This window comes from Pseudomonas sp. RIT-PI-r, assembly GCF_001297015.1.
Classification (GTDB): Bacteria; Pseudomonadota; Gammaproteobacteria; order Pseudomonadales; family Pseudomonadaceae; genus Aquipseudomonas.
The window spans coordinates 230,686-288,356 of the sequence record NZ_LIGE01000025.1 but is presented as its reverse complement, the minus strand read 5'-3'; the positions used below and the strand labels follow the sequence as shown (position 1 = coordinate 288,356).

Annotated in this window: 48 protein-coding genes (2 of these 48 only partly in view); 23 read left to right on the top strand and 25 right to left on the bottom strand. The window is 59.4% G+C overall.

The annotated features are described in order from the left end of the window. The 7 genes from AK821_RS13195 to AK821_RS13165 all read right to left on the bottom strand — a co-directional run. A protein-coding gene (locus AK821_RS13195) for an ATP-dependent nuclease (protein WP_064390048.1) crosses the window boundary here: on the bottom strand, window positions 1–683 show its 5' end (the start). The gene continues 979 nt to the left of window position 1, outside the view; the window shows 683 of its 1,662 coding nt (coding positions 1–683); its start codon is at window positions 681–683; its stop codon lies off the left edge, out of view. 690 nt (window positions 684–1,373) lie between these two features. Beyond that, window positions 1,374–3,482: a hypothetical protein gene (locus AK821_RS13190; RefSeq protein WP_064390047.1), complete on the bottom strand. Its 2,109-nt coding sequence runs from the start codon at window positions 3,480–3,482 to the stop codon at window positions 1,374–1,376. Between the two features lie 124 nt (window positions 3,483–3,606). Further along, window positions 3,607–5,280 carry a hypothetical protein gene (locus tag AK821_RS13185; protein ID WP_064390046.1) on the bottom strand — a complete coding sequence of 558 codons (1,674 nt, stop codon included), beginning with the start codon at window positions 5,278–5,280 and terminating at the stop codon, window positions 3,607–3,609. A gap of 385 nt (window positions 5,281–5,665) precedes the next feature. Beyond that, on the bottom strand, window positions 5,666–6,562 hold the full coding sequence (locus tag AK821_RS13180) for a serine hydrolase domain-containing protein (protein ID WP_064390045.1): 897 nt from the start codon (window positions 6,560–6,562) through the stop codon (window positions 5,666–5,668). A gap of 68 nt (window positions 6,563–6,630) precedes the next feature. Beyond that, window positions 6,631–7,563: a LysR family transcriptional regulator gene (locus AK821_RS13175; protein WP_064390044.1), complete on the bottom strand. Its 933-nt coding sequence runs from the start codon at window positions 7,561–7,563 to the stop codon at window positions 6,631–6,633. 154 nt (window positions 7,564–7,717) lie between these two features. After that, window positions 7,718–8,848: an alkene reductase gene (locus tag AK821_RS13170; protein ID WP_064390043.1), complete on the bottom strand. Its 1,131-nt coding sequence runs from the start codon at window positions 8,846–8,848 to the stop codon at window positions 7,718–7,720. Window positions 8,849–9,020: 172 nt separating this feature from the next. After that, window positions 9,021–10,208 carry a XylR family transcriptional regulator gene (locus AK821_RS13165; RefSeq protein ID WP_064390042.1) on the bottom strand — a complete coding sequence of 396 codons (1,188 nt, stop codon included), beginning with the start codon at window positions 10,206–10,208 and terminating at the stop codon, window positions 9,021–9,023. Window positions 10,209–10,383: 175 nt separating this feature from the next. On the opposite strand from AK821_RS13165, the gene xylA reads away from it, so the two are divergent. From xylA to AK821_RS13145, 4 genes are all read left to right on the top strand, one after another. Further along, window positions 10,384–11,700, top strand: a complete 1,317-nt coding sequence (xylA, locus tag AK821_RS13160; protein WP_064390041.1) for a xylose isomerase — start codon at window positions 10,384–10,386, stop codon at window positions 11,698–11,700. A gap of 149 nt (window positions 11,701–11,849) precedes the next feature. Next, window positions 11,850–12,851 carry a D-xylose ABC transporter substrate-binding protein gene (xylF, locus tag AK821_RS13155; protein WP_007913194.1) on the top strand — a complete coding sequence of 334 codons (1,002 nt, stop codon included), beginning with the start codon at window positions 11,850–11,852 and terminating at the stop codon, window positions 12,849–12,851. 155 nt (window positions 12,852–13,006) lie between these two features. After that, entirely contained in the window at window positions 13,007–14,563 is a 1,557-nt protein-coding gene (gene xylG, locus AK821_RS13150; RefSeq protein WP_064390040.1) for a D-xylose ABC transporter ATP-binding protein, read from the top strand. Further along, window positions 14,564–15,700 (top strand): sugar ABC transporter permease, encoded by a 1,137-nt coding sequence (locus AK821_RS13145; protein ID WP_007913196.1) that lies wholly within the window; start codon window positions 14,564–14,566, stop codon window positions 15,698–15,700. It abuts the gene before it with no gap. Window positions 15,701–15,710: 10 nt separating this feature from the next. On the opposite strand, the gene AK821_RS13140 is transcribed toward AK821_RS13145, so the two are convergent. Further along, the gene (locus AK821_RS13140) at window positions 15,711–16,634 is read right to left on the bottom strand and encodes a LysR family transcriptional regulator (protein ID WP_064390039.1); all 924 of its coding nucleotides are present in this window, start codon (window positions 16,632–16,634) and stop codon (window positions 15,711–15,713) included. Between the two features lie 94 nt (window positions 16,635–16,728). Beyond that, window positions 16,729–17,928 carry an MFS transporter gene (locus AK821_RS13135; RefSeq protein WP_064390038.1) on the bottom strand — a complete coding sequence of 400 codons (1,200 nt, stop codon included), beginning with the start codon at window positions 17,926–17,928 and terminating at the stop codon, window positions 16,729–16,731. Between the two features lie 337 nt (window positions 17,929–18,265). Here AK821_RS13135 and AK821_RS31405 point away from each other — a divergent pair, with 337 nt between their 5' ends. The 6 genes from AK821_RS31405 (at window position 18,266) to AK821_RS13110 (ending at window position 24,704) form a co-directional block, all read left to right on the top strand. Next, the gene (locus tag AK821_RS31405; protein ID WP_442965590.1) at window positions 18,266–19,057 is read left to right on the top strand and encodes a c-type cytochrome; all 792 of its coding nucleotides are present in this window, start codon (window positions 18,266–18,268) and stop codon (window positions 19,055–19,057) included. Continuing rightward, on the top strand, window positions 19,054–19,503 hold the full coding sequence (locus AK821_RS31400; protein ID WP_442965589.1) for a c-type cytochrome: 450 nt from the start codon (window positions 19,054–19,056) through the stop codon (window positions 19,501–19,503). The genes AK821_RS31405 and AK821_RS31400 overlap by 4 nt, the downstream gene beginning before the upstream one ends. Beyond that, window positions 19,500–19,973, top strand: coding sequence for a (2Fe-2S)-binding protein (locus AK821_RS13125; RefSeq protein WP_064390037.1), 474 nt, complete (start codon window positions 19,500–19,502; stop codon window positions 19,971–19,973). The genes AK821_RS31400 and AK821_RS13125 overlap by 4 nt, the downstream gene beginning before the upstream one ends. Then, the gene (locus AK821_RS13120) at window positions 19,970–22,204 is read left to right on the top strand and encodes a xanthine dehydrogenase family protein molybdopterin-binding subunit (protein ID WP_064390036.1); all 2,235 of its coding nucleotides are present in this window, start codon (window positions 19,970–19,972) and stop codon (window positions 22,202–22,204) included. Before AK821_RS13125 ends, AK821_RS13120 begins: the two co-directional genes overlap by 4 nt. A gap of 170 nt (window positions 22,205–22,374) precedes the next feature. Next, window positions 22,375–23,487, top strand: a complete 1,113-nt coding sequence (locus AK821_RS13115; protein ID WP_064390035.1) for an alkene reductase — start codon at window positions 22,375–22,377, stop codon at window positions 23,485–23,487. Window positions 23,488–23,744: 257 nt separating this feature from the next. Continuing rightward, on the top strand, window positions 23,745–24,704 hold the full coding sequence (locus AK821_RS13110) for an EamA family transporter (protein ID WP_064390034.1): 960 nt from the start codon (window positions 23,745–23,747) through the stop codon (window positions 24,702–24,704). Window positions 24,705–24,733: 29 nt separating this feature from the next. Here AK821_RS13110 and AK821_RS13105 read toward each other — a convergent pair whose 3' ends face one another. From AK821_RS13105 to AK821_RS13065, 9 genes are all read right to left on the bottom strand, one after another. Beyond that, the gene (locus tag AK821_RS13105; protein ID WP_064390033.1) at window positions 24,734–25,663 is read right to left on the bottom strand and encodes a ZIP family metal transporter; all 930 of its coding nucleotides are present in this window, start codon (window positions 25,661–25,663) and stop codon (window positions 24,734–24,736) included. Between the two features lie 62 nt (window positions 25,664–25,725). Next, window positions 25,726–25,974, bottom strand: a complete 249-nt coding sequence (locus AK821_RS13100; protein WP_026000673.1) for a hypothetical protein — start codon at window positions 25,972–25,974, stop codon at window positions 25,726–25,728. Between the two features lie 204 nt (window positions 25,975–26,178). Then, window positions 26,179–27,669, bottom strand: a complete 1,491-nt coding sequence (locus AK821_RS13095) for an aldehyde dehydrogenase (RefSeq protein WP_064390032.1) — start codon at window positions 27,667–27,669, stop codon at window positions 26,179–26,181. A 1-nt stretch (window position 27,670) separates the two neighbouring features. Next, a complete protein-coding gene (locus tag AK821_RS13090; protein ID WP_064390031.1) occupies window positions 27,671–28,573 on the bottom strand; it encodes a dihydrodipicolinate synthase family protein in 903 nt (300 codons plus the stop codon). 132 nt (window positions 28,574–28,705) lie between these two features. After that, window positions 28,706–30,022, bottom strand: coding sequence for an NAD(P)/FAD-dependent oxidoreductase (locus AK821_RS13085; protein WP_064390030.1), 1,317 nt, complete (start codon window positions 30,020–30,022; stop codon window positions 28,706–28,708). A gap of 126 nt (window positions 30,023–30,148) precedes the next feature. After that, entirely contained in the window at window positions 30,149–31,216 is a 1,068-nt protein-coding gene (locus AK821_RS13080; RefSeq protein ID WP_064390029.1) for a GlxA family transcriptional regulator, read from the bottom strand. An 88-nt stretch (window positions 31,217–31,304) separates the two neighbouring features. Beyond that, window positions 31,305–32,327, bottom strand: coding sequence for a glycine betaine/L-proline ABC transporter substrate-binding protein ProX (gene proX / locus AK821_RS13075; RefSeq protein WP_064390028.1), 1,023 nt, complete (start codon window positions 32,325–32,327; stop codon window positions 31,305–31,307). A 43-nt stretch (window positions 32,328–32,370) separates the two neighbouring features. Beyond that, the gene (gene proW, locus AK821_RS13070; RefSeq protein WP_007913213.1) at window positions 32,371–33,324 is read right to left on the bottom strand and encodes a glycine betaine/L-proline ABC transporter permease ProW; all 954 of its coding nucleotides are present in this window, start codon (window positions 33,322–33,324) and stop codon (window positions 32,371–32,373) included. A 50-nt stretch (window positions 33,325–33,374) separates the two neighbouring features. Continuing rightward, on the bottom strand, window positions 33,375–34,409 hold the full coding sequence (locus AK821_RS13065) for a quaternary amine ABC transporter ATP-binding protein (protein ID WP_064390027.1): 1,035 nt from the start codon (window positions 34,407–34,409) through the stop codon (window positions 33,375–33,377). Window positions 34,410–34,776: 367 nt separating this feature from the next. On the opposite strand from AK821_RS13065, the gene AK821_RS13060 reads away from it, so the two are divergent. The 4 genes from AK821_RS13060 (at window position 34,777) to AK821_RS13045 (ending at window position 39,861) form a co-directional block, all read left to right on the top strand. After that, complete coding sequence (locus AK821_RS13060; RefSeq protein WP_007913217.1) at window positions 34,777–35,736, top strand: LysR family transcriptional regulator; 960 nt, start codon at window positions 34,777–34,779, stop codon at window positions 35,734–35,736. A 141-nt stretch (window positions 35,737–35,877) separates the two neighbouring features. Continuing rightward, window positions 35,878–37,224 carry an MmgE/PrpD family protein gene (locus AK821_RS13055; protein ID WP_064390026.1) on the top strand — a complete coding sequence of 449 codons (1,347 nt, stop codon included), beginning with the start codon at window positions 35,878–35,880 and terminating at the stop codon, window positions 37,222–37,224. Between the two features lie 109 nt (window positions 37,225–37,333). Then, window positions 37,334–38,569, top strand: a complete 1,236-nt coding sequence (locus tag AK821_RS13050) for an aromatic ring-hydroxylating oxygenase subunit alpha (protein WP_064390025.1) — start codon at window positions 37,334–37,336, stop codon at window positions 38,567–38,569. 140 nt (window positions 38,570–38,709) lie between these two features. After that, a complete protein-coding gene (locus AK821_RS13045) occupies window positions 38,710–39,861 on the top strand; it encodes an MFS transporter (RefSeq protein WP_064390024.1) in 1,152 nt (383 codons plus the stop codon). An 8-nt stretch (window positions 39,862–39,869) separates the two neighbouring features. Here the strand turns inward: AK821_RS13045 and AK821_RS13040 are convergent, their stop codons facing one another. Further along, the gene (locus tag AK821_RS13040) at window positions 39,870–40,433 is read right to left on the bottom strand and encodes a hypothetical protein (protein WP_064390023.1); all 564 of its coding nucleotides are present in this window, start codon (window positions 40,431–40,433) and stop codon (window positions 39,870–39,872) included. Window positions 40,434–40,621: 188 nt separating this feature from the next. Continuing rightward, on the bottom strand, window positions 40,622–41,560 hold the full coding sequence (yddG, locus tag AK821_RS13035; RefSeq protein WP_064390022.1) for an aromatic amino acid DMT transporter YddG: 939 nt from the start codon (window positions 41,558–41,560) through the stop codon (window positions 40,622–40,624). A 280-nt stretch (window positions 41,561–41,840) separates the two neighbouring features. Here yddG and AK821_RS13030 point away from each other — a divergent pair, with 280 nt between their 5' ends. From AK821_RS13030 to AK821_RS13010, 5 genes are all read left to right on the top strand, one after another. Then, window positions 41,841–43,175 carry an MFS transporter gene (locus tag AK821_RS13030; protein ID WP_330219029.1) on the top strand — a complete coding sequence of 445 codons (1,335 nt, stop codon included), beginning with the start codon at window positions 41,841–41,843 and terminating at the stop codon, window positions 43,173–43,175. 149 nt (window positions 43,176–43,324) lie between these two features. Beyond that, window positions 43,325–44,518, top strand: a complete 1,194-nt coding sequence (locus AK821_RS13025; protein ID WP_064390020.1) for an ABC transporter substrate-binding protein — start codon at window positions 43,325–43,327, stop codon at window positions 44,516–44,518. 3 nt (window positions 44,519–44,521) lie between these two features. Continuing rightward, on the top strand, window positions 44,522–45,391 hold the full coding sequence (locus AK821_RS13020) for a branched-chain amino acid ABC transporter permease (RefSeq protein ID WP_064390019.1): 870 nt from the start codon (window positions 44,522–44,524) through the stop codon (window positions 45,389–45,391). Between the two features lie 5 nt (window positions 45,392–45,396). Next, window positions 45,397–47,868 carry a branched-chain amino acid ABC transporter ATP-binding protein/permease gene (locus AK821_RS13015; protein ID WP_236708311.1) on the top strand — a complete coding sequence of 824 codons (2,472 nt, stop codon included), beginning with the start codon at window positions 45,397–45,399 and terminating at the stop codon, window positions 47,866–47,868. Next, window positions 47,865–49,091, top strand: coding sequence for an amidohydrolase family protein (locus tag AK821_RS13010; protein ID WP_064390017.1), 1,227 nt, complete (start codon window positions 47,865–47,867; stop codon window positions 49,089–49,091). The genes AK821_RS13015 and AK821_RS13010 overlap by 4 nt, the downstream gene beginning before the upstream one ends. Here the strand turns inward: AK821_RS13010 and AK821_RS13005 are convergent. The 4 genes from AK821_RS13005 to AK821_RS12990 all read right to left on the bottom strand — a co-directional run bounded on the left by AK821_RS13005 (window position 49,088) and on the right by AK821_RS12990 (window position 53,349). Further along, window positions 49,088–49,780: a GntR family transcriptional regulator gene (locus tag AK821_RS13005; RefSeq protein WP_064390016.1), complete on the bottom strand. Its 693-nt coding sequence runs from the start codon at window positions 49,778–49,780 to the stop codon at window positions 49,088–49,090. The genes AK821_RS13010 and AK821_RS13005 overlap by 4 nt on opposite strands. Window positions 49,781–49,890: 110 nt before the next feature. Further along, on the bottom strand, window positions 49,891–51,462 hold the full coding sequence (locus AK821_RS13000; protein WP_064390015.1) for a gamma-glutamyltransferase family protein: 1,572 nt from the start codon (window positions 51,460–51,462) through the stop codon (window positions 49,891–49,893). Window positions 51,463–51,537: 75 nt separating this feature from the next. Further along, window positions 51,538–52,653, bottom strand: coding sequence for an aromatic ring-hydroxylating dioxygenase subunit alpha (locus tag AK821_RS12995; protein ID WP_064390014.1), 1,116 nt, complete (start codon window positions 52,651–52,653; stop codon window positions 51,538–51,540). Window positions 52,654–52,737: 84 nt separating this feature from the next. Beyond that, a complete protein-coding gene (locus tag AK821_RS12990) occupies window positions 52,738–53,349 on the bottom strand; it encodes a dTMP kinase (RefSeq protein ID WP_064390013.1) in 612 nt (203 codons plus the stop codon). A gap of 127 nt (window positions 53,350–53,476) precedes the next feature. Between AK821_RS12990 and AK821_RS12985 the strand changes: the two genes are divergently transcribed. From AK821_RS12985 to AK821_RS12975, 3 genes are all read left to right on the top strand, one after another. Then, entirely contained in the window at window positions 53,477–54,610 is a 1,134-nt protein-coding gene (locus AK821_RS12985; protein WP_064390012.1) for an aminotransferase class V-fold PLP-dependent enzyme, read from the top strand. A gap of 187 nt (window positions 54,611–54,797) precedes the next feature. Next, a complete protein-coding gene (locus AK821_RS12980; RefSeq protein WP_064390011.1) occupies window positions 54,798–55,919 on the top strand; it encodes an SMP-30/gluconolactonase/LRE family protein in 1,122 nt (373 codons plus the stop codon). Between the two features lie 255 nt (window positions 55,920–56,174). Continuing rightward, a complete protein-coding gene (locus AK821_RS12975; RefSeq protein ID WP_064390010.1) occupies window positions 56,175–56,426 on the top strand; it encodes a DUF2790 domain-containing protein in 252 nt (83 codons plus the stop codon). A 76-nt stretch (window positions 56,427–56,502) separates the two neighbouring features. Here the strand turns inward: AK821_RS12975 and AK821_RS12970 are convergent, their stop codons facing one another. Continuing rightward, window positions 56,503–57,429 (bottom strand): LysR family transcriptional regulator, encoded by a 927-nt coding sequence (locus AK821_RS12970; protein WP_064390009.1) that lies wholly within the window; start codon window positions 57,427–57,429, stop codon window positions 56,503–56,505. Window positions 57,430–57,650: 221 nt separating this feature from the next. Between AK821_RS12970 and AK821_RS12965 the strand changes: the two genes are divergently transcribed. Next, a protein-coding gene (locus AK821_RS12965; RefSeq protein ID WP_064390008.1) for an NAD-dependent succinate-semialdehyde dehydrogenase crosses the window boundary here: on the top strand, window positions 57,651–57,671 show its beginning. Its footprint extends 1,416 nt past the window's final position; only the first 21 of its 1,437 coding nucleotides appear in the window; the start codon lies at window positions 57,651–57,653; the stop codon falls past the right edge of the window.

The window sequence follows — 57,671 nt, the reverse complement described above, 5'->3', positions numbered from 1 at the left end:
CTATTATCGGAATCCAAATCCTTGTTGACTGTGGTGACCTCATCAGTACTGTTGAAGGATTGAAGGGTCTCACGGTAGTGCAAGCTCAGACGGTACTCTTCGTCCTTTCGGAGTGCGGTAGTCAGAACATTTGAGATGTACTGGTTTTTGCCGAAGGTGGGATGGATACGAGTGGGGTCGATGTAGAGTGCTCTGAATTGCTTGGTCATCGGCTTGATAACATTCCAAGCAAAATCCATCCATTCGATCTGGTAGAACTCCACTGGGATGCTGGTTACCGCGGCACCAGAGGCTAGGTAATCGTTATAGGCTTCAGTAAAATCTGGATCAAAGCTGACTTTAATTTGAACCCCCTGAGCATCTTTTTTCAGGCTGTTGTTCGCACCGCGATATTCGGGCACATTCTTCATATATGCCTCGATCACGAGAATCGGTAAGTCTGCAGGCGATTTTGGCGAAGCGCGGAACGCGGCGACTGTCTCAGCGTTAAAAAGATCCGGTGAAAATTCGCTACTGAATGGCCTACCGCGATACTGAAAATTGAGCACGATCTCCAATGCCTCAAGAATCGTGCTTTTGCCTGCGTTATTATCGCCTACGAAAATATTTACATCTTCGTTGAAGTCAAAAATCTGATCCTTGAATTTTTTAAAGTTGATCAGGCGTAGCGATTCTATAAGCACGTTTCAAATCCTTATGAAGTTGCGGAAATCAGTGTGGCGTAAGGTCGTTACGGTTAACGCTATAGATACGTGGGCACCCTGTCTAGTAAGAAAATGAAGCGGTGGTGTCGACCTTGCGAGTCTGACGAAGTAGGTTCCGTACTCCACTTTCTTTCCCTCGTAATTAGCATGACTGATGCACTTGCTAATTTGCACACTCCCCCGGGTTGAAACGTCGGAACTGGTTGAATCATGGGCCAGTTCACGTGCCATTTCCTACCATTCAATGCCCGCTAATAGCCATTAGCGGCAGCCCGCGAACGTCCGCTTATGGCCGAAAGCAGTCATCCAAGGAGCCCAGAACGGAAGCATGCCTTACCATTTTTAATGCCGGGAGAAGGCTGAATTGGGCCACTCTTCATCGCCAGTTCGAGCATCCTTGAGGCAGCCACACCGCCAACAGCGGCCATCACAAGACATTTAACAAGCAACGGGGCGTCTGACCGCAGTGCAACCGAGCACGGTCACTCGCTCGCGTGAGCTCGGCTAGGGATGTTATCCCTTCATCAAGCGCTCAGTACACAGTGCTTAGCAACGGTTGGCTCCAATACGAATATTGTGACAAAGGGATATTTCCATCACCGACCCGCGTTCTTTTCAGCCTATGGGAATCGGGGCGCAATGTAATGGCAGTAGGGCTCACCGCCGGGCCTATCCATTCTCTTGGCGTCGAACCTCGATGTCGAGGATATGGCGAGGCGTTCGTCCAAGTCGGGGATCACCATTGGCGACGGCGACAATGCCTTCCAGTTCGTCGCCCGCCCAAAGGCCGACCAGTTCATGCAGGAAGAAATCCGCATAGGAGCAGCTAGCATCTCGCACCTGCATCGCCACGACCGAGGCTTTGCTCGTGTGCAGTTGGGTCAAGTTTCTGACCAGCCGGGCCGGAGTAACCCAGAGCACTGGGCGCGGTGAAGGCGGTGTCGCAAAGAGATAATAGGCGTGCTCTGACTGAGTGAGCATGTCCTCGCATTGCCGCAGGTTGACGCCTATCGTCGAACTGAAAGCCTTTCCCGAACCAGTGCCGCTGCGCTTTTTCACTTGCAGAAGAGTGGCCCGTTGGATCACCGTTTTGCCCTCGTCGACAATACGGGTCAGGAACAGCACGTCCGCTCCAAGAGGGACACCGGCAGCCGTACTAGCCCCTTCTTCCCGCTTGCTGGGCTGACGCACCTTCACCGATAGGGTCGGGTACGTCGCCCGCGTCGTGGACGAGAGCTGGCGTAACTGGCGGCTGGCGTTGCTAGCTGCCTCCTGGGTCAGGGTCAGGAGGCGCGCAGTATGAGCTTCCTCGTCCTCTCCCCAACTCGCCGAATACTCGCGGCAAAACTTTTCCTCGATCTGGCTGAGCGCCCTATGGATGACGCGCTCCACGGACGGGTCGCCCAACCAGGTTTGGGCGCCGACGCTGGGCAGCGCAGTGGCATCCTCGCTTTGATCCACCGGATCGTCCAGATCCAGTGCCGCCTGCTTGGACCGTATCAGCCCCTTCGCCCTCAATTGCAACTGCCTCGGATCAGCGCTGGCGAGCCAATCCGCAAAAGCCAGGTGTTCCTCGTCATCCATCAATCGCAGAAGCACCGGCTCGATTTCTCCGAACGCCGTCTGATCGAGCCAAAGGCAGGCAAAATGGAGCAAACCTTTGGCCAGCTCCGGCTCCCCAATCACTTGGTCGAAAAGATCCTGTCGCCAGGCCTCGCGAGCGGCAGGTCCCAGTTGGCTCCACAACGCCTCGCGGTCCCATCCCCCGGATGGCAACTCTTTGAGGCTTGCGGCAACGCTTTGCTGGCCAGCGCGCGGCGGGTCTGCGACCTCGTGCCAAACCGCGGCAAGCGCGAGGTCCGAAGGCATGGCGTCCGTCATTAACCTAGCCAGCGTCGAGTAGGCTTTGCCGACGCATGTCCAGACGTCGTTTTTCTTTTTTGTATGGGGATGGAAATGCCAGCGCAGGAACAGACTGCGCACGTCGTCCGCCACGATCGTGTGGCAATGCTGGACCAGTCGAGGAAACGCTCTTGGATCGACTCGATTAAGAACCAGCTCGCAGGCCCACCGTGACGCCTGCACCTTCGGCGAATGCGCATACAGCAAGAAGACGACATCAGGCACATTGGAGCCTGAATCGACACTGGCCTCCAGGTAGGCGCGTATATACTGCCAATGCTGTTCGACCAGTTGCTCGAACGCCCAGCTATTTTCACCCTGACCGGGGGCGACCAGTTGAAGGCCACCGAAGCAATCATCCTCCGATACACTGGCCACCAGGGCCGCCATGATCTCCCGATCGTCCAAAAAACGAGACCGATCAGAGGATTGAGCATCAAGCAGCCAACGCACCCATATCTCACGGGGAGCGATCGCCGCCGTGATGATTTCGCGCAAGGCCCGGGATTCGACTTCAAGCGTGTCCATCCTGAAGGCCGCTCCTGCCCCCCCGTAGGCATCCTCGTCCAAGATGGACGATGAACCTTGGATCCCGGTGGAGCCGTGCCCGAGGATGGCAAGGGTCAGTGTTATGGCACCCTGCCGTGCAGCGTGATCGAACTTGACCGTAAAGTTCTCGCGTTCGGTGGTCGACGTTACCAGCCAATCCCAATCAACGCGGGTGTTCTCGGCAGACAAGTGAGCATAGTCCAGCCGAAGCATGCCCTCGCCCACATCAAAATAACGTGCCAGGTGGTCGATCAGCGGCGGAGCCCAACCGGCCAGCGCGATGCTGGCAACGGCCAACTCATTGTCGAAGCTGATCTTCACGCTCAAGGCGCTCTCCCTGTTCCCGCGGTGGCGTCTGCCGGGTGAAACGTTCAGGTTCGTCCCTGATCGCCCAAGTCCGGCGGTTTAATGAGTCTGAAATCAGTCGGGTATGCTCCATGTGTGCCCACACTCAACGTAAGCGTGGCCCTTTCATTTCAGGCCCGTCATTCTTCTCCATGGCGCGCTGATAGTTGGTACCCAGATCGGCATAATGCTGACGTACTCGTTGCTGAAGATCCAGGCTGTAGTCCCCGCCCCCTGCGGCCACCACGATCAGTCGACTGGGGAGAAGCTGGCGTTGGCCACCGCTCAGAACATCCAGAGCGTCTTCATCGTCTTTGAGCTGGCGCCCTACCCCACTGGTATCGCTGCACAAACCAAAAGCAATGAAAGCGGGCCAGTCCCAACCGCGTTCGCGGGTCGGAACCTTGAGCGACCCCGCGTTCAAATCAGTCGACGGCGAGACCAATGTGCTCACACGGTTCAGCGTCGGCCAAGGGACACTCGCTTGGCGCAATCCACGGTGGTAAAACACATAAAAGTCTCGCTGAGGGTCATTCAGTTTTTGTAACTGGGTCAGCTTTAGCGGGCCGCTGGGTGGGCTGCCAATGTCCGCTATACCGTTTTTGCTGACCTTGCCCTGTACCAAGGCGACCTTGCGCACGACCAGCCCGCCGACATTAATTTCCACGATAATGCCGAAATCCGCCCCCAGACGGGCTTCGGCCGCAGTTCCACCTAACGCCAGCGTTCCCATGAAAGACGTCACCTGCGGAAAACCCATGGCGTCGATCTTCGGACCCGCCCATCGCTCAACTTCCGAGCGGAAGCTGTGTAGAAAGGCGCCCGTCGAATGCTCCTCGTGCGCCTCGGCCAGTGACATGTCCTTGGCAAATCGTTGAGCGGTTTGAAAACAGGCCCAGTACACCGCCCATTGCAGCCAGTGCACGACCTGTTCAGGGCGGGTTAATTGGTCCGCCAGGTGGTACCAGCGATCCACCGGTTCTTGGTCTTGCAGCACAGCTTGTCGAACAGGCGAGGTGCAACCTGCCAGCACCAGCGCTGTGGCATCGTTCACGATGGCGCCAAAAGAGGCCAGTGCCGTAAACCCTACCGCGCCTTCGCTGCGCGCTTGCTTCAGAAAGCCCTGGGCTTCTTCTCCCCATTCTGCAAGTGTCTGCCGGGCAGGCATCACCTGAAAAATCAGCTTTTTGCCTTCCTGCAACGCCGCCAATACGTCACGTTGCACCAGTTGGCGATGCATTTGCTCAAGCACCGCCGCGGTGTTAGCGCTGACCCAGCCACGGCGCACAAGCGTCAGCTTCAACAGGACCAACTGTGCTTGCAGATTCCTGCTCGACGTCAACCAACAGTTACCCTGTTCGATCGTCTGGCCAAGCCGCTGGCGCTGCTGCGCCACGTCGGCAACGTGGTCATTGTGCGAAGCGACCTGTCGCGCGCGAAGCGCCGTTTCGCTGGCACTGGCGGCGATGCCTTGCTGCTCGGCAAGAACCTGCGCAGCCGCAGAAATCGCCTTGTTCGCCTGAAACTTCGCGATGGGCTTGCCCCACCGGCTCTCAGCCTTGATGGCCAGAAGATGTTGTTCGGCCCGCTGCAGCGCTTGCGTAGCTGTCCGCAGGTAATTGCTGAGTTCGATGGCCTCGGTCGTGGGTTGCAACCGCGGCAATCGATCACGTTGTTCCTGTGCTTGTCGCACGGCTAATGCCAACTCTTCAGTGGCCTCATTGAGGGTTGATTCAACGAGTTTGAAATTGATGCTGGTTTTGGACGAAGCGGCGCGCATGAATCAAACACATCCTTTTGAGGGTGACGACAGCGCTGCCACTCTAGCGCACAGCCGCACCGCTCACTAGCAAAAAGCCAGCACTGCTCTGCCGATTTATACACGCTTGGATGATCCTGAGGCGCGGTAGCGCATCAGCTAGCCGACCTATTGCCAGCGCTACGCCTCGATTCTGAAGACTCGTTTGGAGCTAACTCTCAAAACTAATGCAAAAGCTTCTCATATCTAGTGAACCTAAATAACCTTTAACCCCCGTTCTAACGTTGGTGAATTCTCAATTCAGAAGATCACCGACGTCCACTTACACTAACCCGGTCGATTTTGCACAACCCCGGCGTCTCGGTAACCTGCTCCCAAAGCCGTCGTTGTCGGCCTACTGCCGTTTTCAGATGTTTTCATCCCTGTGCTGCAGTACTTGCATCAGTCGTCCAACAACGCGGGCCTCGACAGCGCCTTCATTTACGCCTGCCTCAAAAACTGCACAACAAGCTGATGCGTCGGCGTCGCCGATACGGTAGACCGCGATGACACTGCCTGGTCCGCAACCAGTGTGCCCGCAGAGGGAATGCCCGCTGCCAATCGCCCCCTGCATCACACCAAGGCCATAGCCCGGAGTGATCCATGGGCGTCCGGGGATCGGGCCGCCCAATGTTCGCGCTGCCTGCATTTGCTGGAGCAAGTCTGTGGTTAGCAAGTCGGCGCTGAGGAGGCGATCGAGAAATAGCGCTGCTTGCGAAACCGGGCCGACCAACAGGCCGTGATAAACCCACGCAGGGTCATAATTCAAGGTGCATTCGGGATGGGTCGCTTGTAAGTCTGCTCGCGTTTTAGCAAAGCGAACGTTCGACAGGCCCAGAGGTGAAATCGCCCGTTGAAGCACCGCCTCATCAAGCGTCAGTTCAGTTAGCCGTTCAATCAGTCTGCCAACGAGCAAGTAGCCAACATTTGAGTAACGCCAACTGGATCCGGGACTGTATCGAAGTGAAGTGCCGTCAAGGCGCTGCATCATTTCGTCCGCCGACCAGGCAGATTCACCGTTGGTAACGGCTGCGTGATACTCCGCAAGTTCGCCGTAATCGGCCAGTCCTGCTTCATGCCGCAAGAGCTGACGTAAGGTGAAAGGGTCATCAGGAATCTGGTCGTCCAGTCCGATCAGCCCGTCTCGGACCAACGACAGGGCTGTCGCAGCCAGGACTGTTTTCGTGAAACTCCACCAAGGGACCCTCAGTTCTAATTGATCAGGCGTTTGTGCCTGGCCATTTGATATGAGTGAACTGAGCATTGGCGTCCCTGGAATGTTGATCGAATCGGCAGTTCGACAAGATAGCTCATTCCCTGCCTGTTTCTACCTCAACAATCACTGAGATCATCCCAATAAGGAGGCGCGCCGATCGCTTTGATGAAGTAGTCCCACACCACACGGACCTTCTGAGACCGCAGGCGATTCTCAGGGGAAAGCAGATGGATCTGGCTAGGCGTTTGCTCCACCGATCCCTGCCAATCAGGTAACAGCCGAATGAGCTGCTGGCTCATAAAGCTCTCGCGACTAAAAAGCCAGGACGGAAAAAACACGATCCCCCTACCCGCCAGCGCGGCCTCCACCAACACCTGCCCATTGTTACTTCTGAGCGGACCATGGACGTCGATAATCTCGGGTTTGTCGCTGCCAGGCTTTCTGAAATACCAGCGCTGCGCCCCGCCGGTTCCCTTGTAGACCAGGCAGGCGTGATTCTGCAGATCCGCCGGCGACACGGGTTGGCCATGCTTTGCTATGTATCCCGCACTGGCGCACAGAACATAGTGTTGATCGCAGATTTTCCGGCCGATCAAGCCAGAGTCGCCCAGGTGCCCGACCCGAAAGATGAGGTCGGCGCCCTCCTGAACCGGGTCGATAAAGGCATCGGTGACCGTCAACTCGACCGTCAGCTCTGGATACTTGTCATATAGACCGTTCAACAGTTTGACGATGTGCAGGCTGCCGAACGCGACTGGCGCGTTGATCCGTACAAGTCCACGAACCTCGCCACCCTTACCGGCTATTTCCTCATCAGCCGCATCGAGCAATTCCAGCACTTCGCGGATCTGCTGGTAATAACGCTCGCCCGCGTCCGTCAGTTTCACTGCACGGGTGTTTCGATAAAGAAGCTGCTGACCCACCTCTCGCTCAAGCGCCGCGATGAAGCGCGAAACGGACGACGCCGGCACTTGGAAGTGCCGAGCCGTTGCCGAAAAACTTCCAGTCACGGCGACCATGGCGAAGTACCGGTGCGCTTTGAGGTGCATAAGGAATTCCGATCATCAAGAACAGTTGGTTTGCACTAAAACAGAACTGCGCCTGCTTGTCCTCTCGCAACATCGTCGCAGGCCTTTTTGCACCCGACATGAAAAAGCAGCCGCACCGAATATCGGTGACGGCTGCCAGTACTTCAGCGGCTACTTAGCCTTTATAGGGCGGGTAATCGACATAACCTTCCGCCCCGCCGCCGTAAAAGGTTTCGCGCTTGGCGTCGGTCAGAGGCCAGTCGTTCTGCAGCCGCGCCACCAGATCAGGGTTGCTGATGTAAGCGGTGCCAAACGCGGCGAGGTCGATGATGCCGTCATTGATCAGATCGTCCGCACGCTGGCGCGACATGCCGCCCGCCAGAATGAGCGCGGTGGCCGGCAATTTCGACTTGATGGTCGACAGCAACTCAAGGAAAGTTGCCTTCGGCCCGCCGCCGCCACCGTCGGTACCCGGAGCTGGAAAACCGGACTGATCCATCACATGAACGTAGGTCAGTTGCCGCGCACCAATCTCCGCAGCCAGCGCGGTGTAGGTTTCATCGATTTGCTCATACAGCGGCATATCGAACAGCTGACCATACGGCGAAATACGAATACCCACCCGGCCCGCGCCAATCCGTGCGACTACAGCATCGATCACTTCCAGCGTGAAGCGCAGACGATTTTCCAATCGATCAGCCGAGTACTGATCGGTTCGATCATTGACCAGCGGATTCATGAACTGCTCGAACAAATAGCCATTGGCACCGTGAATTTCCACGCCATCGAAACCCGCCTCGATCGCGTTTTGCGCAGCCTGGGCGAATTCACCGACGATGCGCGAAACCTCAGCCGTTTCCAGTTGACGGGGCGCTGGCGGCTCGACCAGTGCCGGCTTGCCGTCAGCGTCGTAACCGAATGCTGTCGCGCCGACAGCTTGCTTCGACGTGGCGCTCACCGGCAGTTTCCCACCGTCCTGGATCGACGGATGCGAGACGCGGCCGACGTGCCAGATCTGCGCAAACATCTTGCCGCCCACGGCATGCACGGAGTCGGTGGTCAGACGCCATCCAGCAATCTGCTCGGCAGTGAAGATCCCGGGATTGAACAGATAGCCCTGCCCCTCACGGGAAATCGGCGTGCCTTCGCTGACGATCAAGCCTGCGGTAGCGCGTTGCGCGTAATACAGCGCCACGCGTTCATCGGCAGCATCATTGGGTGCACGCGATCGGGTCAGCGGCGCCATGACGATGCGGTTTTTGAGCGTGGTGTCGCCCAGGCGAAGTGCTTCGAAGAGCTTCGACATCAGAATTTTCCAAGGTTGATCAACTGAGACGACGATCAGCGCAGTGACAGGCTAACGATGTGGACTGTCTCGAACTCGCGCCAAAGGCCTGATGAGTTGCAGCAATGGATTGATGCTAACTTCTGATATAGGCGGCAACAATCCGCCGGAATCGCAAATGACTATTGCTTTTTTAGCAATGAGATTTATGCGGAGCCTGCTGATACTCCCGAGGCGTACAACCCAACTCCCGTCGAAACACCGTATGCAAATACTGCGCTGACTTAAACCCACAACTGCGCGCAACGTCGGCAATCGCCGCGTCGGTACTTATCAGGCTCTTGGTCGCCGCTGCCAGTTTGAAACGCAAAATCTCGTCATGCACGCTGCAACCTCGCTCAGCACGAAAATGCGCTTCGAGTGACGAACGCGACACACCGACATACGCCGCCACCTGCGCCGTTTTAATGCCCTGGCAAGCATATTGTCGGATGAACAGCAGCGCTTGCATGACGTAGGGATTGCCCAATGGCTGGTGCAAACTCGACACCTGCACGTTCACAGCATCCGGCGGGATCAGGATCTGCGTGCCGGTCGACGGCATGCCGTGCAACATCTGATGCAGCAATTGCGCAGCAGTACGGCCCATGGTTTCCGTGCCCTGGATGACCGAACTCAGCGGTACGCGGGTCAGGCTGCGGGTCAACGGATCATTGTCGATGCCGATCAATGCCACCTGCTCCGGCACGGCGATACCGGCAGTCAGGCAGGCTTGCAGCAATTGGCGCGCGCGGGCGTCGCTGACGGCGATGATGCCGATGGGTTTGGGCAGGCTTTGCAGCCAGGCGATCAGTTGTTCGACGGCGCTGTCCCACAGCGGTGCGCTGGTGCCCATGCCGCGATAGATTTCGCCGTGCAGGCCGTCGCGTTTCATCAGTTTGCGAAAGGCTTTTTCGCGCTCCTGCGCCCAACGATTGGCCTGCGCTTCCGGCAGGCTGAAGCAGGCAAAACGTTGCAGTCCAGCCTCGATCAAGTGCGTGTAAGCGAGGGTCATCAGCGCGTTGTTATCGGTGGCGACGTAGGGAATCGCTTTCGGATAGGCGCGTTTATCCTCGTACGAGCCCCCTACCGCGACCACCGGCATCTGGATATCGGCCAGCGCCTCACCAATAAGCGGATCGTCGAAGTCGGCAATGATCCCGTCACCCTGCCAGCGCTCGATGCCTTTCAGACGACAGAGAAAATCCTCCTCCAGGAACAGATCCCAGGAAGCACGGGTGCTGCTCAGGTAGTTGCCGATGCCGCTGATGATCCCACGGTCGTAGATCTTGCTGCCGTTGAACAACAGGGCGATGCGGTGAACAGGCGGGACTGTTTTCATTGTTTTTATGCTTGTTCCGGGCCTCTGGTCACGGAGGCGATTGGCACAGACTAGGCGCGTGGCCGAAGAAGCTCAATACGCAAAATCGCACTCGGTGTTGATGTTTTTCATAATCAGCGGGCACAGGGCCGTTGCTAGTATCGAGACACCGCCAAGAACAACAAGGACAAGGTCCATGCAGTATTTCCCCGATGTCGATGCGATTCGCTACGAAGGCCCGAACAGCGATTCCCCCCTCTCCTTTCGTCACTACGACGCCGACAAACTCATCCTCGGCAAACCCATGCGCGAACACCTGCGCATGGCTACCTGTTACTGGCACGCGTTCGTCTGGCCGGGTTCCGATGTGTTCGGCGCGGGGACGTTCAAGCGCCCATGGCAACATGCCGGCGACCCGATGGAACTGGCGATCGGCAAAGCGGCAGCCGCCTTCGAATTCTTCTCCAAATTGGGTATCGACTATTACTGCTTCCATGACACCGATGTCGCCCCGGAAGGCAGTTCGCTGAAGGAGTACCGCAACCACTTCGCACAGATGGTTGATCACCTGGAGCAACATCAGGAAGCCAGCGGCATCAAGCTGCTGTGGGGCACCGCCAATTGCTTCAGCAACCCGCGTTTCGCTGCCGGCGCCGCGAGCAACCCCGATCCCGAAGTGTTCGCCTGCGCTGCTGCTCAGGTGTTTAGCGCCATGAACGCGACCCATCGCCTGAAAGGCGCCAACTACGTGTTGTGGGGTGGTCGAGAAGGCTATGAAACCCTGCTCAACACCGACTTGAAACGGGAGCGCGAACAACTCGGCCGCTTTATGCGCATGGTGGTCGAACACAAGCACAAGATCGGTTTTACCGGCGACTTGTTGATCGAACCCAAGCCGCAGGAGCCGACCAAGCACCAATACGATTACGACAGCGCCACCGTGTTCGGCTTTCTTCAGCAGTTCGGGCTGGAGCACGAAATCAAGGTCAACATCGAGGCCAACCACGCGACCCTCGCCGGGCATAGTTTCCATCACGAGATTGCGACCGCCGTCTCGTTGGGGATTTTCGGCAGCATCGACGCCAATCGGGGTGATCCGCAAAACGGCTGGGACACCGATCAGTTCCCCAACAGCGTCGAAGAAATGACCCTGGCCACCTATGAAATTCTCAAGGCTGGCGGATTCAAGAATGGCGGATTCAACTTTGACTCCAAGGTGCGCCGGCAAAGCCTCGATCAGATCGATCTGTTCCATGGCCACGTCGGCGCTATGGATGTGCTCGCCCTGTCGCTGGAGCGCGCAGCAGCCATGGTGCAGAACGACGAACTGCAACGGCTCAAGGATCAACGCTACGCCGGTTGGCAGCAGCCGTTCGGCCAGGCGCTGATGGCCGGCGATTTCAACCTTGAGTCGTTGGCCGAGCACGCGTTCACCAACGAGTTGAACCCGCAAGCCGTCAGCGGCCGCCAGGAAATGCTCGAGAACATCGTCAACCGGTTTATCTATCGCTGATCACACAGGGAGCCTGCGGGCGCATCCACGCGGTGACATTTCTACGACAAATCTGTGCCTGCGGCGTCTGCGGATTCTCTACAGTTTTACCAGCCCGATACTCATCGTCAGGCCGTGTCTTTCCAACAACAATAAAAGGACGCCCCACTATGAAGAACGTAAAACGCACGCTATTGGCCACTGCCCTGGCGCTGTTGTCACTGCCGGTGATGGCTGACGCTGCCCACCCGAAAATCGGTTTCTCCATTGATGACCTGCGCCTGGAACGCTGGTCGCGTGACCGTGATTACTTCGTCGCGGCGGCAGAAAAAATGGACGCCAAGGTCTTCGTACAGTCGGCCGATGCCAACGAGCAGAAACAGATTTCCCAGATCGAAAACCTGATTTCCCGGGGCGTCGATGTCATCGTCATCGTGCCGTTCAACGCCACGGTGCTGACCAACGCAGTGGCCGAAGCGAAGAAAGCCGGGATCAAGGTTGTGTCCTATGATCGTCTGATCCTCAACGCTGATGTCGACGCCTACATTTCCTTCGATAACGAAAAGGTCGGCGAGATGCAGGCCAGCGGCGTGCTGAATGCCGCGCCCAAGGGCAACTACTTCCTGCTCGGTGGAGCGCCCACCGACAACAACGCAAAGATCTTGCGTGAAGGCCAGATGAAAGTGCTGCAACCAGCCATCGACAAGGGCGATATCAAGATCGTCGGCCAACAGTGGGTCAAGGAATGGAACCCGACCGAAGCGCTGAGCATTGTTGAAAACGCCTTGACCCGCAACGACAACAAAATCGACGGCATCGTTGCCTCCAACGACGCCACGGCCGGTGGCGCGATCCAGGCACTGGCGGCGCAGCAGTTGGCCGGCAAGGTGCCGATTTCCGGGCAGGACGCTGACCTTGCTGCAGTCAAGCGCGTGATCGCCGGCACGCAAACCATGACCGTATACAAACCGCTGAAACTCATCGCCACCGAAGCCGCCAAGCTCTCGGTGCAACTGGCGCGCAACGAAAAACCTGCCTTCAGTTCGCAGTACGACAACGGCAGCAAAAAAGTCGACACCATCCTGCTCACGCCAACCCCGCTGACCAAGGACAACATCGACCTGCTCGAACAGGACGGCTTCTACACCAAGGCGCAAATTGCCGGTAAGTGATCTCCGGTAATGCGAAAAACCCTTGTGGGAGCGAGCCTGCTCGCGAATTCGGTGTGTCAGTCAACGAAGCATTGTCTGAACTGACGCTTTCGCGAGCAGGCTCGCTCCCACACAGGTTCAATGGTGTGTGAGTCTTTGATATACGAGCCCTGCCCATGTCCGACTATCTGCTGCAAATGAACGGCATCGTCAAAACCTTCGGCGGTGTCAAAGCGCTCAACGGCATCGACATCAAGGTCAGGCCCGGCGAGTGCGTTGGCCTGTGCGGCGAGAATGGCGCTGGCAAATCCACGCTGATGAAGATCCTTTCGGCGGTCTATCCCCACGGCACGTGGGACGGTGAAATCCTCTGGGACGGGCAACCGCTGAAGGCGCAATCGATCAGCGAAACGGAAGCCGCCGGTATCGTCATCATTCACCAGGAACTGACGCTGGTACCCGACCTGTCGGTGGCCGAAAACATTTTCATGGGCCACGAATTGACGCTGCCCGGCGGGCGCATGAACTACCCGGCGATGATCCACCGCGCCGAAGCGCTGATGCGCGAACTGAAAGTCCCGGACATGAACGTTTCGCTGCCGGTGTCGCAGTACGGCGGCGGCTATCAGCAACTGGTGGAAATCGCCAAGGCTCTGAACAAAAAGGCCCGCCTGCTGATCCTCGACGAGCCCTCCTCGGCCTTGAGCCGTTCGGAAATCGAAGTGTTGCTGGACATCATCCGCGACCTCAAAGCCAAGGGCGTAGCCTGCGTCTACATCTCGCACAAGCTCGATGAAGTGGCCGCCGTGTGCGACACCATTTCGGTGATCCGCGACGGCAAACACATCGCCACCACCGCCATGGCCGACATGGATATTACGCAAATCATCACGCAGATGGTCGGGCGGGAAATGAGCAACCTCTACCCCGGCGAGCCACACGACATTGGCGAAGTGATTTTCGAGGCCCGCCACATCACCTGCTACGACGTCGACAACCCCACGCGCAAACGGGTCGACGACATTTCCTTCGTGCTCAAACGCGGCGAGATCCTCGGCATCGCCGGGCTGGTCGGTGCCGGCCGTACCGAACTGGTGACCGCGCTGTTCGGCGCTTACCCCGGTCGCCACGAGGGCGAAGTCTGGCTCGATGGCCAACCCATCGACACCCGCACGCCGCTCAAATCAATCCGTGCCGGTCTATGTCTGGTACCCGAGGACCGCAAGCGCCAAGGGATCATTCCGGATCTGGGCGTTGGCCAGAACATCACCCTCGCCGTGCTGGACAGTTACTCGAAACTGACCCGCATTGATGCCGAAGCCGAACTGGGCAGTATCGATCGGGAAATCTCGCGCCTGCACCTCAAGACGGCGAGTCCGTTCCTGCCGATCACCAGTCTGTCGGGTGGCAATCAACAAAAAGCCGTACTGGCGAAGATGCTGCTGGCCAAACCCCGGGTGCTGATTCTCGATGAGCCGACCCGAGGCGTCGATGTCGGCGCCAAATACGAAATCTACAAGTTGATGGGCGCACTGGCCGCTGCCGGCGTGTCGATCATCATGGTCTCGTCGGAGCTGGCCGAAGTGCTGGGTGTTTCCGACCGCGTGCTGGTGATTGGCGAAGGTCAGTTGCGCGGCGACTTCATCAACCATGAACTCACCCAGGAACAGGTGCTCGCCGCCGCCCTCAGCCAGCCTGGCAGCCATAACAATAATGATCGGAAATCCGCGTAAATGAATCAGGTCAAACAACTGTTCACCCGCTACAAAATGCTCGCGCTGGTGTTTGCCGTGGTGCTGATCTGGCTGTTCTTCAGCTGGCAGACCGAGGGCGGATTCCTCACCCCGCGCAACCTGTCCAATCTGCTGCGGCAGATGTCGATTACCGGCATTCTCGCCTGCGGCATGGTGCTGGTGATCATCAGCGGCGAGATCGATTTGTCGGTCGGTTCATTGCTCGGCCTGCTCGGTGGTCTCGCGGCCATTCTCGATGTGGTCTATCACATCCCGCTGTTGGCCAACCTCAGTCTGGTCGCCCTGTGCGGGCTGATGATCGGCCTCGCCAACGGCTACATGACGGCTTACCTGCGCATCCCCTCGTTCATTGTCGGCCTGGGCGGCATGCTGGCTTTTCGCGGGATTTTGCTGGGGATTACCGGCGGCACCACCATCGCGCCGGTATCGCCGGAGCTGGTTTACATTGGCCAGGGTTACCTGCCCCACGCGATCGGCACCGGTCTGGGTATTTTGTTGTTCGCACTGACCGTGTTCCTCACCTGGAAACAACGGCGTAATCGCGCTCTTCACGGTCTCGCGGCGCATTCATTGGTGCGCGATGTCATCCGCGTGTTGGTGATCGGTGCCGTGCTTGCCGGTTTCGTGCAGACGCTGAACAGCTATGACGGCATTCCCGTGCCCGTCCTGCTGCTACTGATTTTGTTGGGAGTGTTCAGCTACGTGACCAGTCAGACCGTGTTCGGTCGGCGCGTCTATGCGGTGGGCAGCAATATGGAAGCGACGCGCCTGTCCGGGATCAATGTGCAGGCGGTGAAGCTGTGGATCTTCGGGATCATGGGCGTGATGTGCGCCCTCGCCGGCGTGGTCAACACCGCGCGCCTCGCCGCCGGTTCGCCTTCGGCCGGGAGCATGGGGGAACTCGACGCCATCGCCGCCTGCTTCATTGGCGGCACCTCGATGCGCGGCGGCTCCGGCACGGTGTACGGCGCCCTCCTCGGCGCGCTGGTCATTACCAGTCTGGACAACGGCATGTCCATGCTTGATGTCGACAGCTACTGGCAGATGATCGTCAAGGGCAGCATTCTGGTGTTGGCGGTTTGGGTGGATGTGAGTACGCGGACCGGGCGCCGTTGAGCCGCAGGGATCACGCGGCGGGCGTGGTCACGGCAGCCGGACTGAGAATTTCCATCAGGAAATCGATAAACACATTGATCCGGCTGGACCCACGGTGATTGGGTAAATACAAGGCGTTGATGCAGGTGCTGGCACTGCCGGGATTGACCTCGTACTGCTCAAGCAATCGGGTCAACCGGCCGGCTGCCACGTCGTCGCGCACCAGCCAGTCAGCCAGCAGCGTCACCCCGCCGCCACCGATGGCAGCTTCGCGCAGGATGTCGGCGTTGTTGCTTTGCAGGCGCCCGTGAACGTTGAGCTGAATGGGCGCGTCTTCATTCTGAAAGGTCCAGTGCTGGTGGGTGCCGCCGTAATCGAAACGCAGGCATTGGTGCTCCAGCAAATCCCGTGGATGACAGAGCGCCGCGCTACGTGCCAGATACGCCGGACTGGCCACCACCCAGCGTTCAAACTGCCCCACGCGTTTGCTGACGATGTCTTCACTGACCACCGACGATCCGAGCCGCACCGAAACATCGATCTGCTCGCTGAGCAGATCGCTGACCTGATCGCTCAGCGACAGACTGATTTCCAGTCCCGGATGCCGCTCAAGCAAGCGGCTCAGGTGCGGCGCGATCAGGCGCCGTCCGAACTCCACCGGCACGCTGATGCGCAGACGACCCTGCGCTTCAGCGCCACGATCGGCGACGACAGCATCGGCTTCGTCGATCGCGTCGAGAATCGCCACGGCTTTTTCGAAATAGGTCTGGCCGGCAACGGTCACACTGGTGTTGCGCGTGGTGCGATTGAGCAGGCTCGCGCCCAGTTCGTGCTCCAGCCCCGCGACTTGCCGTGTCACTGACGACGTTGATATCCCGAGTTTGCGCGCTGCCGAGGAATAGCCCCCGCAGCGCACGGTTTCCACAAACATCTTCAGTGCCAGCAACTTGTCCATAAGCGGGGTCCGGTCGAAAGGGAACGCGGATGATTGTGCATCACTGTTCCCCCGACGTCTTGTACCGCCGTGCTTGCACGCACTCGCTGGCTGTTCAGACATCGGCCTTGCGGCTCAGGAACAACCCGAGAGCGAGCGCTGGCAGCAGCGCCACTGCGACGGCGGACAGGTTCCAGCCGAAGTGCTCGTACAGCGGACTGGCGACCAGTGAGCCCACGGCGCCGCCGACGAAAATACTGGTCATGTACACCGCGTTTAGACGCGCACGGCTGTGGGGATCGAGGGCGTATACCTCACGCTGACCGAGCACCATGTTCAATTGCACGGCGAAATCCAGCAGCACCGCGCACACCACCAGCCAGACATAACCGCTGCCCGGAAGTGCGGCGATCAGCAGCGAAACCGGCGCCAGCAACAATGCGACCAGCGTGCCGCGCCGACCATGCCCGGCATCCGCCAGACGTCCGGCAATCGGCGCTGCAATGGCACCCACCGCACCGACCAGCGCGAAGATCGCCACGTGTGCCTGAGTGAAGCCGTGGTGACGCATCAGTTCAATCGGCGCGAGGGTCCAGAACAGACTGAAGCTGGCAAACAGCAGCCCTTGATACAGCGAGCGCTGACGCAACAGCGGATAGCGCCGAGCCAAGGCAAACACCGAGCCGATTAGCGCGGCATACGTGGCTTTATGCGTCGGCAGCCGACGCGGCAATGCCACGGCGGTAATCAGAGCGATGACGGCCATCAGGGCTGATGCGCTGTAAAACACTCCGCGCCAGCCGAACACTTCAACCAACAGGCTCGACAGTGGCCGCGACAACAGAATGCCCAGCAGCAGACCGCTCATGATATTGCCGACGACACGGCCACGGCTGGCTTCGGGCGCCAGGTGCGCCGCCAGCGGCACCAGGATCTGCACGGCCACCGAGGTCAGGCCGATCAGCAAAGACAACACCAGGAACATCGACGGTGAATGGGTCAGTCCGGCGCACAACAGCGTGACGCTCGCCGCCAGGGTGAAACCGACCACCAGCCGGCGGTTTTCCATCAGATCGGCCAGCGGCACCAGCAGCAACAGGCCCAGCGCGTAACCAAACTGCGTCAGCGAAACGATCAGGCTGGCATTCGCGCTGGACAGGCCGATCTGCGGTGCAATCAGCTCGACGATCGGCTGTGCGTAATAAAGATTGGCGACGACCGCGCCACAGCAAAATGCCAGGAACGCGACCATCAGGCCGGAAAGTGAAGTTGGTTGTTCGGCATTCGCCGCAACGGCCGGGTTGCCAGTGAGCATGATGACACCTCATTGAGTTCAGGAAAGTGCTGCCAAGGCTACGGCCCTGTGGCGATCCACAGAATCCACACGGCGGGCAATGCACTGATGCGTCCTGCGCAACGGCGCAGGCGTTGCTTCTCGCGCAACGCGCTGTTGCGTGCGCCGCTGATTCTCCCGCGCAGACGGTTTCTCTACGCTTTGGCCCCTGGCGCCGTCGTCCCCATCGGCGCCCTTCCCCGGCCATCACAAGGAGCGTTTCCATGACCCTCAGCCCATCCGTCCTGTCATCGCCTGCCGCGTTTTTTCCTGTGCCATGAACAGCTCATTTCTGAAGTCCAGAACGCTATGGATCAGCGTGGCCGTCGTCGCCGTGCTCGGCCTGATCGGCGCCGTTTGGCTGATGTGGCGCCCGGCGATTGCGCCGATCGAGCGCCCGACGTTGTTCGATACTGCGCAGTTGCAACGCGGAGCGCGGGTGGTCGAGGCCGGTGATTGTGCGGTCTGCCATACCCGCCCCGGTGGCGAATATCTGGCCGGCGGGCTGCCGCTGGTAACGCCGTTCGGCACGTTGTACAGCACCAACATCACCCCGGACGTAGAAACCGGTATTGGCCAATGGTCACTGCCAGCCTTCGAGCGGGCGATGCGTCAGGGCATTGCCCGCGATGGTCACTTGCTCTATCCGGCGTTCCCCTACGTGCACTACCGGCGCATGAGCGCAGCAGACATCGCCGACGCCTACGCCTACTTGATGAGCGGCCCCGCCGTGCACGCGCCGGCCGAGCAGAACCAGATGAACTTTCCGATGAACATTCGCCCGTTGGTGGCGTTCTGGAACCTGCTGTTCCTGCACGGTGAGCCACTGACGCCGCTGGCGGGGCGTAGCGAGGCGTGGAATCGCGGGCGTTATCTGGTCGACGGTCCGGGCCATTGCGCTGGCTGCCATTCGCCGCTGAACCTGATCGGCGCGGAAAAATCCTCGGAATACTTGCAGGGCGGCAGCGTCGATGGCTGGCAAGCGCCCGCGTTGGTCGGTATGGGCCAACGCAGCACCCCGCGGCGTCGTGAGCAGCGGGGGGGCTATCTGCGCGCCGAAATCGTTGAGGGCCACGGCCCCCCCGCCGGGCCGGGGCGTCCGGTCGCTTGAGTCGGGCGGGCCTGCCCGCCAGTGAAGCCGAGGCGATTGCCGAATATGTGCTCAGTCTGGAAAACCCGCCTTCGGTGACAGAGACGCCACCGAAGACGCCTGCCAATGAACCGGCAGACCACTCGACCGGCGCCCTGCTCTTCAGCAGCGCCTGCGCCGGTTGCCATGGTGCGGCGGCGCCAATGCGCACCATTGATGGTCGCCCGGGCCTGCAAAACACCTCGGCGTTGCAAGCGGCCAGTTCGCGCAACTTTCTCAAACCCGTGCTCGAGGGGTTGCCCGCCACAGCCGGGTCGCCCGGCCCACTGATGCCTGCATTCGCCGCCAGCCTCGACAACGCGCAACTCGGTGCACTGGCCGCGTATCTGCGTCAGCAAGCCAGCCCAGATCAGCCGTGGGCCGACCTCTCTTTCACTATTGAAGCGTTACGTCAGGAGACGAAATGAGCCAGATCACCCTCAACGTCAACGGAGCCGCGCAACCGCTTGAGCTGGAGCCGGACATGCCATTGCTGTATGCGCTGCGCAATCACTTGAACCTCAACGGCGCCAAATACGGCTGCGGTCTCGGTCAATGCGGCGCCTGCACGGTGATCGTCGATGATCGACCAGTGTTCGCCTGCCTGACGCCCTGCGCCGGCCTCGAAGGCAAAAAAATCCGCACCGTGGAAAGCCTCGGCAGCGCGGAAAAACCCGGCCCTCTGCAAGCTGCGTTCATCGAGAAACAGGCTGCGCAATGCGGCTACTGCATTGCCGGCATGCTGATGCGCGCGCAGGCGTTGCTTGAGCGTAATCGCCACCCTGATGACGCGACCATTCGCGAGCACATGGCCGGCAACCTGTGCCGCTGCGGTACGCATTTGCGGATTATCGAGGCGATCAAACAGGTGGCCGGGCACAACGGGAGCCTGACATGAGCGAGTCGAACGGTTTGAACCCGAGTCGGCGTGCCTTCCTGCGCGGTGGCGCGTTGCTGATGGCGTTCACCCTGCTGCCGGTGGCGCGGCGTGTGTTGGCGGATACGGAAGTCGATACGCTTGGCACCGTGGTCCTCGCGCCTGACCTGCCCGGCAGCCTGCGCACCAACCCGTTTCTCGACGCCTGGATCCGCATCGGCGCCGACGGCATCACCGTCTACACCGGCAAGGTCGAATTGGGCACCGGGGTGAAAACCGCGCTACTGCAAATTGCTGCCGAACGTTTGCAGGTGCCGGCAACCGCGATCAACCTGCTCACCGCCGACACCGCGCTGACACCCAACGAAGGCTACACCGCCGGCAGCCACAGCATTTTCGACAGCGGTACCGCGTTGTATAACGCCGCCGCGCAGGTGCGTGAAATGCTCGTCGATGCCGCCGCGCGCCGTTGGCAGGTTGATGCTGCACTGCTCAGCACTCACAACGGTGTGATCGAAGGCCCGGCCGCTCAGCGGATGAGTTACGCCGACGCGGTCAAGCATGTCGATGTGCACCAATACGCCAAGGCTCAATCACCGGCGATGGCCGCCGCTGACTTCAAACTGATCGGCCATTCGTTGCCGCGCCTCGACAGCCCGGCGCAGGTCAGCGGCGGCGCGGCGTTCGTCCAGGACATGCGCCTGCCGGGCATGCTGCATGCGCGGGTGATCCGCCCGCCGCGTCCGGGCTGCACGCTACAAGCATTCGATGCGGAGTCCATCGAGGCGTTGGCTGGCGTGGTCAAGGTGATCCGCGACGGCAACTATCTGGCGGTGGCCGCCGGTGATGAGTGGCAAGCGATCAAAGCCATGCGCAGGGCCAGCGAGGTGACGCAATGGAGCGAGGGCGAAGCGATTCCAGAGGCGGCCGAGATTCATGGTCTGCTCAAACGCCTGCCCTCACGGCGCTATCCGATCAGCAACAGCGGCACGCCGAGCGGCGCGGCCGACACGCGTTTTCAGGCGCGGGTCACCAAGCAGTATTTGATGCACGGCTCGATCGGCCCGTCTTGCGCGGTGGCCTGGTTCAAGGACGGCAATCTCACGGTCTGGACCCACACCCAAGGTGTTTATCCGCTGCGCGCCGGCATTGCCGAAATGCTCGGTCTGCCACCTGAGCGGGTGCGCTGTATTCATACCGAAGGCTCAGGTTGCTATGGGCATAACGGTGCCGATGATGCCGCGGCCGATGCTGCATTGATTGCTCTGCGTGTGCCCGGTACGCCGGTGCGCGTGCAATGGATGCGCGAACAGGAAAATCTTTGGGAGCCGTATAGCTCGGCGATGGTCACCGAAGTCGACGCGGGCCTCAGCCAGGGTCGGCTGCAGGACTGGGCCTACGAACTCTGGACCACACCGCACAACGAACGCATCGTCAACGCCGGGCGTCTGCTGCCGGCACGCTTGCTTGCGCGGCCCTTCACCTCAGCGCCCTCCGTGCCGATCGCCCAGCCCGAAGGCGATGGTGATCGCAACGCGGTGCCGCTGTACGAGTTGAACTCGAAGCGCATCAATATGACCTTCGTCACCCAGATGCCCTTTCGCACCTCGGCCATGCGTTCGCTGGGGGCGCACATCAATATCTTCGCCATCGAGGCGAGCATCGACGAGTTGGCGATCAGGGCCGGCATCGACGCGGTCGCCTTGCGTCTGGCCCATCTCAGCGACCCGCGTGCTCGCGCGGTGGTAGAACGTGTGCGTGATGAGATCGGCTGGCCGCAAAAAAGCAGCGAGCCCGGCGCCGGGATCGGTTTCGCCTTCGCCCGCTACAAAAACATCATGGGTTACTGTGCCATCGCGGTGAAACTTCGGGTGCATCCGCAGACCGGCGAGATTCGCATCGATCACGTGGTGACGGCGGTGGATGTCGGCCAGATCGTCAGCCCCGACGGCCTGCGCAATCAGGTCGAGGGCGGCATCATGCAGTCCGCGAGTTGGACCCTGTACGAAAAAGTCGCCTACGACGCGGGGGGCATTCGCAGCTACGACTGGAGCGGTTATCCGATTCTGCGCTTCACGCAACTGCCGAAAAAAGTCGATGTGCATTTGCTCGACCAACCGGGAGAACCGTTCCTCGGTGCCGCTGAAATTGTCCAGGGGCCGATGGCCGCCGCCCTTGGTAACGCCGTCGCCAACGCCACCGGCCGGCGCTGGCTGAACCTGCCACTCACACGCTCAAACCAGCCCGCCTGAGCCACGCCCGTGTTCATCGCTGATGAGCACGGGTGCCGTTGCGCCCTGCGCAAAACAGCGTAGCGCCGGCCACCGATTATCAGCCCCGCTGAGCGCGGTTAAGTTAGCGGCACTGGTTCGCGGCGCCGCTGCCGCGCTTGAATTCCCCTTATTGAAATCTGGAGCTACCCATGACCCGTCGTCTGTTCCAACCCCTCGCACTCGGTCCTTACACCCTCGCCCATCGCGTGGCCATGGCGCCGTTAACGCGCTCACGCGCCGGCCAACCAGGCGATGTGCCAACGCCGATGAACGCCGAGTACTACCGCCAACGGGCCAGTGCTGCGCTGATCATCACCGAGGCCACGCAAATCTCCCGGCAGGCTCAGGGTTACGCCTGGACGCCGGGCATCTACAGCCCTGAGCAGGTGCGGGCGTGGCGTGACGTCAGCGCGGCGGTGCATGAGGCTGGCGGGTTGATCTTCATGCAGCTGTGGCACGTTGGCCGGGTGTCCCACCCCAGTTTCCAACCTGATGCCGGCCTGCCGGTTGCACCCAGCGCGCTGCCGGTGCCGGGCAAGACGTTTATCGTCGACGACAACGGTAACGGCGTCTGGGGTGATGTGCCGGTGCCACGCGCGCTGGAAACCGCGGAAATCGCCGGTATCGTCGAAGACTACCGCTTGGCCGCGCGCAACGCGCTGCAGGCGGGCATGGACGGTGTAGAGATTCATGCCGGTAACGGTTACCTGCTCGATCAGTTTCTTAACAGCAACAGCAACCAGCGTGACGATGCCTATGGCGGCAGCGTGGAGAATCGCGCGCGGTTTCTGCTGGAAGTGGTCGCGGCCGTGGCTGAAGAAGTTGGCGCCGAGCGGGTCGGCGTACGCCTGACGCCGATGGGCCGTTTCATGGGCATGGGCGATGACACTCCAGAGGCCACTTTCGGCCACCTCGTCGAAGCGCTTAATCAATGGAATCTGGCCTACCTGCACCTGGTCGAGCCAGCGATGGTTGGCACCGTCAAAGATGAGAACTTCGACCCGCGCTGGGACGCGATCATTGCCCAGTTGCGCAAAACCTGGAACGGCGTGCTGATCCTGGCGGGCGGCTACGATGCGCAATCTGCCGAACAGGCGCTGATTGCCGATCGTGCCGACATCATCGCGTTTGGCCGCCCATTCCTGGCCAACCCTGATTTGCCGCGTCGACTGCACGATGGCCTGACACTCAACACGCCGGACCCTGGCAGCTTTTTCGGCGGGGATCAGCGTGGCTACATCGATTATCCATTTCATGCCTGAGCAGAAGCAGACGACCCGCCTCTCATGAATGTGTAAATCCCTGGAAGCAGGGGCCGATGGGCCCCAGCTCTATCAAGTCATACGATCTCCACACTCAATCAAAGGCGCGAAAAATCCAGCATAAAGCCGAACATATGCGTAGCTGTGCGCTTTCAGGTCTATTGCCCGACGTCGCCGAATGCGATAAAACGGGCTGGTTGTACGACAACCTAATAAAAACCAAGTCGTTCGAACGGCTAACAATCCTGAGATCTGTCATGCCTCGCCCTACCGCTACGCAAACCGTACCGCCGCCCTACCCCCGTTATCTGGCTGTGATCATTCTGTTGTGCATGGGCTGTGCGTTTGCCGGCAATCATGTGGCGGCGCGAGTCGCATTTGATGATGGTGCGGGTGTGCTGCTGGCGATTTTGATGCGGTCCGGCGGGACCTTGCTGGTGCTCGCGATTCTGGTGCTGTGGCAACGACAAAGCCCACGCTTGCCGGCGGGTGCCTGGCGCTGGCAACTGTTGCTGGGGTTGCTGATCACTGCGCAGAGTCTGTGCCTTTACTCTGCTGTCGCACGGGTGCCGGTGGCGCTGGCCCTGCTGGTGGCAAACGTATTCCCTATTCTGCTGGCATTGCTCACTTGGGCGTTGGGTGGCCAGCGACCGAGCGCACGCACCGCGACGTTGATGGGTCTGATTCTATTGGGCCTGGTGTTTGTGCTGGACGTGCCCGGGCGTCTTTCGACCACGACAGACGTCAGTGCGCAATGGCTGACGGGCGTCGCACTCGCGTTCTGCGCCGCCAGCGTGTTCGCCTGCGCGCTGTGGATCACCGACCACAAACTGTCTCAGGTACGCGGCTCGGTGCGCAGTCTGCTGACCATTTTCATCGTGTTCAGCAGCGTCAATCTTGCAGGGCTGACCGGTGCCCTCCCTGGCGGATTGAACCTGCCCGCCACCTCGACCGGATGGCTGGCCCTCGCCACCCTGGTGGTGCTGTACGGCACCGGTTTTATCGTCCTGTTCATTTCCGTGCCTCGCCTCGACATGCCGCGCAATGCGCCGGTCATGAACATCGAGCCATTGGCAACGCTGCTGATGGGCTGGATTGTGCTGGACCAGATGCTCAGCAACGGACAGATTCTCGGTGGGGTGATCGTGGTCACCGGCATCGTTTTGCTGACGTATCGTAAATCAGTGGTCAGGGGTGAGGTTAAAGCCAGTGCGTGACGGTTTCTCTCCATTGGTCAGGTTCGTGATTAACCCAAAGCAGTGTCGAGAAACATCATCACCCCAAAGCCGAGCATCAGTCCCAACGTGGCCGGGGTCTCATGCCCGTTGCGATGGGTCTCGGGAATGACCTCATGGGACACCACAAAAATCATCGCCCCGGCTGCCAGACCGAGCGCAATGGGATATCCCAACGCAAAGCTGCTGGAAATACCCAAGCCGACGATGGCGCCAATGGGTTCCATCAACCCCGAACCCACCGCAATCAGCGCTGCGCGCAGTGCGGAGATGCCGGTTACGCGTAATGCCAGGGCGACTGCCAGACCTTCAGGAATGTCTTGAATGGCGATGGCAGTCGTCAGCGGCAGTCCCACCTTCATATCGCCGTTGGCGAAGCTCACGCCAATGGCCATGCCTTCCGGCAGGTTATGCAGTGTGATTGCCAGGACGAACAACCAGACACGATTGATGCGCTGCGCATCTGGCCCCCGGCGTCCGCTTTTCTCGTGTTCGTGAGGCACGAAACGATCAAGCCCGACCATCAGCGCGACGCCCAGTCCCAATCCTGCAACGACGACGCAAGCTGCGAGCAACGGGTTACCGCAAAGCGCCTGAGCCGCTTCTATGCCAGGCAGAATCAGCGAAAACGAACTGGCCGCCAGCATCATCCCGGCGGCGAAGCCGAGCATGATGTCTTGGGTTCGGGCGGCGATGTCTCGTAACGCAATCGCTACGACAGCGCCCATTGCCGTGGCAGCGAAGCCTGTCATGCCACCGATAAAGGCGAAGTGCAGATTCTGTTTGTTGGCCCCGACGAAGGCGCCATAGCCGCTAATCAGCAGGAAGACTGTCACGCCGATCAGAATCGACCAGAAGACGCGCCCGCCCCATCCGGACCCAGAGAAACGGGCGAACCAGGAGCGAGCAGGTGCAGCTGATGAGGTCAACGGCTCGGGCATGGAAATCTCCTGTTTTCTTGATTCGATCTTTCAGAGGATGCGGATAACGACCGTACATGACCTCAATGGTAATCGTCTCCAGCGACTGCGCGCAGGTAGGCGACGTCTGCTTCTCTGCGCAGGTCGCGCCACTCGTCCCAGCTGAGCAGGCCCAAACGATCCATTTCATCCGATTGGCGCACCAGTTCGTCGTGATAGGCGTCTGGGCAATCCATGCGCAGTTCAAGGTTTTCCAGTGCGCGTTGCCAGGCAGCCAAAGCGAGTAATCTGGTTTCTTGTGCGAATGTCAGTTGGTTCTTGAACGCGTTCATTTCGCCCACCCCGAATATTTCCCGGTTGAGCCAGCGGTTTCGAGTTAGGTTCAAAATGTCTGACGAAAAGCGGATGACTGAAAGCTTTCTGCTGATGTGGTCACCAACAATTCCAGTTCATGGATTGGTTAACGGTATGGGGCAATCGCCCCGCCACTCAATCCAGTGGTCGGGGCGATCCGGCTTCTTGCGGCGAAGTTGCTGTCAGGATGCGTCAATCCAGATGGTTTTGATTTCGGTGTATTGGTCATGCGCCCAGATCGACTTGTCGCGCCCGCCGAACCCCGATTCCTTGTAGCCGCCGAATGGCGTAGAGGCGTCGCCTTCGCCAAAGCAGTTCACCGTGACAATCCCGGCACGGATCCCGCGCGAGAGTTTCAGCGCATGGCGCAGGTTGCCGGTGTAAGCCGATGCCGCCAGGCCGTAGGCCGTGTCGTTGGCCAGTTCAATGGCTTCGTCGACGGTCTGGAACGTGGTGACGCTCAGCACCGGGCCGAAGATCTCTTCCTGGAACAGACGGCTATCGCGGCTCACGCCATCAACGATGGTCGGTTCGACGAAGATGTCTTTGGCCGTCTTGCCGCCCACCAACACGCTGAGGTTCTCGTCGCGGGCAACGTCAAGGTAAGAACGGACTTTCTCGAAATGCGCCTTGCTGATCATCGAACCCAAGCGGTTCTCAGGATCGAGTGGGTCGCCCATTTTCCAATCGCCCAGATGCACCTGCACACGCTGCAACAGTTCATCCTTGATGTCGGCGTGCACGATCAGCCGCGACGAGGCCGAGCAGTTTTCACCCATGTTCCAGAATGCGCCGTTTACTACATGCTGAGCGACGACATCGATGTCTTCGACATCATTCATCACCACGGCCGGGTTCTTGCCGCCACATTCCAGCACGATACGTTTGAGGTTCGATTCGCTGGAGTATTTGAGAAACAGCCGCCCGGTGTCGGTTGAGCCGGTGAAGCTGACCATGGCCACGTCAGGATGACGCCCCAACGGCTCGCCCGCCTCCTTCCCTCCCCCGGGCACGACGTTGAAGACACCGGCGGGAATCCCCGCCTGATGCGCCAGTTCGGCGACGCGCAAAGTGCTCAAGGTGGTTTCCTTGGCCGGTTTGACCACGATCGAGCAACCTGCTGCCAGCGACGGGCCGATTTTCCAGGCGAGCATCAGCAGCGGGAAGTTCCACGGCAGCACCAGGCCGACAACCCCGATCGGCTCGCGCACCACCATGGTAACTGCACCCGAGCCGACGGGCGCCGTAGCGTCGTAGATCTTGTCGATCAGCTCAGCGTGCCAGCGCAACGTATGAATCGTTTCCGGTACGTCGATGTTCTGACATTCACGAATTGGCTTGCCACTGTCCAGGCTTTCGAGCACCGCCAGTTCGTGGGCGTTGTCCTCCAGCAACTGAGCAAAGCGCAGCAATACCGATTTGCGTGCCGACGGCGCCAGAGAATGCCAGCGCGCATCGCCGAAGGCTTCCTTCGCGGCGGCCACCGCTGCATCGACATCGTCGGCATTGCACGCGGCAATCTCGGTCAGCACCTGATCGGTAGCCGGGTTGGTTGTGGTGAATGTCTTGCCCGATCTGGCGGCGCAGAACTGCCCATTGATGAACGCTTGATTGCGAAACTCGAGTTTCGCAGCCAGTCCACGGTATTGCTCTTGACTCAGCAGATCTGCCATTTCAAGCCTCCTCGACGATACGCGCGACGTTGTTCTGAAGGGTTTTGATCACGCTTTCCAGCGCTTGCTTCTCGGAAGGCTCCAGCGCTTGCAGTGGCGCCCGGACACCGCCGGCACGCAGGCCACTGAGTTCGCTGCCATGTTTGATCGATTGCACGAACTTGCCGCTCTCGAGGAAATCCATCAACGGCAGCATCGCCGACATGATCCGCCGGCCCTTATCGAAGTTCTTCTCCAGGACACAGGCTTCGTAGAGCGCAATGTGTTCACGCGGGATGAAGTTCGAGCCGGCGCACACCCAACTGCGCGCGCCCCAGGCGAAGAACTCCAAAGCCTGATCATCCCAGCCACAAGACAACTGGATCGACGGATGGGCATGAGCCAGACGGTGCAGGCGACTCATCTCGCCCGAACTTTCCTTGATGGCGGCGATGTTCTTGCAGCCGGCAATCGCTTGGAAAAACTCGTCGCCCATCGCCACGCCCATCCGCGACGGATAGTTGTACAACATGATCGGCAGCCCGGCGGCCTTGTCCACGGCGAGCACGTGAGCGGCAATTTCCTTCTGCGTCGGCAAGGCATACGGTGGTGAACCGACCAAAATGGCGTCCGCTTCGAGGGACTTGGCTTTTTCGGCGAAGTACACCGAGTCTTCGGTACGAATGCCGCCAGTGCCGATGACCAGCGGCAAGCGCCCACGAATTACATCCTTGGCACGCTCGGCCACGGCCACCCGCTCCTCGGCGGTGTGCGCGTAATACTCGCCGGTGGAGCCGCCGATAACGATGCCGTGAACCTTGGACTCGATCAGGTATTCGAGCACCTCGGAGAACGCCGAATAGTCGATCTGGCCATCAGCGGACAACGGGGTAATGGCAGGGGTAAAAATTCCGTCAAAGTTCATAGCGTTTTCTCCAGTGGTTCAATGTTCAATCCGTGCGCCCGACGGCATGCCGGGCAGACCGTGGTTATTGGCGGCGCAAGCCTTCAGGACGGCAGCAAAGCGACGAGGCTTCAGCGACTAGTCAACGCAGACTCAGCTTTCTCTCCCGGCGCGGTACTGCCCCCACTTGAGGTTCATGTTCACCCCCAGCGAAAGAAACGGTTCTGGCGGGTTGCTGTTGGGCCCTGGCGCCTGCAACAGGAAATCAATCAGTGGGTCGCGCTGTCCCGCCAGCCAGTCCGCGAGCAACTTGCCGGTGACGGTTCCGCGCGTGACGCCCAGACCGTTGCATCCGAGCGCGCCATAAACATTGGGCGCCAGTTCACCGAAGAAGCCGTTGTGATTGCGCGACATGGCCAAGGCGCCGCCCCAGGTGTATTCAAACGTCACGTCCGGCAACATCGGGAAACGCTGATCGAATGACGCCTTGTGCCGGCGCACGAAACGTTCGTTGTATTTGCTGTTGCTGCGACCATCCGGGTTGAAGGTGAAACTGTTGCGGATCAGCAGGCGGTTATCCGGGGTGCGGCGCACCGTGGTGCCGAACGGATCCGCCGGAATGGCGCCCCAGAACGGTTTACCGCCAAGGCGCGCCTGTTCCTCTTCGGTCAGCGGCCGCGTAATGCTGGCGTAGGTGTAGATCGGCAACATGCGCCCTTGCAGGAAACCGAAACGCATACCGAACGAGTTGTTCGCCAGAATCAGCTTGTCGGCGGTGATGCTGCCGTGAGCGTGCTTGAGGACAGTCTTGGCGCCGTACTCCACTTCCAGAATCGGCGTGCGCTCATACAGCGTGACGTTCGATGGCAGGTTGTCGGCGAGGCCTTTCACCAGCCCGGACGGTTGCAGTAGCACCGCCCCCGGGGTGAACAATGCCTTGCGGTAAAAGCGCGTGCCCAAGTGTTCGGGCAACTCATCGGCATCAATCATCTGAAAAGGCTGATCGAGTTTTTCCAGGCCCCGGCGATAGGCATCGAGGACGGCAATACCGCGGGTCTCTACCGCCGCCTGATATTTGCCGCAAGCTCTCATCTGGCATTCGATACGGTATTGATCGACCAGCTCGCGAAGTATCGATTGGCCGGCCAGATTGAGTTTCAAACTGGTGCGTGCAAGCGCGATGTCACCGATGTAATCCTCAGCGCCAATATCATGGGGAAGATCAATGGCAAAACCGGCATTACGCCCCGACGGGCCCAGTCCGACTTCCTGCGCTTCGATGAGCAGCACTTCGTCGTCGGGAAAATTCAACGCCAGTTGCCGCGCGCACGCCAGACCCGTGAAGCCGGCACCGATGATCACCCAGCGGGCTGAACGGTGCCCGCGGTGAGCCGGCTCGGGGCTGCGTGGTTTGCTCAAGTGAAACCAGCCACAACTATCATCATCGGCGGGTAATGAACTGACTTTCATAGTGTTGAACCGTTAATCGTTGAAGTTGCAAAACGCACGCGGCACAAAGCAAACGCACGCAGTGGCGTTGATCCGGAAACTTGCAAAACTGGCACTTGCGCAAACAGTGACGATTAACTGTTTGTTCTAAAAATTGGCCGCCACGGCATAACGTCCGCTACTGGCATAGTCGTTGGCGTAGTAATAATCCCTGAAGGTCATGGGCGGTAAGCCGAACAGGTCCTTGAAGCGTTTATAGAAGTGCGGATAACTGACAAACCCGGTGGCCAGTGCCACATCCGTCAACGAGCGGTCACTTTGCACAATCAATTGCCGAGCCCGTGTCAAACGCAGCTCCAGGTAGTAGCGATTCGGTGCCGCATTCAGGTAACGGGCAAACCTTCTTTCCAGTTGCCGGCGTGACACGCCGACCTGGCTGGCGATTGCATCGATTTCCAGCGGTTCCTCAATGTTCTTTTCCATCAAATCGAGCGCGATATTCAAAGGCTTTGGAATCGAAGAGCAGCGAAGGCTGTCGGCGTTTGCCGCAAACTTCGGGTGAGCTTGTCCAGATTGGTGAACCCGTTTTATTTCATCGACCAGTGCCGCATCGTTGCGCGCGCCCAGTTCCTGCATGATCGCCAGGGTCATATCCAGCGCCGAATGAGCGTTGGCGCAAGTGGCTCGGCGCTGTGTGCAAACAAACTCGCGAGTCGAAACGTTCAACTGCGGGAAATATTCATGAATCAGGCCGCAACTGTCGCTGTGACAAGCAAAGTCCCCAGTCTCTAGCAAACCGGCATCAGCCAGATAAAACGCGGCATTCCAGCAACCGGCGACGATCCCTTTGCTCGCGGACTTCTTCAGCACTCGGCGCAGCACTGGCTGCGTGGCAAGCCTCACACGCTGGCCTCCGACGACAATCACTGCATCATGACTGAAGCCTTCTGCGACCAGCCTTTGCGAGGCCAGCGACACGCCGATATCACTTTCAACCAGCCCGCCCTGAACGGAGTAAGTGGATACCTCGTAAATCGTCTCGCCGTTGATCAGGTTTCCAGTGGCCAGGGCATCCATCGACGTTGAAAGCGTCGTCAACGAAAAATGATCGAGCAGGATAAACGCCACCCGCACCACACGTTCATGGCCCGACATCACGGTGGATTGGCGAAATCCGGTGTTCTGTTGTTTCAACGGACTCTGGAACGTTTCCATCTTGCGTCACCCGCTCACCTTCACTTGAAACGACAACCCGTTGGTTTGGCGACTGGCACGGCCCGCCGCCAACCCGTAGTTGCACCGATTACTTCGCTGCCGCTCGGGCGTCACTCAACCAGCCGTCATAGGCTTGCTGATTGGCCTTGATCCATTCCGCGGCATGCCGCTTGATGTCGGCCAGCGACTTTTCACCGTTCTGCATGCGCAGGTTTTGCGCACTTTCAGCGGCTGTAGGGATGCTGACTTCAGAGAGGAATTTGCGCGCCACCGGGTTCTTCTCGGCGAACTCTTTGTTCATCACGGCATTGACCGTGTCCACCGGGAAACCGAGGTTCTTGCCATCATGGAAAGTGTCCTTGCTTTCCTTGCCATCCGGCAGCGAGGTGAACGGCACCGGCAACCAGACCACATCACGCCCTTCCACCAATACGCTGGCGATCCACTGCGGAACCCAAGTGAAGAACAGCACGGGCTTGCCTTGCTGAAAGCGCGCAATGGTGTCCGCCATCAAGGCGAAGTACGAGCCGCGGTTGTCGACCACGGTGGGCCCCAGACCGTAGGCTTTCATGTGGTGCTCAACCATGATTTCGCAGCCCCACCCCGGGTTGCAGCCTGTCAGGTCAGCCTTGCCGTCACCGTTGCTGTCGAAGAGTTTGGCGATTTCGGGTTTCTTCAGGTCTGACAGATCCTTGATCTGATAAGCCTCGGCAGTCTTCTTGTCGATCATGTAGCCCTGCAGCACGCCTTTCATGACTTGCCCGACCTTGACCATCACGTCATCGCCGCCGGCCTTCTCATAAAACGCTTGGTGCAGGTGTTCCCATTCATGCACGGTGAAATCCGCGTCGCCGTAAGACAGCGCGAGAAACATCGCCGGGTAGTCGACTTCTTTCGGCTGTTTGACGTCGTAGCCCAGTTCCTTGAGGCCAGCGATCACTACTTCACCGCGAAAGCGCTCTTCGGCGATAGTCGGGAAGATCGGCGTAATCGAAACGCCCGCGCCGGGTTTGTTGGCATCGGCCGCGTAAACCGCCGAGCACAGCAAGGTGCCAAACACCGAAGCCACCAGGCTCGCAACCACGCTTTTCTTGAGATTTGTCAGTTTCATGTTTCACCACGCTTGGAATTTTTAATGGGGTGAGCAGGCCAACTCAATTCGTCACTGGACGTGCAACGTTCTTCTTTTTCTTCAGTTTCATGACCAGCCCCACCGGGCCGCTTTCATACCAGCGCTGACCGCTGGCCAGATCGCTGCTGCGCTCACCCATTGCCTGGGTCAGTCGGTCAAGGAATACCGCGAGCAGCACCAGGCCGGCACCGCCGACGCTGGCCAGGCCCATGTCGAGGCGACCGATGCCGCTCAACACCATCAAGCCCAGACCGCCTACCGAGATCATCGACGCAACCACTACCATCGACAGCGACAACATCAGCGTCTGATTGAGGCCGGCCATCATCGTCGGCGCCGCCAACGGCAACTGCACCTTCATCAGCATTTGCGTGGCCGTACAGCCGAACGCTCGCGCCGCTTCGACCTTGTCGGCCGGAACCTGACGAATGCCGAGGTTGGTCAGTCGCACCAATGGCGCGACAGAAAAGATGATGGTGACAATCACACCCGGCACGTTGCCGATGCCGAAGAGCATGACCACCGGCACCAGATAGACGAATGCGGGGAGCGTTTGCATGGCGTCGAGCACTGGGCGAATGATCATTTCCGTGCGATCACTGCGTGCGCACAGGATGCCGAGCGGGATGCCGATAACCGCGCAAAACAGCAGTGATGTCAGCACCAGGGCCAGCGTGACCATTGCATCGTTCCACACACCGATCAGTCCGAGCCCGGTGAGGGTTGCGACGCTGAAGATGGCGATGCGCTTGCCGCCAATCTGCCAACTGATCAGTCCGGCGATGATGATGAATACCGTGGGCGGAACCGACAGTAATCCCCACTGGACACCGTCGAGCACTTGATCGACTGGCCAGCGGATCGAGCGAAACACTTCCCTGAAGTTATGCACCAAGTATTTAAGGGCGGTTTCCACCCAGGATCCCAAAGGAATATTGAGACTTTGAAAGGGATCTAAAAAGTTGAAGTCTGACATGATGCTACCTCGCACTCAGAAACGGCGTATCAATTCTGGTTATTCGCAGTTCAGCTGTTACACAGGCAGCTCAAAAGATGGCCTTGCGAAATGGAGCCTTTATAAAGCCCAACTTCATCCACAACCGGCATGGGCGTTGCCGAGGCAGCAACAAGATGAAAGATGTCGCGCAGAGACGCTTCCGCTTTAATCGGTGTTTGCCCGCCAGGGATATAAGCGACATTGCAATCCTGTTGCGCTATATCGCCCGCTTTCAGAATGCGACTGGTGTCGAAGCCATTAAAGAAATCACGCACATATTTATTCACCGGCTTGCACAGAAGTTCACGCGGCGTACCGATTTGCACCACGCGCCCGCCTTCCATGATCGCAATGCGGTGACCGATGCGAACCGCTTCTTCGATATCGTGGGAGATGAAAATGATCGTGCGATCCTGCTCGGCCTGGAGCTTGATCAGCTCGCCCTGCATTTCGCTGCGAATCATCGGATCGAGTGCCGAGAAGGCTTCGTCCATCAGCAGAATGGCGGGATCGTTGGCCAGCGCGCGGGCCAGACCGACGCGTTGCTGCATGCCGCCGGAGAGTTGGTGAGGAAAGCTCAGCTCCTGCCCCGAAAGCCCGACCTGCTCCAGTGCGCCCATCGCGCGGCAATAGCGTTCTTTTTCGCTGACACCGCTGATTTCCAGGCCGAAGCTGACGTTGTCGATGACACTCATGTGCGGCATCAAAGCAAACGACTGGAAGACCATGCCCATGTCTTTGCGGCGAACCTGCAACAAGTCCTTGTCGCCCAGGCCGGTGATTTCCTTGCCATTGAGAAAGATCTGGCCGGCGGTTGGTTCGATCAACCGATTGAACAATCTGACCATGGTCGATTTGCCCGAGCCGGACAAACCCATGATCACGAAAATCTCGCCACGGCGAACAGAGAAGTTGGCATCAAAAACACCAATCGCCTGACCGGTCTTTTTAAACACTTCAGCTTTTGACGCGCCTTCTTTAACCATTTTCATGGCAAGTGCTGGCTGCGTACCGAAGACTTTGAAAACATTCTTTACGCAGATGATCTCGTCGGAACTTGTCATACCTTGCCTCCTTCGCATCGTGCATCTTTCGCATTAAGCGACAGGCAAACGAGCAAAAATAATTGTAAGCGGCAGCGGTAATGAATAGATGTCTTCACGACGGGCTTCCTTTTATTATTTTTGAGGTCCCAGGAAAAAGGGATGTTTCAAATCTATTAGCATCACCCTGGTTAATCCAACTACATTTACAGGGACAATTTGATAACGTCAGGTTATCGGATACGGCGACGGTGGCGAGTAACAGCCGCTTTCGTGCCCTGAGCGACCGGGTCTATCCCCGCAGCGACGCCGGCATAGCCCACGGCGGACGGTTCCGTTACCCTCCTCGCGCTTCGTTGGGGAGCTGTATCGTTAGGAGAGTGTACGAATGAGCAAGCATGTCGACCCTGACACCATCCTGCTGAAAATGCCGTCCTTGAGGGCTGTGAAGGCATTTGTGGCTGCGGCCAAATACGAAAGCTTCACCCGTGCGGCGGAGGCACTGTGCGTTTCGCAAGCCGCGATCAGCCGGCAGATCCGTGAACTGGAAAGCTATCTGGGCGCGCAACTGTTTACCCGGGTCGGCCGTGCGGTGGAACTGACGGCCGCCGGCGCGGTGTTCTTCGATGCCGCGCAACTGTCGTTCGTCAACATCGCCCAGGCCGCCGAACGCATCCGCAGCAGCCAGTCGACCAAGAAGGTCCTCACCGTTTGTTGCTCGCCGGCCTTTTCCGCGCTGTGGCTGTCGAATCATCTGCAGGAGTTCTTCGCCCAGTGCCCGGACATCGAGCTCAACCTGATCACCACGCAGAACTTTCTGACCATGGAACCCGGTGTCCAGCCGGACATCTTCATCACCAAGATTTCGCGCATCCGTGACGGTTATAGAAGCTACCCGTTGTGCCACGACGTGATTTACCCGGTGTGCACCCCGCAGTATCTGGAGAAGCACCCGGAAATTTCGACGATCGAAGGCGTGCGTGATTCGGCATTGCTCAACCTCAGTCCCTACGGCCGCTCGCAAGTTGCCGAGCATGTCGACTGGGGCGTGTGGCTGGCGTTTCAGGCCATCGATATCGATGATCGTCCGCCGAACAGCCCGCAGATCTTCAACGCCAACGACTACAACCTGCTCATCAGCATGGTCTTGACCCATCAGGGCATTGCGCTGGGCTGGAATCACCTGGTCACGGGGTTGGTGCAGCAAGGCTTGCTGGTGCGCCCGATCGAGCAACAGGTGCAGTTGCGCAACAGCTGGCACTACCTGAGCTGTCGCGAAAGCTCCGAAAACGAAGACGAGCTGCGGCGTTTTCGCGAATGGATTCTGGCGAAGTTTCCCCGCCGTTAATTCAGTCCGCACAGGCGTCGGCTGATTTGGTTATCAATAGCCCGACGAAAATGTTGCTAGAGCAGCACCCTCCCCCTGGCTCATTGTTGAGCCGCGCCGACCATGATCGGCTCGGCTCAACTCACAGGAAGGGATTGTTGAATGTCACTGTTCGAATTCTGTCGCGACTTTGATTTCCTCGGTGCCCCGTTCAAGACTCGTGCAATTGTGCAGAACAGTTTGCTGGACATCGTCGGCGTCATGGCCGGCGCGGCCAGCAATGACACCAGCAGCGCCATGCGGCGTTTTGCCGAACTGCATTACCCGGCGGGCGCTTATAGCAGTCGTCTGATCTTTGCCGGACAGCGCGTCAACGTACTCGGCGCAGCCTGGGCCGGAGGTTTCAGCGCTGACAGCCTCGACGCCCACGAAGGCCACTTCAAATCCAAGGGCCACGCCGGTGCCACTGTTGTTCCCGCCGTACTGGCCCTCGCCGATGCGCTGCATCATCGAGGCCAGTCGATCAGCGGCCATGAACTGCTCACCGCTCTGTGCATCGGTTATGAAACGGCGCTGCGGGCAGGTTCCGCATTGATGGCGACCTCGCCGACTTATCACGCATCGGGTGGTTTTTCCGCGCTCGGTGTTGTCTGCGCCGGCGCGCGGTTGCTGGGCTTTGATGAGCCGACCTTTCGCCATGCCTTGGGCATCGCCGAATACTTCAGCGCACGTTGCCCGATGATGCGCCTGATACACGCGCCGACGATGCTGCGCGATGCTCACGGTGCAGGTGCATTCGCGGGTTTGAACGCACTGTTCATGGCTCGTGAAGGCATCACCGGCGCGCCAGCGGAAACAGTTGAAGACATTACCGTCGCCGAATACTGGACCGACATCGGCAAACGCTGGGAGATCGACAGCCAGTACTTCAAACCCTGGCCAGTCTGCCGCTGGGCGCAACCGGCGCTGACCGCCATGCTCGAACTGCAGCGGGAAAATCCACAGCTCGATGCCGACTCGATAGAAACCGTTCGCGTGGAAACGTTCTACGAGTCGATGTGTTTGCAGGGCCATACACCAAGTGATGCCGACCAGGCGCAGTACGCCCTCGCCTTCCCGCTGGCCGCACTGATTGTCCGGGGCAAGGTCGGTCCGGAAGAAGTCACCGGGGCGGCGATTTTTGCCGAAGATATTCTGGCACTGAGCCGCCGTATCGAAGTCGTCGAAGCCGCTGATATCTCCGCTCGCTTCCCCGACGAAATCCTCTCGCGACTGACCATCACCCTGAAAAACGGTGCCGTGCTGGTGAGTGCGGTCACCGCCGCGCGTGGCGATCCCGAAACGGCCCTCAGCGCTGAAGAGCTGGGGCAGAAATTTGATCTGTTCGCCAGCGGCCTGGGTGTGGAGCGCAGCGCTGCGGTGAAAGCGGCGATCCAACACATTGCGCAGTCGCCCTGTGCCATTACTGCCCTGGAAGCGATTTTTCACGCCATTCCGCCACTCCAGTAAGGGCCTCATCGATAACGCCAACGCATGAATTGCCCACAGCAAATGTCGTTTGCGGCGTCTGTCCTGGGCCATATAGGCTGAGAACCATGTAGCCTATGGGAGGATAAAAATGAACAATAAAGAAAGCGTTTTTGACCTGATCGCACAACGCAAACCCTGGCACTCGCTGCCCGGCGCTCTTTACAGCAGTGAAAGCGTTTACCGCCAGGATCTTGAGCAGATCTGGCATAAGGACTGGATTTTCGCCGGCCACACCTTTGAAATCACCAAACCGGGGCAGTATTTCACCCTGCAGATCGGGGACTATCCCGTTGCAGTGGTACGCGGCAAAGACGGCGAGGTCCGGGCGTTCCATAACGCCTGCCGTCACCGTGGCGCGAAAATCTGCGAAGCCGATCACGGCAAAGTGGCGAAGATGGTTTGCCCGTATCACAAGTGGACGTACGAGCTGGATGGCAACCTGTTGTTCGCCGGCAACATGGGCCAGGATTTCGACAAATCCCAATACAGTCTGAAAAGCGTTCACTGCGAGATCGTTGATACCTACATTTACGTCTGCGTGGCCGCCAAGGCTCCGGACTTCGAAGGATTCCGCAAAGCCGTAAGCCCTTTCATCGCGCCGCATTACCTTGAAAACTGCAAAGTGGCGTTCGAGTCGAACATCGTCGAGAAAGGCAACTGGAAACTGGTCTTCGAAAACAATCGCGAGTGCTATCACTGCGACGGCTCTCACCCGGAGCTGCTGCATTCGTTCGTCGATAATCTTTCGGTGGGTGGCGTCAGTGGCGAAGATGATCCCGAACTCTCGGCTTACTGGTCCAAGTGCGAGAGCGCCGGGTTGCCAAGCCGTTTGGTGATGGATATCAACGGCCAGTTCCGCATGACCCGTATTCCGCTGTCATCCGGTGCCGTCAGCTACACCATGGATGGCAAGCCGGCCGTTGCCGGGCGCCTGGACAAGACGTCTGAAGCGGACATCGGCGCGCTGCTGTACTTCCACTACCCCTCCACCTGGAATCATTTTCTCGGTGACCATGCGCTGAGTTTTCGCGTTCTGCCGATCAGCGCTACGGAAACATTGGTCACCACCAAGTGGCTCGTTCCAAGCACGGCGGTGGAAGGCGTTGACTACAATATCGATCGCCTGACCAAAGTCTGGATTGCCACCAACGATCAGGACCGCACGCTGGTCGAGGGCACCCAGCGGGGCGTGACATCGCCGTCGTACGAACCGGGTCCTTATTCGGAAACGGCCGAGACCGGCGTTTGTCAGTTCGATGACTGGTACTGCGCGACCATGATGGATCGGCTCAAAGGCCCCATCCCTTTGAAGTCTGTTGGCTGATCGGCGTTCTCCAGACGAGTCCACACCCCCTCCCTTCAGCATCCCGACGGATGCTGGAAGGGACTCTTTTGCTTCGAAAAGCTGTTATTCCGGCTTGTAGCCAAAAAAGCCGGGAGACACCGATAAGGATGTCCGCCTCAATGAACACCCCGACATCATCCGTGGCGACTTATGCAAACTACGGCGAACGCGTGTCGACCCGCATCATATTCTTGATCACCGGCATCGTGATGTCGGCCTGGGCGCCACTCGTGCCGTTAGTCAAAGCGCGCACGGGGCTGGACGACGGTGGACTGGGCCTGTTGTTGCTGGGATTTGGTATCGGCTCGATCGTCGCCATGCCATTTGCCGGTTACCTGACCGCACGTTTTGGCTGCCGGCCAGTGATCATCTGCTCAACGCTCGCGTTGTGCTCGGTGCTGCCGATGCTCAGCCATCTGACCTGGCTGCCGGGGCTGGCCCTTGCCGTACTGGGGTTCGGCGCGAGCATGGGCATGCTCGATTGCGCAATCAATATCCAGTCGATCATTGTTGAAAAGAACAGCGGCGAAACCCTGCAATCAGGTTTCCACGGGCTCTACAGTGTCGGTGGCATCGCCGGTGCCGGGGCCATGACGGCGATGCTCAGCCTGGGGCTGGATCCGCTGCTGTCGGTGTTGTGTCTGGTGGCGATCATCCTTGCCGCGCTGTACAAGGCTGCGCCAGGTTTGCTGCCCTATGGCACCGAGAGAGATGGCCCGTTGTTGGCGATGCCACGGGGGATCGTTCTGCTTTTGGGCTGCCTGTGTTTCATTGTTTTCCTGACTGAGGGCGCCATGCTCGACTGGAGCGCGGTTTTCCTCGCCTCGCAACGCGCAATGGAACCCAGCTACGCCGGTTTGGGCTATGCGAGTTTTGCGGCGGCGATGACGCTCGGGCGCCTGACCGGAGACGCCATCGTCAGCCGACTGGGTGGCGTTCGCGTGGTGGCGCTGGGCGGGATCTGCGCGGCGGCAGGCATGCTGGTTTCGCTGGTGTTCGAGAGCTGGCAGGCGTCATTGCTGGGCTATGCCTTGGTCGGTATCGGATGCTCGAACATTGTCCCGGTGCTGTTTACCGCGGCGGGCCGGCAACAGCGCATGCCCCAGCGCACCGCCATCCCGGCGATCATCTCCATGGGCTATGCCGGCATTCTCATGGGGCCGGCATTTATCGGCATGGTTGCGCACCTCAGTACGCTGGTGGTCGCGTTGGGTGGCTTGGTTTTTCTATTGTTGTTTGTCAGTTACGCCGCGAGATTTTTGAAAGCCTGATGCGCTGGTCACAAGCCTTTGGAACATTGATCTGCTTGAAGGAAATCTTTTAGCGAAGCCTGATCAAGGGTCAGTGGTCGCTTGTCGGGCTGCGACAGTGCAAATGGAATCACCACGAGATGTGAAACCGTTGTGGCGTTTACTGAATAGGTTTTTTGCCTGCAAACGCCGTTTTCTTTATTCAGAATGAACTCAAACTTGAACAGGTCGGGCCTTGTACACCAACTCGGAATCAAACCAAAACTCAACCCCGTCAAATACTCTTGCGTGCAAGCGCCACCCAATGAAAATTCCGAGATTTTTATTTCCAGTGCAGGGCGGCTCGAGGCTGTGGGGCTGGAGCTGAGATCCTGTGCATTTGGAATCATGTTCTTTGTCAGCGCATAGGCGTCTTTGCCAAGGCGACTGTTTTTCCAGGGAGAGTCTATTTCGTAACTGAAGCTGGAGATGATTTCCTGTGTTCCATTTCCGGCTCGCTCGTTGATTGTCGGCACGGTCGCATAGGAGGTACATCCTGAACACAGCATCGCGATACTGACAACAACACATCCATGAGCTATTAAGCGGCGCATTCTAAATTTCAGTCCCCACTATTGATCAGCCATTGCACTGGCGTTTTTCTGGCCTGCTTCGGCCAGCTTCTTTTGCACATAAAAGAGCATCAACACTGAATTTCTCTGAGCCTGTCGAGACTCAATTGCGGGAGACTTGTGACAGCCGCAATTTAGCATCAGGCAAGGGGTGACCGCTAAGGTCTCTTTCAGTGAGGGGGTTCGCCCACGCTGACCTTGATCGGAGTTGCCTGGGAAACCTTGTGCTGCCGGGTCGCCTGCCAACACAGTAGCGAGCCCACCGTCACCAGCACGGCGCCCTGCCAGAACTGCATCTGCAAACTGACGCCCAGCCACAGCGCGGCGAACGCCGACGACAGCACCGGTGCGGAGTAGGACGCGGTCGCCAGCAAGGTCAGGTTTCCCCGCAGGATGCCGATGTTCCAGAGTGCGTAGCCACCGGCCATGGCGATGCCCGCCGCCAGCAGTTCCAAAGAGTTTGCCCAGGTGAATGGCGGAATCTGTTCGAGACTGAGGTACCACTTCAACCACAACACCACGGACGTCAATACGAAAAACAGCACCACCAGATTCTGCCCGCCGGCATAGCGACGCGTGACATTGCAATACAGCGCAAAGGTGATCGCACAGGTCAATGCAAGGCTGTAGCTCAACGGGTTGGACTGAACATTGCGCACAATCCCCGGCAGCGACAACCCCTCGCCACTGACCACCCACAAGATGCCGAAAATAGCCAGCGCGGAGCCGGGAATGATGAACCAGCGGGTTTTCTGCCCGTTCATGACGATCGCCAGCACCACGGTCAGGCACGGCCACAGATAATTGACCACGCCCAGTTCGATGGCTTGATGGCGATCACTGGCGAAACCCAGCGCCAACGACAGGCACACCTCATAAGCGACGAACAATGCGCTGCCGAGCACCAGATAGAGCCTGGAAGTCGAACGAATCCGCGGGCGGCCGAGGAACACCAGCAACAGCATGGCGCCCAGCGAATAGATCAGCGCAGCGCCACCCAGCGGGCCGAAGTGCTCGCTGACGCCCCTGATCAATCCGGCGGCGGTACTCCACAAAACAATCGCCACCAAACCACACCCTGTGGCGGCCCGTTCACCTTTGATCAGCATCATGACTCCTGGCACAAAATGGCAACTCGACCGCACAGGCTAACCAGCGAAAGAGCATCAATAAAGGAACATTTTTGCCCTGCAAACGATGAGCTGTCGTTATGACTCAGCCTTTGTTTGCCTGCGTCCAAGCGTCGCAGCAAACAGGTCTTGGCAAATCCTCCACAGGCCTTAGAATCCCGCGCGCTCTCGCAGTCGCCGGATCTGGTGACCGCAGCGTACCTAACCGCCCTGCCCGTTCGGCGGGCACCCGCACCACACACCCCGGCTTGGCAATCGCATGCGCAGAGGCGCACGTTGCGCTGTTCGATCTCTTGAGGTTTTTATGTCTCCGCGTTTGCTGGCCATGGCGCTGGCGCCCCTGCTCGGGCTGTTCATTGTTGCGCTGGGCAACGGTTTCCTGTCTTCGCTGACCACCCTTCGACTGGACGCTGCCGGCGCTTCAGCGACGATGATCGGCGTCGTTTCATCGGCCTACTTCATCGGGCTGACCCTGGGTGCCGTATTCAATGACCGCTTGATTTTGCGTATCGGCCATATCCGCGCCTACGGCAGCTTTGCTTCGCTGATCGCCGTGACCATCCTGCTGCAGGGATTGTTCTATGACACTTGGGGCTGGTTCGCGCTGCGCCTGATCAATGGCTGGGCCACGGTCGGCGTGTTTCTGGTGATCGAAAGCTGGCTGCTGTTGGCGGGCGACGCGAAGATTCGCGGGCGCTTGCTCGCGTTGTACATGATCGTCTTGTACGGCGCCGGTGTACTGGGCCAGGCAGCGCTGGGGGAAATCACCGGGTTGAGCGAGAGCGCACCGTTCATGGTTGCCGGCATGCTCGCGTCGTTGTCGGTGCTGCCGATCGTGATCCTGCCGCGCGTGTCGCCGCTGCTCGATCAGGTGGAACCGCTCAAGCCTCGACAACTGTTGGGCGTGACGCCGACCGGGCTGGTCGGCTGTTTCGGCTCGGGTGTCACCATCGCGGCGATCTACACCTTGCTGCCGCTATACCTGCAACGCGCCGGGCTGAATGTCAGTGAAGTCGGCAGCATGATGGCCTGGACCATCCTCGGCGCGATGCTTCTGCAATACCCGGTCGGGCGTTGGTCCGACCGTAAGGATCGCCTGCAGGTGCTGACGATTCTGACGGTGGCGTGCACCGTGTTATCGCTGGTGATCGTGCTGTTGCCGTTGTCCGCGACAATGCTCGCGGTGATGCTGTTTCTGCTCGGTGGCGGCGTGTTTGCGCTGTACCCGGTTGCCGTCAGCCATGCCGCCGACCGTGCGCCTGCCGAAGCATTGGTGCCGATGATTCAGGGCTTGCTGTTGATCAACTCGCTGGGTTCGGCGATCAGTCCGATGATGATTTCGCCGGTGATGAATTCCTTCGGCGCCAATGGTCTGTTCTGGGTCTTCGCACTGGTCAATCTGTGCATGGTCACTTTCTTTCTGTGGCGACGTGGCAAACGCCCGGTCCCGGCCAATCCCGCGCCGTTCGCAGCGGCGGCAACGTTCTCGCCGACGGGCGCTGAGCTGCGGGTGACCGAAGACTTGCGACAGGCGGTGCAGGAACATCCGCCGATGGTCGATGCCTTGAGTGGTGAGCCAGCGCCGCAGCAATAAACGCGCTTCCGCGTGGTGCAGAACGCCTCCATTTGGAGCGCCAACTCGCCACACCACGCTGCAAAAGCCGGAGTTTTGATAGCCAGACCGAGTGGCACCCTACTTGCTAGCAATAATTTTATAACTGCTAGCAATCAGGAGAATCAACTATGGCTACTCGGCTTCAAAACCTGCAGCGTCTGCTGTTTCCCGTGGCTGCGGCAGTCACGCTCAACCTGGCCATGTTCGGTGGCGCGCAAGCGGCCGAGCCGCCGATCAAGATCGGTCTGGTCGCCGCGCTTTCGGGGCAGTCGGCCAAGTCCGGTGAAGCCCTGACTCGCGGTTTGACCATGGCCATCAACGAGGTCAATGCCAGTGGCGGCGTGCTCGGGCGCCCGCTGGAACTGGTCCGTCGCGACGATGAAAGCAACCCGTCCAAGGGCATCCTCGCCGCTCGTGAACTGGTCCAGCGCGAAAAAGTCGCGGTGCTGTTTGGTGGCCTCGATACGCCGGTTTCCCTGGCCATCGTGCCATTGGTCAACCAGATGAAAGTGCCGTTCATGGGCATCTGGGCGGCGGGCACGAAAATCACCGAGAACGGCGCCGCCGACAACTACGTATTCCGGGTTTCCGCCGTCGATGAGCTGGTCGATGAAGCCCTGGTGAAATACGGCGTCGACCACGGCATGAAGAAGCCGGGGATGATCCTCATCAACAACCCGTGGGGCGAGTCCAACGAGGCTGGCCTCAAGCGCGCCCTGGAAAAACGTGGCATGGCCAGCGCCGGTGTCGAGCGTATACAGGACAGCGATCTCGACGTCGTGCCGCAGCTGACCCGCTTGAAAAACGCCGGTGCAGACACCCTCCTCCTCGTCGGTAACGTCAGCCCTTCCGCGCAAGTCGTGAAGTCTTTGGATCGCATGGGTTGGGACGTGCCGGTCGTCTCGCACTGGGGGCCGGCCGGTGGTCGTTTTGGTGAGTTGGCCGGGCCCAATGCATCGCGCGTGCATTTCATCCAGACCTACGTGTTCACCGAGCACAACAGCGCCAAGGGCGATGCCTTGTTGGCCGCGTTGAAAACGGCTTACCCGCAGATCAAGACGCTGGCCGACGTGACGCCAGCGGTCGGCATTGCCAATGCGTACGACGGTCTGCACCTCGCCGCTCTGGCGATGGCAAAAGCCGGCAGTACCGACGGCAAGGCGATCCGCGACGGCTTTTACGCCATCAGCGACTACGACGGCTTGATCAAGCACTACCAGCAACCCTTTACCCCAGCAAAGCATGACGCGTTAGGCCCGGACGATTACCTGTTCACGCACTTCGTCAACGACCAGATCGTGCCGCTCAAGCCTGAGGAGTAAGCCATGTACACCGCCGCCATCATCTCCGGGCTTGGCCTCGGCAGCATGTACGCGTTGCTGGCGTTGGGGTTTCACCTGACCTACGTCGTCTCGCGCACCGTCAATTTTGCCCAAGGCAGCGCCATGATGGTCGGCGCGGTGCTGGGCTACACCTTTTGCATTAACTGGGGCTGGTCGCTGTGGCTCGCCCTGCCGCTGACATTGTTGCTCTGTGCGCTCTATGGCCTGGCAATTGAACGCTGGCTGGTACGGCCCTTCCACAGTCGTGGCTCACAGGCCTGGCTGATGTCGACGGTGGCCGGAGGAATTCTGGTGGACAACCTCGCGCTGTTCACCTTCGGCAAGGAGCCGCGCCAGTTTGAAAGCAGTCTGGCCCACCTGAATGTCGAGCTGTTTGGCAGCAACGTCGGCGCCCTGCAAATGCTGATTCCACTGGCAGGCGCGGCGATTGCCCTGGCGCTGTATCTGGTGCGGCGTTACACCCGGCTGGGCAAAGTGCTGGAAGCCTGCGTGCAGAATCCCCGCGCAGCAATGCTGATGGGGATCAACGTCAATCGGGTGGTCGCCATTGCCTTTGCGGTTTCCACGGTATTTGCAGCCGTGGCCGGTTTGTTGATTGCACCGCTGTTCAGCGTCAACGCGGAAATGGGCATGTTGTTCGGCCTCAAAGCCTTTGCCGTGGCCATTCTCGGCGGCATCACCAGTGCCGGCGGTGTCTTCACGGCTGGCCTGTTATTTGGTCTGACGGAAGCGCTGATCACGATGTATTTCGGCTCGGCCTTCACGCAGATCTTTACCTTTGCGTTGGTCATCGTCGCGCTGGCGATTCGTCCCAACGGTCTGTTCGGCAGCCAGGCATTGGTGAAAGTATGAAAAGCATGCCTACTCTGCTCATCGCCCTGCTCGCTGTCGCGTGTGGCGTCATGGCGTTCACACTCGACAGCTACTCATTGCTGGTTTTTACCCTGTGCGCGCTGGCGACAGTGGTCGGCGTGAGCCTCAATATTCTGATCGGCCTCAGCGGGCAGATTTCCTTTGGCCATATCGCCTTCTACGCGATCGGTGCCTATGTCTCGGCACTGCTGACCTTGGCGGGTTGGCCGTTATGGCTGGCCCTGCCGATCGCTGGTGTGGCGGCCGGGGTGATTGGCGCGCTGTTGGCAATTCCTGCCCTTCGCGTTAGCGGTCCGTATCTGGCGATGATCACCATTGCCTTTGCTTTTGTGGTGCATCACAGCCTGATCGAATGGCGTGACGTCACCGGTGGCTCCAACGGTTTGATGGGTATCCCGATGCCGGAATTTGCCGGCCTCGACCCGTCAATCTTCCTTGCTTCGTTGGCGGCGGCGCTGATGATTGGCGCCCTGCTCTTTTTTCAGCGCCTGAGCCACAGTCGCTGGGGCAAAGCCATGCTCGCGGTGAAAGCCTCGGAAATTGCCGCGCGCTCGCTGGGCTTCAATCCGGTGATCAGCAAGACCCTGGCGTTTGCCTTGTCGGCGGCTTTGACCGGACTGGCGGGCGGCTTGCTCGCGCCGCTGCTGGTGTTCATCAACCCTGAATCCCTTCCGTTTTCGCAGTCGATTCTGTTTGTGCTGGCGGTGATTGTTGGCGGCAGCGGCCGGTTGTTCGGGCCGCTGATTGGCGCGCTGTTGATTGTGCTGGTGCCGGAGTTGCTGTCGGATTTTGCCGAGTATCGCTTGCTGATCTTTTCCACTTTGCTGCTGTTGGTGCTATGGATCGCACCCAACGGTCTGCTGGGCGCCCTCGCCCGACGCTGGAGCAAACCGGTTCGCTTGCTGCCACCCACGCAGTTCAATCAGCAGCGCATTGCCGCGCATCTACGCAGCCGTGGCCCGAATTGCGGATTGCGCGTCAGCGATATCGGCATTCGCTTCGGTGGCGTGCAGGCGGCGCAACACGTCAGCCTGCATGCACCGGCTGGCAGCATCACCAGCATCATCGGCCCTAACGGCGCTGGTAAAACCACTGTGCTCAATATGATCAGCGGTTTTTATGTGCCGGACAGCGGCCAGATCGAACTGCAACAACCGCTGGCGGGGCTGCCTGCCTGGAAGAGCGCCCGGGCCGGGATTGCTCGCACCTATCAGACGACTTTGCTGTTCGGCGAAATGTCGGTCATGGACAACCTTCTGGTGGCGATGCAGCAGGGACGCATGGGCTGGCCGTTCAGCCTGTCCACCACCGAGCAACGCAGCTTGGCCCTGGATCTACTGGCCTTGGTCGGCTATCGCGGCGAAGTGAATATTGCTGCCGAGGATCTGCCTCATGTCGATCGTCGCCTGGTGGAAATCGCCCGCGCACTGGCCACGGCGCCTGCGGTGTTGTTGCTGGATGAACCCGCAGCGGGCCTGAGTCGTCGTGACACCGATGATCTGGCCTTACTGCTGCGCAAACTGGCGGAATTTGGCCTGACAGTGATTCTGGTCGAGCACGATATGGCGTTGGTGATGTCGGTGTCTGAGCAGCTGTTGGTGCTCGACGCCGGCAAGCCGATTGCGTCGGGGCCGCCGGCTGAAATCCGGCAAAATCCGCAAGTCATCGCGGCGTATCTGGGCGGTACCGAGTATCAAGCCACACCTCGCGCGCAGGCCTGGAACGGCAGCCGCGATGCGCGATTGTACGTGCAGGATCTGGTGATCGATTACGGCGCCTCAGCCGTGGTCGACAAGGTCAACCTGCTGGTCAATCCCGGTGAACTGGTGGCAATTCTCGGCGCTAACGGCGCGGGAAAATCGAGCATCCTGCAGTGTCTGGCCGGTCTGCATCGCGCCACCAGCGGCAGCATTGTGCTGGACAACGAAAACATCGAACTGGCCAGCGCCAGCACGATCGCCGCCAAAGGTCTGGCCCTGGTACCGGAAGGCCGTCAGGTCTTCCCTTACCTGAGTGTGCGCGACAACCTGTTGCTCGGTGGCTATTCGCGCCGCGAGTCCTTCGATGCCGAGGCTGAAATCGAGGCCATCCTCAAGCGCTTCCCGCGCCTGCGCGACCGCATCGACAACCCGGCAGGCCTGCTTTCCGGTGGCGAACAACAAATGGTCGCCGTGGGTCGTGGCCTGATTGCCAAGCCCAGCATTCTTCTGCTCGATGAGCCGTCACTGGGTTTGTCGCCCGCGATGATCGGCGAGTTGTACGACGCACTGGCCGCCCTGCGCGACGAGGGCGTGACCATCCTGCTAGTGGATCAAATGGCCAACCTCGCGCTGCAAGTGGCAGATCGCGCTTATGTCCTGGAAACCGGGACCATTGTCAAAGCCGCCGGCTCCACCGAACTGCGCGCCGACAAAGCGTTGGCAGCCGCTTATCTGGGTGAAGGGGCCAGCGCATGAGCGCTCTGAAAATCATCAATGCGCGACTGGGCAGCGATCATCGCGTGACTGAGCTTTACGTCGAGAACGGCTACTTTGTCGACCGCTTCAGCGCGACCGTCAGCCCTTGGCAAACCCTTGACCTGCAAGGCCGGTTGATCCTGCCGGGGCTGATCGAAAGCCATATCCATCTGGACAAGGCCTGTATCATGCAGCGCTGTCATCTGCAGGAAGGCACGCTGGCCGAAGCCGTCGCGCAAACCCGCGCGGCGAAAGCCGAGTTCACCGAAGACGATGTCTATCAGCGCGGTGCGCAGGTGCTGGACAAGGCGATCGTGCAAGGCACGACGCACATGCGCACCCATGTCGAACTGGACCCGCAGATTGGCCTGACCGGATTCAACGCGATTCGCCGTTTGCAGGCGGATTACGCCTGGGCCATCAGCCTGGAAATCTGTGTATTTCCGCAAGAGGGCATGCTGAACAATCCGGGAACTGAAGCCCTGCTCTGCCAGGCTCTGGAAAGCGGCGCCACCGTACTTGGCGGCTGCCCCTACATGGACAGCGACCCGCATGGGCAGATCCAGCGTCTGTTCGAACTGGCAGTGCGCTACGACTGCGACCTGGACCTGCACCTGGATTTCGACCTGAACAGCGAGGGCATGACGGTCATGGAAGTGGCACGCTGCACGCAGCTGCACGGCTGGGGTGGTCGCGTCACCATCGGTCACGCGACCAAGCTGTCGACGCTGCCCCGTGAGCCACTGACGGTGCTGGCTCTGCATCTGGCTAAAGCTGGCGTGCAGGTGACTTGCCTGCCAAGCACCGATCTGTTTTTGCTGGGCCGCGAGGCGTTTCACAACAAACCCCGAGGGCTGGCGCCGCTGGCGCATCTTCACGCGTGCGGTGTGAGGTGCTCGGTTTCCACCAACAACATCGGCAACCCGTTCACCCCGTATGGCGATGCGTCGTTGATCCGTCAGGCCAACCTGTTCGCCAACGTCAGCCAGATGGGTACGGTGGCGGAATTGCTGCAATGCCTGGCGTGGGTATCCAGCGAGTCGGCCGCGCTGCTCAGATTGAAGGATTACGGTGTGCGCCCAGGTTGCCGCGCCGATTTCATTGTGTTCGACGCGCCTTCGCCAGCGGCGGTGATCGCCGAAATCAGCGCACCGCTGATGGGCTTCAAGGGCGGACGCCAGACGTTCAGCCGGCCGGCGGCAACGTTGATGAAAGCGACTTAATCAATCAACGCCTGCTTGAGGTTGAACTCGGCAGGCACACTTTCATCCAGCGCCAACTGCGCTTCCAGTTCATCCAGATGCTCGATCATGACCGCCACGGCTTTTTCGTTATCGCCATTTTCCAGCGCGGTGATGATTTCCTGGTGCTCATCGGAAGCGCAGGATGGCACGTCATTGCGCTGATACAGCGCGACGATCAATGAACTGCGCACCATCAGGTTGGCGAGGATGTCGCTGAGCACGGCATTGCCACTGATCTCGCCAAGCAGCAGGTGAAACTCGCTGAGCTCGCGGACGATGGCGCGGCGATCAGTGTCGTTGGTGGCTTTGCGTTCGTTGTTCATGTGGGTGGCGATGCGCTGCCGTTGCTTGCGCATGGTTGCCGGTGTGATCGCCTCGACAATCGCCCGCTCGATGGCGCGACGCGCACTGAAAATATCTCGTGCTTCACGTGCCGTTGGCTGGGCGACCATGGCGCCGCGATTGGCTTCGATGGTCACCACTTTTTGCATCGCCAGACGCTGCAACGCTACCTGCACGTGATTGCGGTTGGCTTGCAGGGTTTCGACAATTTGCGCTTCGATCAGTCGAGTGCCCGGCGGCAGTCGATGCTGGGCGATCGCGCTGAACAGCGCATCGACGATACGTTGCACCTCAAGCTGTTTGGCGGTGACAGTGCTCAAGCCCATCCTTACCTCTGTTGTCCAGAAAGCCGGCCAATCCACACATCTGCGGTTGGCGGGCAATGGCCGGCATTATCCGCCAGCCGCCGGAGCCCGGCAAATGCCCACAGCAAAGGTCAGTCCAACTGGCCGAGTCCCGTGCCCTCGCCCCGTGGATCATGCATGGCGCTGCGCCGACCTTCGGCATCAATGGCGATAATGCCGGCGTGGCCGGTCATGGGGCTGCGCACCGGAATGATCTCCACCGCATGCCCGAGCAGGCCGAGGCCTTCAATGGTGCTGGCGCGCATATCGCCTTCCAGTTTGAGATTGTCCGTGCTGTCGAAAAAGCTGCGACCCAGCAGAAAACGCGGGGTCAGCAGCGCCTGGTCAACAGGCTGCTGAAAGTCGATCAGTTGCGTCGCCAGGACCATTTGCGTCTGCGGCTGGCCATCGCCGCCCTGGGTGCCGAAGAACCAGCGGCGGCCATCGTCACCCAGATAGCAGGAAGGATTGAGCGTGTGCGCCGGACGCTTGCCGGGCGCCCAGCCGTTGACGTGTTCGGGGTTGGCGTTGAAACCCGCCGCGCGGTTCTGCCACAACACACCGGTGTCGCCGAGCATGCAGCCCGAACCGAAGTCATGGAACAGGCTCTGGATCAGGCAGGCCGTCCGCCCTTCGGCATCGGTCGCGGCCATCCACACGGTATCGGCAGGTCGCCCCGGCTCGTTCCACGGCGCGGCACGCCGGTCATCGATGGCAGCGGCATACGCCTGAATCTGCGCGTCCTCCAGGCTGGCGGCGAAATCCCACGGTTGGCTCAGCGGATCGCACAGCTGCGCATTGCGCCGCAGCAAGCCTTGTTTGATGGCTTCGACCAGATAGTGATAGTAAAGCGCGCTGCCGTTGCCAACGTCTGCCAGCGGCTTGTGTTGCAGCGCGGCCATGGCCTGCAACGTGTACAAACCTTGGGATGGCGGCGCGACATTGTAGAGGCGGCCAGCGCGATAGCGTACCGAGACCGGTGCGACTTCCGGCGCTCGGGTCGCCGCCAGATCGGCCGCCGTCAAGCCGCAGCCCAAGCGATCAAAGGCTGCCCCGAAAGCTTCGGCCAGTTCGCCGTGATAGAAATCCTCGACGCCATGTCTGGCCAGATGCCGCAGGGTGTTGGCCAGTTCGGGTTGGCGCAGGGTATCGCCCTCGCGCAGCCACTGCCCATCGCGCTTGCACAGCCGATGCAGGTCCGGCAGTTGCTCGATCAGCGGGCGCCGCAGGGTTTGCCAGAACAGTTGCGATCGCGAAACCTCGATACCGGCATCGGCCACGCTCGCGGCGTCTGTCAACAGATCAGACCAACCGAGTCGTGAGCCCCACTGGTGACGACTGATGTCGGCGGCGGTCTGCCAACTCGCCAGCGCGCCTGCTGTGCTGGCCACCGACGCCGGACCGCGCACGGTGATGATTCCGCCCTCCGGCAAACGTTGCCCGGCCTGGCCAATCCCCACGATGGTGCGCACTTGTCTGTCGTGGATCATCCATAGGGCATCGCCGCCCAGCCCGGTCATGTGCGGGAACACTGCGGCGAGCATGGCACTGGCCGCGAGCATGGCATCAATTGCCGTGCCGCCCGCTTCAAGAATCCGCAGGCCGGCGGCGCTGGCTTCGGCATGAGGCGTACAGATCACCGCACGACTGGAGGTTGCGATCATGGTTGCAGGCTCTCTCTTTGCTAGCTATCGGAATAGTTTTTGTTAGCAAAGCAAGATGTATGCCCTCAGGAACAGTCATTCCTCTTCTTGGCTGATGTCCAGAAGCGGAATCGGCTCGATCGCCCAAGCGCGAATCTGACCACGTTCAGGGCTGGGCACTGCGCAGGCCTTGCGCCCGGTGAAGGTTCGCGCAAGACGCTCTTCATCGATGCGCCAGCCGCGCTGTTCCAGTGCCTGCACGTCTTTGCGGAATGCAATCTGCAGTGCGTCGGATTTCAACGACACCTCCTGCTGAAAGGAGTCCGGCACGCGCTCGGGCCGCACGTTTTTAAGCACGACGTGGTCTTGTTCGAAGATGCGGATATTGCTGGCAATGAACCGACGATCCAGCAGTCGCGAGCGCAGGAACGTTCTGCCCATCATCCACCAGGTGCGCGTGCGATTGGCGTCAATCGGCACATGCGCCGAGACGATGTAGATCCGCCAGCCGTTGGGTAACTCAAGTTCAAGCGTTGTGCACGGCCCGGACAAATGGAAACCCGGAACGGTGACCACACTGACAAACTCGGTGGAGGATTTGCGCCGCAGCAGCCCTTTGCGTGCTGGCCTGCGCATGAGCATCTGGGCGCTGCCGCTCCATGCATCGCTGTCGACCTCGAATGATTCAATCTCGGGATGATCCGGATCGCCGAAGGTTGAACCATGGACAAACGGTGCGTGGGCGAAGTCCAGACCGTTTTCGATAATCCGGTCCCAACTGGCCTGCCAGTCAAAGTGGCCCGAGACCACGCGGATGGCGGGATCGTCGATCCAGTCGAGCGTCGGCAACGGTGGACGCTCAGACTCCGGCAGATCACCTAAAAACGCCCAGATCCAACCGTAGCGCTCCAGCGTCGGGTACGCATCGACGCGGGCCTTGGCGGGAATCCGCAGGTCGGGCTGCGCCGGTATCTGCGTGCAGACACCATCACCGCCAAACCGCCAGCCGTGATAGGGACACTGCACGCTGTTGCCCACTTTGCTGCCGGCGGACAGCGAGCCGCCGCGATGCACGCAGATATCCGAGAGCAGGTGAGCGACACCCGCGTCATCGCGGAACGCCACGAACGGTTGTCCGAGCAATCGAACCGGCATCAGTCCATCAGTCAACTGCGACGATGGGAGAACGACATACCAGAGGTTTGTAAGCATGGGGGGCGTGGGATCCGTCAGTACGGTTAGCTCAGATCAGAGAAACCTGAAATTCAAGTTCAACCAGCGCCTGGGCAGCGACAATCAGCCAAGCACCTTATAGATCTCTGCAACTACCTGAGTCGTCGCGGCTTCGATGGTTCCTTCGTTACGGCACAACACCCAGCCGTGATCGGCAACCGCTTTTTCGAACATCTCGCTACACACAACGTGCTCTGCGTGTTTCTGGATCACCGTGCCGCCCAGTCCCCGCGAGCGTGCCGTTGCCCGCGCCCATGAAATATCAGGTGCGGTGACAACGCCGACGTGCAGATCCGGCACGCGCACGCCTCGCTGCATGTTCAACTGCAGAATCTCGGCAAACGGCACGCTATGGCGAAATGCGGCATCTGACGGATACCAGCGGTCGATCAGGATGATGCTGTCCAACGGCTGTTTGGGCAGCACCCGCTCAGAAATCCAGCGACGGCTATCCGCAAGGCGCTGACACACCGCCCACTCCAGATCCCGCGAGGGATGTCTGGCGAGTTGGTTGACCAGCGCCATGGTTTCGCCGCGGTAGGGATCGCTTTTTCTCTCGCACAGCCGGATGACTTTATGCTGGTCTGCCCGCAGCGCGGCGGTCACGGCCTCCAGCAGTGTGGTTTTGCCGGTGCCCTTGGGCCCATCCAGAGAAATAAACAGCGGCAGCTTCATGGTTCACGCAACGATTGAGACATTGCCGAGCACTCTAACCTCATTTGCGCGAATCAATGAGCTGTTCCCTGCCCTTTGCCTACACTTGCTTGCCAAAGATGTTTACCTCTCTGCCCAAGGAGTCACCATGTCAAAGCTCTATCCGAGCATCGATCCCGAAGGATTGGTCGAGTACTCCGTGGTCTACACCGACCGCTCGCTGAACCACATGTCGCAGTCCTTTCAAGGCGTGATGAAGAATATTTCCACGACTCTGAAACAGGTCTACCACGCCGAAGCGGTGGCGGTGGTTCCGGGCAGTGGCACCTTCGGCATGGAAGCGGTGGCGCGACAGTTCGCCACTGGCCAACAGTGTCTGGTGATACGCAACGGCTGGTTCAGTTATCGCTGGAGCCAGATTCTGGATATGGGCAACATCCCGGCGGACACTAAAGTTCTCAAAGCCCGGCCGGTCGAGCCGGGGCGCCAGGCAGCCTACGCCCCGCCGCCGCTGGACGAAGTGCTGGCAGCCATTGCCGCGCAGAAGCCGAAAGTGGTCTTCGCGCCCCACGTTGAAACTTCATCCGGGATTATTCTGCCCGACGACTACCTGCGGGCCGTTGGCGACGCCGTGCATGCGGTGGGTGGTCTGTTTGTGCTGGACTGCATCGCCTCCGGCACAATTTGGGTGGATATGCACAAATGCGCCGTCGACCTGCTGATCAGCGCACCACAGAAAGGCTGGAGCGCCTCCCCTTGCTGCGCGCTGGTGATGTTCAGTGCTATGGCACTTGAGCGTATCGAACAGACGCAAAGCAGCAGCTTCGCCTGCGACCTGAAAAAGTGGCTGCAGATCATGCAGGCCTACGAACAGGGCGGACATGCCTATCACGCGACCATGCCCAGCGATTCCCTCGCGCGCTTTAACGAGGTGATGAAAGAGACGCAAGCCTACGGTTTCGACAACGTTCGCGATGAACAACAGGCGCTGGGTGATCGGGTGCGCGCCCTGTTGACCGGCAAAGGCATCAAAAGCGTGGCTGCTGCGGGCTTTCAGGCGCCTGGCGTGGTGGTGAGCTACACCGATGATGCCGACATCAAGAACGGCAAGAAATTTGCCCATCACGGCCTGCAGATCGCGGCCGGCGTGCCGTTGCAGTGCGATGAACCGGCCGACTTCCAGACCTTCCGCCTCGGTCTGTTCGGACTGGAGAAGCTGCAGAATATCGAGCGTACGGTCAGCCTGCTGGAGCAGGCTCTGGATGAGGTGATAGTTGACTAAAAGCTGTCCTTGCCCGCAGGACACGAAGTTATCGCATGCCAATTCTACGGTGGAGGTCATGATGCTCACTGGCTTTCCACCGCTACCGACGCCCATTGGCGTCGCGCAACGAACAACTTGTACGATGTCCTATCACAAGGTATTACTACGTCTCCCCGAAAAAAAATAAAACCACGGAGATCGCTACATGGCCTCATCCCTGTCCGCCACGCCTGCAAGCCTCGACCGAGCGCCAGGCAATACCCGCCGCAGCTTCCTGAAAAAGTCCCTCGCTGTTTCCGCCACGCTCGCCACCGTCGGCAGCACCGCACTGACGCGGATCGCCGAGGCCGCCGAACCCTTGAGTCAGCGCTACCCTGACCCGCTGATTCATATCCTCGACGACAGCTTCCTCGAACTACGTATTTTCAACGCCAGTGTTGAAAAACTTGCCACCGGTATGCGCTGGGCCGAAGGACCGGTCTGGGTCGGTGATGGCCGCTATTTGTTGGTCAGCGACATCCCCAACAATCGCATCATGCGCTGGGACGAAATCACCGATACCTTTAGCGTGTATCGCGAACACTCCAATTTCTCCAACGGCATGTGCCGGGATCGCCAGGGACGTCTGATCGTCTGCGAAGGCTCCACCACCACCAGCGAAGGCCGGCGCATCACGCGCACCGAAGCCAATGGCACGATCACCGTTTTGGCCGACAGCTTCGACGGCAAGCCCTTCAACTCGCCCAACGACATCGTCTGCAAAAGTGACGGATCGATCTGGTTTACCGACCCGCCGTTCCAGACCGGCAACAACTATGAAGGCCACAAGATCACCCCGAGCCAACCCCACGCCGTGTACCGCATCGACGGCGAGAGCAAACAAGTCACGCGGGTCATCGACGACCTCAACGGCCCCAACGGCCTGTGCTTTTCTCCCGATGAAAAAACCCTCTACGTCGTCGAAGGTCGCGCCAAGCCCAATCGCTTGATCTGGGCGATTGCCGTGAAGGACGACGGCACACTGGGCGAACGCCGCAAGCACATCGAAGGGCTGGAATACGCCGCAATCGACGGCATCAAGTGCGACGAAGCGGGCAACCTGTGGTGCGGCTGGGGCGGCAATGGCGACCCCAAGGCCGACCTGGAAAAACTCGACGGCGTGCGCGTTTTCAATGCGCAGGGCAAGGCCATCGGGCATATTTCGCTGCCTGAGCGTTGCCCGAATTTGTGCTTTGGGGGACGCGAAGGGAATCGGTTGTTCATGGCCAGCAGTCACTCGATCTATTCGCTGTTTGTGAATACCCGTGGGACTACGTTTGCGTTGTAAAAGCGAGGTTCGTCTCGCGATAGTTTCGTGAGTGTCGAAACGATAGTCTGCCGCGCATCCGAGGATGCGCGGTATTCAATCGCTGTTACTGTCTCCGCCTTGCCGGACCCGGTGAAACGCCCTAGCGTCAGACACCCCAAGATTGTGTTCGGAATTGATAAAAGTCTTTCCCGGATTCACGCCTGTTTGCGCAAAACCCTCAAGCCTAAAGTTCGTCCTGCCAGCAACATCACACTTACTTTAGGAAATCACATCATGAAAACGGCAATGATCATCGTCGCACTTTTGGGCTTCAGTTCAGTGGTAGCGGCACAGGACGGTTCTGCAAAGACTCAACAGGTCGAGCAATATCGCTACGGCACCCACCTGGATGTCGCCAAGGTCATCTCTGAAGACCCGGTGCCGGATGTTTGCGCAGTGGTACCGACGCACATGACCTACCAGGATTCGCAAGGCAAACGCCACGTACTGGCCTATAACGTCATGGGCCGTTGCAGCCAGGGCTAAGTCAGCTGTTCGCCGATCATTGCGCCTCGGAGAGTGGTCTCATCGAGGCGCAAATACCTTTTTGCCCCACAGCGGTTCAATCGATCAGTGCTTGGGCCGTGGCTGCCAGCTGACTGCCAACCCGATCTTTCAGCGTTTCAATAAACCGGGTGATTTTTGCATCGACAAACTGCCGAGAGGTATAGACGGCGTACACGTTACGCTCATAGGTATGGTAGTCAGGCAAAACCCGCACTAGCTTGCCGGAACGCAAATCGTCGATGGCCGTAAACCCGGCCAGCAAGCCAATCCCGGCACCCTCTCGAATGGCCAGCGCCATTGCATCCATATCGTTGACGCTGAAACTTGGCCCTGTCGGGACAAATGTCGCGTCCCCCGCCTTGCTCTTCAGCTGCCACTCATCCCGCACATAGTCGACGGTACCCAACAGCAGACACTGATGATCACGCAGGTCTTCAGGCGTCTCCGGGGCCGCATGCCGCGCCAGGTAGTCTGGCGACGCCACCAGCACACAATGGCTGACGCCGATTTTCTGGCTGACATACGCCGAATCGGGTAGCGCTCGGGCGATCAGAATCGAGACGTCCAGTTGGTCTTCCAACAGGTTTGGCATGCGTTGCGAGAGCAATAAATCCACGGTCACCTCCGGGAATTGCTCGCGGTACTCCAGCACCGCCCCCGTAACCAGATGCCGAGCCAGCCCGGGTACGCAATGCACCCGCAGTGTTCCCCGAGGCTCCAGCGCGGCATTGCTGGCTTCGGCTTCGGCACTCTCCAGATCAGCCAGAATCTTCGTGCAGCGCTCATAGAAGCGTCGGCCCGCATCGGTGACCGACAGGCGTCGGGTCGAGCGTTGCAACAGGCGCGCATCGAGCACGTTTTCCAGCGCAGAGACAGCACGCGAGACGTTACCGACGGTGGAATCCAGATGATTGGCCACGGCCGTGAAACTGCCCATCTCGACAACCTTTATGTACACCGACATGTTCGAAAGCTTATCCATCGCGACCTTCCTGTAGATCTGACGCTTACCCGTGATAGCGCGCACTTTTTCTGGATGCTACACGTTCGGCCCGCGGCTCGATATTACCTCTGGCGACAACAATGATTCCCTTTGGCCCGTCTAAATCAATGACCCCTCGTTCCATAGACTTGGTTGCACAGGCTGCCTGAACCGGCGCCGAGTTTCTTACGAATCTCTGACAACCAACTGAAGGGCGCATCATGAAGACTTCCTACGACCCG

Bases quoted from the DNA above. Each gene is read 5' to 3' on its own strand.
- AK821_RS13185 (WP_064390046.1), bottom strand. From the start codon at position 5,280: ATGCGCGCCGCTTCGTCCAAAACCAGCATCAATTTCAAACTCGTTGAA.
- AK821_RS13180 (WP_064390045.1), bottom strand. From the start codon at position 6,562: ATGCTCAGTTCACTCATATCAAATGGCCAGGCACAAACGCCTGATCAA.
- AK821_RS13175 (WP_064390044.1), bottom strand. From the start codon at position 7,563: ATGCACCTCAAAGCGCACCGGTACTTCGCCATGGTCGCCGTGACTGGA.
- AK821_RS13170 (WP_064390043.1), bottom strand. From the start codon at position 8,848: ATGTCGAAGCTCTTCGAAGCACTTCGCCTGGGCGACACCACGCTCAAA.
- AK821_RS13165 (WP_064390042.1), bottom strand. From the start codon at position 10,208: ATGAAAACAGTCCCGCCTGTTCACCGCATCGCCCTGTTGTTCAACGGC.
- xylA (WP_064390041.1), top strand. From the start codon at position 10,384: ATGCAGTATTTCCCCGATGTCGATGCGATTCGCTACGAAGGCCCGAAC.
- xylF (WP_007913194.1), top strand. From the start codon at position 11,850: ATGAAGAACGTAAAACGCACGCTATTGGCCACTGCCCTGGCGCTGTTG.
- xylG (WP_064390040.1), top strand. From the start codon at position 13,007: ATGTCCGACTATCTGCTGCAAATGAACGGCATCGTCAAAACCTTCGGC.
- AK821_RS13145 (WP_007913196.1), top strand. From the start codon at position 14,564: ATGAATCAGGTCAAACAACTGTTCACCCGCTACAAAATGCTCGCGCTG.
- AK821_RS13140 (WP_064390039.1), bottom strand. From the start codon at position 16,634: ATGGACAAGTTGCTGGCACTGAAGATGTTTGTGGAAACCGTGCGCTGC.
- AK821_RS13135 (WP_064390038.1), bottom strand. From the start codon at position 17,928: ATGCTCACTGGCAACCCGGCCGTTGCGGCGAATGCCGAACAACCAACT.
- AK821_RS13125 (WP_064390037.1), top strand. From the start codon at position 19,500: ATGAGCCAGATCACCCTCAACGTCAACGGAGCCGCGCAACCGCTTGAG.
- AK821_RS13120 (WP_064390036.1), top strand. From the start codon at position 19,970: ATGAGCGAGTCGAACGGTTTGAACCCGAGTCGGCGTGCCTTCCTGCGC.
- AK821_RS13115 (WP_064390035.1), top strand. From the start codon at position 22,375: ATGACCCGTCGTCTGTTCCAACCCCTCGCACTCGGTCCTTACACCCTC.
- AK821_RS13110 (WP_064390034.1), top strand. From the start codon at position 23,745: ATGCCTCGCCCTACCGCTACGCAAACCGTACCGCCGCCCTACCCCCGT.
- AK821_RS13105 (WP_064390033.1), bottom strand. From the start codon at position 25,663: ATGCCCGAGCCGTTGACCTCATCAGCTGCACCTGCTCGCTCCTGGTTC.
- AK821_RS13100 (WP_026000673.1), bottom strand. From the start codon at position 25,974: ATGAACGCGTTCAAGAACCAACTGACATTCGCACAAGAAACCAGATTA.
- AK821_RS13095 (WP_064390032.1), bottom strand. From the start codon at position 27,669: ATGGCAGATCTGCTGAGTCAAGAGCAATACCGTGGACTGGCTGCGAAA.
- AK821_RS13090 (WP_064390031.1), bottom strand. From the start codon at position 28,573: ATGAACTTTGACGGAATTTTTACCCCTGCCATTACCCCGTTGTCCGCT.
- AK821_RS13085 (WP_064390030.1), bottom strand. From the start codon at position 30,022: ATGAAAGTCAGTTCATTACCCGCCGATGATGATAGTTGTGGCTGGTTT.
- AK821_RS13080 (WP_064390029.1), bottom strand. From the start codon at position 31,216: ATGGAAACGTTCCAGAGTCCGTTGAAACAACAGAACACCGGATTTCGC.
- proX (WP_064390028.1), bottom strand. From the start codon at position 32,327: ATGAAACTGACAAATCTCAAGAAAAGCGTGGTTGCGAGCCTGGTGGCT.
- proW (WP_007913213.1), bottom strand. From the start codon at position 33,324: ATGTCAGACTTCAACTTTTTAGATCCCTTTCAAAGTCTCAATATTCCT.
- AK821_RS13065 (WP_064390027.1), bottom strand. From the start codon at position 34,409: ATGACAAGTTCCGACGAGATCATCTGCGTAAAGAATGTTTTCAAAGTC.
- AK821_RS13060 (WP_007913217.1), top strand. From the start codon at position 34,777: ATGAGCAAGCATGTCGACCCTGACACCATCCTGCTGAAAATGCCGTCC.
- AK821_RS13055 (WP_064390026.1), top strand. From the start codon at position 35,878: ATGTCACTGTTCGAATTCTGTCGCGACTTTGATTTCCTCGGTGCCCCG.
- AK821_RS13050 (WP_064390025.1), top strand. From the start codon at position 37,334: ATGAACAATAAAGAAAGCGTTTTTGACCTGATCGCACAACGCAAACCC.
- AK821_RS13045 (WP_064390024.1), top strand. From the start codon at position 38,710: ATGAACACCCCGACATCATCCGTGGCGACTTATGCAAACTACGGCGAA.
- AK821_RS13040 (WP_064390023.1), bottom strand. From the start codon at position 40,433: ATGCGCCGCTTAATAGCTCATGGATGTGTTGTTGTCAGTATCGCGATG.
- yddG (WP_064390022.1), bottom strand. From the start codon at position 41,560: ATGCTGATCAAAGGTGAACGGGCCGCCACAGGGTGTGGTTTGGTGGCG.
- AK821_RS13030 (WP_330219029.1), top strand. From the start codon at position 41,841: ATGCGCAGAGGCGCACGTTGCGCTGTTCGATCTCTTGAGGTTTTTATG.
- AK821_RS13025 (WP_064390020.1), top strand. From the start codon at position 43,325: ATGGCTACTCGGCTTCAAAACCTGCAGCGTCTGCTGTTTCCCGTGGCT.
- AK821_RS13020 (WP_064390019.1), top strand. From the start codon at position 44,522: ATGTACACCGCCGCCATCATCTCCGGGCTTGGCCTCGGCAGCATGTAC.
- AK821_RS13015 (WP_236708311.1), top strand. From the start codon at position 45,397: ATGCCTACTCTGCTCATCGCCCTGCTCGCTGTCGCGTGTGGCGTCATG.
- AK821_RS13010 (WP_064390017.1), top strand. From the start codon at position 47,865: ATGAGCGCTCTGAAAATCATCAATGCGCGACTGGGCAGCGATCATCGC.
- AK821_RS13005 (WP_064390016.1), bottom strand. From the start codon at position 49,780: ATGGGCTTGAGCACTGTCACCGCCAAACAGCTTGAGGTGCAACGTATC.
- AK821_RS13000 (WP_064390015.1), bottom strand. From the start codon at position 51,462: ATGATCGCAACCTCCAGTCGTGCGGTGATCTGTACGCCTCATGCCGAA.
- AK821_RS12995 (WP_064390014.1), bottom strand. From the start codon at position 52,653: ATGCTTACAAACCTCTGGTATGTCGTTCTCCCATCGTCGCAGTTGACT.
- AK821_RS12990 (WP_064390013.1), bottom strand. From the start codon at position 53,349: ATGAAGCTGCCGCTGTTTATTTCTCTGGATGGGCCCAAGGGCACCGGC.
- AK821_RS12985 (WP_064390012.1), top strand. From the start codon at position 53,477: ATGTCAAAGCTCTATCCGAGCATCGATCCCGAAGGATTGGTCGAGTAC.
- AK821_RS12980 (WP_064390011.1), top strand. From the start codon at position 54,798: ATGGCCTCATCCCTGTCCGCCACGCCTGCAAGCCTCGACCGAGCGCCA.
- AK821_RS12975 (WP_064390010.1), top strand. From the start codon at position 56,175: ATGAAAACGGCAATGATCATCGTCGCACTTTTGGGCTTCAGTTCAGTG.
- AK821_RS12970 (WP_064390009.1), bottom strand. From the start codon at position 57,429: ATGGATAAGCTTTCGAACATGTCGGTGTACATAAAGGTTGTCGAGATG.